Annotated in this window: 56 protein-coding genes, 1 other RNA gene and 1 pseudogene (2 of these 58 cut by a window edge); 2 read left to right on the top strand and 56 right to left on the bottom strand. The window is 42.5% G+C overall.

Annotated features, from left to right (window positions below):
* From D1151_RS07610 to D1151_RS07490, 25 genes are all read right to left on the bottom strand, one after another.
* Positions 1–400 carry the 5' portion of a SpoIIIAH-like family protein gene (locus D1151_RS07610; RefSeq protein ID WP_160201422.1) on the bottom strand. Its footprint begins 233 nt before the window's first position, so the window shows 400 of its 633 coding nt (coding positions 1–400); its start codon is at positions 398–400; its stop codon lies beyond the left edge, outside the window.
* Between the two features lie 5 nt (positions 401–405).
* Positions 406–771, bottom strand: a complete 366-nt coding sequence (locus tag D1151_RS07605; protein ID WP_160201421.1) for a hypothetical protein — start codon at positions 769–771, stop codon at positions 406–408.
* 37 nt (positions 772–808) lie between these two features.
* Positions 809–976, bottom strand: coding sequence for a stage III sporulation protein AF (locus tag D1151_RS07600; protein ID WP_160201420.1), 168 nt, complete (start codon positions 974–976; stop codon positions 809–811).
* Complete coding sequence (locus tag D1151_RS07595) at positions 973–2,061, bottom strand: stage III sporulation protein AE (RefSeq protein WP_160201419.1); 1,089 nt, start codon at positions 2,059–2,061, stop codon at positions 973–975. The genes D1151_RS07600 and D1151_RS07595 overlap by 4 nt, the downstream gene beginning before the upstream one ends.
* 3 nt (positions 2,062–2,064) lie before the next feature.
* Entirely contained in the window at positions 2,065–2,448 is a 384-nt protein-coding gene (locus D1151_RS07590) for a SpoIIIAC/SpoIIIAD family protein (protein WP_160201418.1), read from the bottom strand.
* 2 nt (positions 2,449–2,450) lie between these two features.
* Positions 2,451–2,645, bottom strand: coding sequence for a stage III sporulation protein AC (spoIIIAC, locus tag D1151_RS07585; protein WP_160201417.1), 195 nt, complete (start codon positions 2,643–2,645; stop codon positions 2,451–2,453).
* A 25-nt stretch (positions 2,646–2,670) separates the two neighbouring features.
* A complete protein-coding gene (locus tag D1151_RS07580; protein ID WP_160201416.1) occupies positions 2,671–3,186 on the bottom strand; it encodes a stage III sporulation protein AB in 516 nt (171 codons plus the stop codon).
* Complete coding sequence (gene spoIIIAA / locus D1151_RS07575; protein WP_161908498.1) at positions 3,179–4,057, bottom strand: stage III sporulation protein AA; 879 nt, start codon at positions 4,055–4,057, stop codon at positions 3,179–3,181. Before spoIIIAA ends, D1151_RS07580 begins: the two co-directional genes overlap by 8 nt.
* A 74-nt stretch (positions 4,058–4,131) precedes the next feature.
* Positions 4,132–4,578 (bottom strand): acyl-CoA thioesterase, encoded by a 447-nt coding sequence (locus D1151_RS07570; protein ID WP_161908497.1) that lies wholly within the window; start codon positions 4,576–4,578, stop codon positions 4,132–4,134.
* 92 nt (positions 4,579–4,670) lie between these two features.
* The gene (locus D1151_RS07565) at positions 4,671–8,378 is read right to left on the bottom strand and encodes a phosphoribosylformylglycinamidine synthase (protein ID WP_161908496.1); all 3,708 of its coding nucleotides are present in this window, start codon (positions 8,376–8,378) and stop codon (positions 4,671–4,673) included.
* Positions 8,379–8,399: 21 nt separating this feature from the next.
* Positions 8,400–9,668, bottom strand: coding sequence for a phosphoribosylamine--glycine ligase (gene purD, locus D1151_RS07560; RefSeq protein ID WP_161908495.1), 1,269 nt, complete (start codon positions 9,666–9,668; stop codon positions 8,400–8,402).
* Between the two features lie 230 nt (positions 9,669–9,898).
* Positions 9,899–11,083: a phosphoribosylaminoimidazolecarboxamide formyltransferase gene (locus D1151_RS07555; protein ID WP_161908494.1), complete on the bottom strand. Its 1,185-nt coding sequence runs from the start codon at positions 11,081–11,083 to the stop codon at positions 9,899–9,901.
* Positions 11,084–11,120: 37 nt separating this feature from the next.
* Positions 11,121–11,837 carry an IMP cyclohydrolase gene (locus D1151_RS07550; RefSeq protein WP_160201410.1) on the bottom strand — a complete coding sequence of 239 codons (717 nt, stop codon included), beginning with the start codon at positions 11,835–11,837 and terminating at the stop codon, positions 11,121–11,123.
* Positions 11,838–12,422: a phosphoribosylglycinamide formyltransferase gene (purN, locus tag D1151_RS07545; RefSeq protein ID WP_161908493.1), complete on the bottom strand. Its 585-nt coding sequence runs from the start codon at positions 12,420–12,422 to the stop codon at positions 11,838–11,840.
* A complete protein-coding gene (gene purM / locus D1151_RS07540) occupies positions 12,416–13,459 on the bottom strand; it encodes a phosphoribosylformylglycinamidine cyclo-ligase (protein ID WP_161908492.1) in 1,044 nt (347 codons plus the stop codon). The genes purN and purM overlap by 7 nt, the downstream gene beginning before the upstream one ends.
* A 2-nt stretch (positions 13,460–13,461) precedes the next feature.
* Positions 13,462–14,175 carry a phosphoribosylaminoimidazolesuccinocarboxamide synthase gene (gene purC / locus D1151_RS07535; protein WP_161908534.1) on the bottom strand — a complete coding sequence of 238 codons (714 nt, stop codon included), beginning with the start codon at positions 14,173–14,175 and terminating at the stop codon, positions 13,462–13,464.
* Positions 14,176–14,211: 36 nt separating this feature from the next.
* Positions 14,212–14,706 (bottom strand): 5-(carboxyamino)imidazole ribonucleotide mutase, encoded by a 495-nt coding sequence (gene purE / locus D1151_RS07530; protein WP_161908491.1) that lies wholly within the window; start codon positions 14,704–14,706, stop codon positions 14,212–14,214.
* Positions 14,707–14,711: 5 nt separating this feature from the next.
* Complete coding sequence (ruvX, locus tag D1151_RS07525) at positions 14,712–15,185, bottom strand: Holliday junction resolvase RuvX (RefSeq protein WP_161908490.1); 474 nt, start codon at positions 15,183–15,185, stop codon at positions 14,712–14,714.
* Positions 15,186–15,244: 59 nt separating this feature from the next.
* Positions 15,245–15,490, bottom strand: a complete 246-nt coding sequence (locus tag D1151_RS07520) for an IreB family regulatory phosphoprotein (protein ID WP_160201405.1) — start codon at positions 15,488–15,490, stop codon at positions 15,245–15,247.
* A gap of 49 nt (positions 15,491–15,539) precedes the next feature.
* Positions 15,540–18,158: an alanine--tRNA ligase gene (alaS, locus tag D1151_RS07515; protein WP_161908489.1), complete on the bottom strand. Its 2,619-nt coding sequence runs from the start codon at positions 18,156–18,158 to the stop codon at positions 15,540–15,542.
* An 80-nt stretch (positions 18,159–18,238) separates the two neighbouring features.
* Entirely contained in the window at positions 18,239–19,903 is a 1,665-nt protein-coding gene (locus tag D1151_RS07510) for a phospho-sugar mutase (protein ID WP_161908488.1), read from the bottom strand.
* Positions 19,904–20,383: 480 nt separating this feature from the next.
* Positions 20,384–21,112 (bottom strand): YebC/PmpR family DNA-binding transcriptional regulator, encoded by a 729-nt coding sequence (locus D1151_RS07505; protein ID WP_160201402.1) that lies wholly within the window; start codon positions 21,110–21,112, stop codon positions 20,384–20,386.
* Positions 21,113–21,226: 114 nt separating this feature from the next.
* On the bottom strand, positions 21,227–21,832 hold the full coding sequence (locus D1151_RS07500; protein WP_243151180.1) for a superoxide dismutase: 606 nt from the start codon (positions 21,830–21,832) through the stop codon (positions 21,227–21,229).
* 373 nt (positions 21,833–22,205) lie between these two features.
* Positions 22,206–23,030 carry a hypothetical protein gene (locus D1151_RS07495; RefSeq protein WP_161908487.1) on the bottom strand — a complete coding sequence of 275 codons (825 nt, stop codon included), beginning with the start codon at positions 23,028–23,030 and terminating at the stop codon, positions 22,206–22,208.
* Between the two features lie 661 nt (positions 23,031–23,691).
* Entirely contained in the window at positions 23,692–27,909 is a 4,218-nt protein-coding gene (locus tag D1151_RS07490) for a 2-hydroxyacyl-CoA dehydratase (RefSeq protein WP_161908486.1), read from the bottom strand.
* A gap of 129 nt (positions 27,910–28,038) precedes the next feature.
* Here D1151_RS07490 and D1151_RS07485 point away from each other — a divergent pair, with 129 nt between their 5' ends.
* Positions 28,039–28,599, top strand: coding sequence for a hypothetical protein (locus tag D1151_RS07485; RefSeq protein WP_161908485.1), 561 nt, complete (start codon positions 28,039–28,041; stop codon positions 28,597–28,599).
* A 1-nt stretch (position 28,600) separates the two neighbouring features.
* Here D1151_RS07485 and D1151_RS07480 read toward each other — a convergent pair whose 3' ends face one another.
* The 12 genes from D1151_RS07480 to D1151_RS07425 all read right to left on the bottom strand — a co-directional run bounded on the left by D1151_RS07480 (position 28,601) and on the right by D1151_RS07425 (position 41,938).
* On the bottom strand, positions 28,601–29,959 hold the full coding sequence (locus D1151_RS07480) for an MATE family efflux transporter (protein WP_161908484.1): 1,359 nt from the start codon (positions 29,957–29,959) through the stop codon (positions 28,601–28,603).
* A gap of 67 nt (positions 29,960–30,026) precedes the next feature.
* Positions 30,027–30,372, bottom strand: an RNA gene (gene rnpB / locus D1151_RS07475) — RNase P RNA component class A.
* A 153-nt stretch (positions 30,373–30,525) separates the two neighbouring features.
* Complete coding sequence (locus tag D1151_RS07470) at positions 30,526–31,308, bottom strand: Nif3-like dinuclear metal center hexameric protein (protein WP_161908483.1); 783 nt, start codon at positions 31,306–31,308, stop codon at positions 30,526–30,528.
* On the bottom strand, positions 31,301–32,026 hold the full coding sequence (locus D1151_RS07465; protein ID WP_161908482.1) for a class I SAM-dependent methyltransferase: 726 nt from the start codon (positions 32,024–32,026) through the stop codon (positions 31,301–31,303). The genes D1151_RS07470 and D1151_RS07465 overlap by 8 nt, the downstream gene beginning before the upstream one ends.
* 6 nt (positions 32,027–32,032) lie before the next feature.
* Positions 32,033–33,172: an RNA polymerase sigma factor RpoD gene (gene rpoD / locus D1151_RS07460; protein WP_161908532.1), complete on the bottom strand. Its 1,140-nt coding sequence runs from the start codon at positions 33,170–33,172 to the stop codon at positions 32,033–32,035.
* 62 nt (positions 33,173–33,234) lie between these two features.
* Entirely contained in the window at positions 33,235–34,986 is a 1,752-nt protein-coding gene (gene dnaG, locus D1151_RS07455; protein WP_161908481.1) for a DNA primase, read from the bottom strand.
* Between the two features lie 155 nt (positions 34,987–35,141).
* Positions 35,142–36,920: a restriction endonuclease FokI C-terminal domain-containing protein gene (locus D1151_RS07450; protein WP_161908480.1), complete on the bottom strand. Its 1,779-nt coding sequence runs from the start codon at positions 36,918–36,920 to the stop codon at positions 35,142–35,144.
* Positions 36,921–36,936: 16 nt separating this feature from the next.
* A complete protein-coding gene (locus D1151_RS07445) occupies positions 36,937–38,892 on the bottom strand; it encodes a Dam family site-specific DNA-(adenine-N6)-methyltransferase (protein ID WP_161908479.1) in 1,956 nt (651 codons plus the stop codon).
* Between the two features lie 85 nt (positions 38,893–38,977).
* Positions 38,978–39,985, bottom strand: a complete 1,008-nt coding sequence (locus D1151_RS07440; protein WP_160201393.1) for a deoxyguanosinetriphosphate triphosphohydrolase — start codon at positions 39,983–39,985, stop codon at positions 38,978–38,980.
* 2 nt (positions 39,986–39,987) lie between these two features.
* Positions 39,988–40,416, bottom strand: a complete 429-nt coding sequence (gene dut, locus D1151_RS07435) for a dUTP diphosphatase (RefSeq protein WP_160201392.1) — start codon at positions 40,414–40,416, stop codon at positions 39,988–39,990.
* Between the two features lie 24 nt (positions 40,417–40,440).
* Positions 40,441–41,691: a pitrilysin family protein gene (locus D1151_RS07430; RefSeq protein WP_161908478.1), complete on the bottom strand. Its 1,251-nt coding sequence runs from the start codon at positions 41,689–41,691 to the stop codon at positions 40,441–40,443.
* A 4-nt stretch (positions 41,692–41,695) separates the two neighbouring features.
* On the bottom strand, positions 41,696–41,938 hold the full coding sequence (locus tag D1151_RS07425) for a hypothetical protein (RefSeq protein WP_160201390.1): 243 nt from the start codon (positions 41,936–41,938) through the stop codon (positions 41,696–41,698).
* 134 nt (positions 41,939–42,072) lie between these two features.
* Here D1151_RS07425 and D1151_RS07420 point away from each other — a divergent pair, with 134 nt between their 5' ends.
* Positions 42,073–43,146, top strand: a complete 1,074-nt coding sequence (locus D1151_RS07420; protein ID WP_160201389.1) for a hypothetical protein — start codon at positions 42,073–42,075, stop codon at positions 43,144–43,146.
* Between the two features lie 71 nt (positions 43,147–43,217).
* On the opposite strand, the gene D1151_RS07415 is transcribed toward D1151_RS07420, so the two are convergent.
* The 19 genes and pseudogenes from D1151_RS07415 to rplU all read right to left on the bottom strand — a co-directional run.
* Positions 43,218–43,751, bottom strand: a complete 534-nt coding sequence (locus tag D1151_RS07415; RefSeq protein WP_160201388.1) for a hypothetical protein — start codon at positions 43,749–43,751, stop codon at positions 43,218–43,220.
* A 246-nt stretch (positions 43,752–43,997) separates the two neighbouring features.
* Positions 43,998–44,351, bottom strand: coding sequence for a helix-turn-helix domain-containing protein (locus D1151_RS07410; protein WP_161908477.1), 354 nt, complete (start codon positions 44,349–44,351; stop codon positions 43,998–44,000).
* 402 nt (positions 44,352–44,753) lie between these two features.
* Positions 44,754–44,942, bottom strand: coding sequence for a hypothetical protein (locus tag D1151_RS07405; RefSeq protein ID WP_160201386.1), 189 nt, complete (start codon positions 44,940–44,942; stop codon positions 44,754–44,756).
* Positions 44,943–45,025: 83 nt separating this feature from the next.
* Positions 45,026–46,105, bottom strand: coding sequence for a tRNA 2-thiouridine(34) synthase MnmA (gene mnmA / locus D1151_RS07400; RefSeq protein WP_161908476.1), 1,080 nt, complete (start codon positions 46,103–46,105; stop codon positions 45,026–45,028).
* Complete coding sequence (gene nifU / locus D1151_RS07395; protein WP_160201384.1) at positions 46,083–46,529, bottom strand: Fe-S cluster assembly scaffold protein NifU; 447 nt, start codon at positions 46,527–46,529, stop codon at positions 46,083–46,085. Before nifU ends, mnmA begins: the two co-directional genes overlap by 23 nt.
* Positions 46,530–46,533: 4 nt before the next feature.
* Positions 46,534–47,703: a cysteine desulfurase NifS gene (gene nifS, locus D1151_RS07390; protein ID WP_161908475.1), complete on the bottom strand. Its 1,170-nt coding sequence runs from the start codon at positions 47,701–47,703 to the stop codon at positions 46,534–46,536.
* 74 nt (positions 47,704–47,777) lie between these two features.
* The gene (locus D1151_RS07385; RefSeq protein WP_160201382.1) at positions 47,778–48,221 is read right to left on the bottom strand and encodes a hypothetical protein; all 444 of its coding nucleotides are present in this window, start codon (positions 48,219–48,221) and stop codon (positions 47,778–47,780) included.
* 147 nt (positions 48,222–48,368) lie between these two features.
* Entirely contained in the window at positions 48,369–48,548 is a 180-nt protein-coding gene (locus D1151_RS07380) for a DUF896 domain-containing protein (protein ID WP_201759535.1), read from the bottom strand.
* Positions 48,549–48,607: 59 nt separating this feature from the next.
* A complete protein-coding gene (gene spo0A / locus D1151_RS07375) occupies positions 48,608–49,414 on the bottom strand; it encodes a sporulation transcription factor Spo0A (protein WP_160201381.1) in 807 nt (268 codons plus the stop codon).
* A 173-nt stretch (positions 49,415–49,587) separates the two neighbouring features.
* Complete coding sequence (gene spoIVB, locus D1151_RS07370) at positions 49,588–50,616, bottom strand: SpoIVB peptidase (protein ID WP_160201380.1); 1,029 nt, start codon at positions 50,614–50,616, stop codon at positions 49,588–49,590.
* 4 nt (positions 50,617–50,620) lie between these two features.
* Complete coding sequence (locus D1151_RS07365) at positions 50,621–51,121, bottom strand: hypothetical protein (protein WP_161908474.1); 501 nt, start codon at positions 51,119–51,121, stop codon at positions 50,621–50,623.
* A gap of 43 nt (positions 51,122–51,164) precedes the next feature.
* Positions 51,165–51,857, bottom strand: a complete 693-nt coding sequence (locus D1151_RS07360) for a helix-hairpin-helix domain-containing protein (RefSeq protein WP_160201378.1) — start codon at positions 51,855–51,857, stop codon at positions 51,165–51,167.
* A gap of 81 nt (positions 51,858–51,938) precedes the next feature.
* Positions 51,939–52,598, bottom strand: a complete 660-nt coding sequence (locus D1151_RS07355; protein WP_161908473.1) for a TIGR03936 family radical SAM-associated protein — start codon at positions 52,596–52,598, stop codon at positions 51,939–51,941.
* Positions 52,591–54,435, bottom strand: coding sequence for a TIGR03960 family B12-binding radical SAM protein (locus D1151_RS07350; protein WP_161908472.1), 1,845 nt, complete (start codon positions 54,433–54,435; stop codon positions 52,591–52,593). The genes D1151_RS07355 and D1151_RS07350 overlap by 8 nt, the downstream gene beginning before the upstream one ends.
* Before the next feature lie 19 nt (positions 54,436–54,454).
* Positions 54,455–54,973, bottom strand: coding sequence for an HD domain-containing protein (locus D1151_RS07345; RefSeq protein ID WP_161908470.1), 519 nt, complete (start codon positions 54,971–54,973; stop codon positions 54,455–54,457).
* Positions 54,974–55,003: 30 nt separating this feature from the next.
* A complete protein-coding gene (locus D1151_RS07340; RefSeq protein WP_161908468.1) occupies positions 55,004–55,510 on the bottom strand; it encodes a M23 family metallopeptidase in 507 nt (168 codons plus the stop codon).
* Between the two features lie 51 nt (positions 55,511–55,561).
* Complete coding sequence (obgE, locus tag D1151_RS07335; RefSeq protein ID WP_161908466.1) at positions 55,562–56,854, bottom strand: GTPase ObgE; 1,293 nt, start codon at positions 56,852–56,854, stop codon at positions 55,562–55,564.
* 316 nt (positions 56,855–57,170) lie between these two features.
* Entirely contained in the window at positions 57,171–57,431 is a 261-nt protein-coding gene (rpmA, locus tag D1151_RS07330) for a 50S ribosomal protein L27 (RefSeq protein ID WP_148491958.1), read from the bottom strand.
* A 232-nt stretch (positions 57,432–57,663) separates the two neighbouring features.
* Positions 57,664–57,671, bottom strand: a pseudogene (rplU, locus tag D1151_RS16880) (50S ribosomal protein L21) (its annotated part continues 295 nt past the right edge of the window); the annotation flags it as partial.

The raw sequence follows: 57,671 nt of genomic DNA, 5'->3' as shown, positions 1-57,671 counted from the left end.
CGTTATTCTTCTCTGCGTCGTTAGTGGAATTCTTGATGGTGCTGTCATAGCCTGCAATCAGTTCATTTCTTTCAAGATCTAGTTTTGCTCTTTTTTCCGCAAAGGTATTGCCCTTTGTAGCGGCATCTCCTTCGCCATCTTCACCATTCACGTCATCCCCTGCAGTTTTTTCAGTCTTTTCACTGTCTCCATCAGTACTGCTTTCAGAATTCGAATCCTCCTCAACCTGCGCAATGTTGCGGCTGTCCACAAGAACATCTCCGTCGTGAAGTGGAATATTGTTAGCTTTGACTTCCGTCACAACAAGTCCTGCACAAAATACCAAGGCTAAAGCGGCAACTGCCACATTTTCTTTCTTATTAAAAAATCCTTTTAAATCTAGTTTAAATTTCTTTTTCATCTTTCTCAATCCTCCTGACTTTTTTCAAATACCATTACGCTGGAAACCGGCAAATCAAATAAGGTTGCTACCCCTTTTACAATATCATTTTTTACTACAGGGTCACTCGCACCCTCGGCAGTTACGATTACTCCGGTTACCGCACGATTCTCATCGTACTCCATCATCACATTGACATCACCCACTCCTTTGATTTCCGATAAAAAGCTGCACAGCATGGTTTCTGTGGCGCCATCGTCATCGGTCACCTGCTTTCTGCTGTCGTTGTCATCAGTTAAAACGCTCATAGTCAAAAGAAATACCGAGGCGATAAGCAAAAGCGTAATGATCTTGACTATGGTATCTTTTGTGATTTTTAGCTTCTCAAACATAATACCCTCTCTTAAAAAATATTTTTTATCTGTCTATTTATTCCAAAAAACTTGCCAGCGGTGATAAAATTGTCGCCAGTACGATGATAGAAAAAATAAACTTCAGATACTTTGCCATGGAACTTTCTGGCAGCAAAATCTCCAGAAAGGTAATCGCTAAAATTACGATGAAAATGTCTTTGACCCATGCTGTAATCACGCTCATATGCTGCCTCCGAGACGAATAATGGATGTAATAAAAATGATAAACAAAAGTGATGCAAAGAACACGATAGCGCCCATGGTAACAAGACACGTGCCAATGTCTGAAACCCCTGCGGCAATTTTCTTTGAGGCGACCGGTTCAATCAGCAGCGCCGTCACTTTATATATGACAGAAATTGCCATGATTTTTAGTATAGGAATCAGCATAAGGGATACAATGAGGAGAATTCCAAAAATCCCTACAATTCCTTTAATTGATCCCATGCACTTGATAAAAAGCTCCACAGTGTCTGCAGTAAACCCACCGACGATGGGAATAAACGCATCCAAGGAATACTTTGCCGTTCCCATAATCAGGCTGTCCGAAGTCTGTGTAATAAGCCCCTGCACAGCGACAATTCCCGACATTAGCGTCAGCACCAGTCCGGTCACAAAGAGCGCCGCCTGTCTCAGAAATTTAGATAAATGGTTTACGTAATCTTTTTCTGTTAAACAATTGAGCAAACTGAGTACCGTCGATAGAAACAGTGCCGGCAGCACGATGTTCTTTAGAATCGATTCAAAAATCGTAATCGCAGTCAATATCAGCGGACTCATAATTGTTCCACCCGTCACCTGTCCCATGGAAATGAGTATGGTTATGAGCACTGGGAGCAAAAGCTCCATCGTGTATGTAATCGTTGCAATCGCGTCAATGGTCATCTGGTAGATGGTCTGAAAATTGCTGACAGCAAGACCGATGATGACGATGCTGCAGACAAGACTTGCAATCTCCGTGACACCTTTTTTTCCAAAGGAGCCAGATAGATTTTTAAGAAGACCGATGACGATGCAGACGGTCAGTATTTCCACACCCACCACCAGTGCCGCCTTTAATTCATAGAGAAACAGCGCCTTTAAACTGGAAATCATATCCTCTGAACTAAAAATGCTCTCCCCATTTAGTGTTGCGTCTACGATTTTATCCAGCGTAAAGTAATCAGAAATTCCCCCGGATAGACCGCTGGCATAATCAGAAAGCGAGTCAGTCTGCTTCTCATCGACGATTTTTTTCATCTGTTCCTTTAAAATTTCATCAAATTCCATAGTTTATAACAGTTCCTCCACCAGACTGATAATCGACACAAATACCGGAATCGCAACACAAAAGATAATCACCTTTCCCGCCAGTTCTACCTTTGCGCCGATCGATGTCTCCCCCGCATCTTTGCAAAGCTGCGAAGTGAATTCGGTAACGTAAGCAATGACGAGAACCTTTATAATAATGGGAAAATATCCTTTTCCGTATTCCAGTTTCTCGTACAGCCCCGATACATACGCCACAGCATATTTCAAGCTGTCAATCATAAAATAGAGAATCAAAATACTGCATGCGATGACCACGTAAATCCCAAACTCCGGCTTATAGCTCTTTACCAGTGTAATCAGTGCCACTGCAAGGAGTGCAAGCATGGCAATTTTTAATATTTCCATCACTAAAATTCCATAAAGACTTTCATCGTTTCAAAGAATTCTGCCAGCATTTTGACGATAATTACCAGCACAATGATTACACCGGCAAGCGTTGTCATCATTGCCATTTCATCCTTTCCTGCCTTAACCAGAATCTGATTCACCAGCGCTATACAAATGCCGATACCTGCAATTTTGAAAATAATACTGATTTCCAATGTCTTTTCCCCCTTTGTTTTATATCTATATCAGTGCAATGGCGATTACAAGACCTGCCGAAAAACCCAGTCTTTCATACATTTTCCCTTTAGAATCAATCCACCTCTGCGCCTCCTCAATCTGCTCATCAAGCTGCCTGTGTAAAAGCAGAAAGTGCTCCTGCTGCCTCTTGAAATCGCTTTGTCCAAGAAAATCTGCGCATTTCTTCATGAGTACTACATCCTGCTCAGTAACAGGAAGACTTTCATATACGAAATCCACCGAATCTTTCCAAAGTTCTCCCATGTCTCTACCGCTTGTCAAATAGCTGGTCAGGCAATTTCTCAGAAGGAGCCCACATGCGCCTTCGTTTTCCGCCGACAGACGCTCAAAAATCTGCGGAAGCGGTTCCTTAAAATAGCTGATTTCTGTGGAAATGTGGAGAAGCAGGCTTTTGAATTCAAGAAGCAGCTGTTTTCGATCTTTGATATCTCGTGCTTTTAACAGTCCGATTGCACCACAGCCTATGACGCCCAGAAATAGTCCAATTATCTTAACCATGGCAAATCTCCTTTACTGTTCCGATAACTGGCTGATCTGTGAGAAATATAATGTAATCAAAAGAATTCCCTTCAACAATTTCCCAAACTCCTGTTTTTTTCAAATCCTCCATGCAGCTTCCGTGCATGGAACAGATTACCTTTACACCGCTTCCGCTGCAGCTTCTGATTGCGTCTGCGTCTGCCTTTGTTCCGATTTCATCTGTAATGAGAAGCTGAGGAGACATGGCACGAACCATCATCTGCATAGCCGATGCCTTTGGACAGCCATCCAGCACATCCACCGCATTTCCAAAAGTATAAGCGCTGATGCCGCCGGACATACCAGCAATTTCAGAGCGCTCATCACAAATACCGACCTTAATACCCTGCAGACTGATATTTCTTGCTAAATCCCGGAGCAATGTAGTCTTACCACAGCCTGGAGGCGAGACAATGAGCAGATTGCAAAGATTCCCCTGTTCATTAAAGACGTAAGGCATGATTTTGTCGCTGCAGCCTATCATCTCTCTGGAATAACGAATGTTGAGAGAACTGATATCACGAATCAGAGTAACCTTCCCATCCTCCACCACTGCTTTGCCGCAAAGACCCACCCGATGTCCGCCATCAATAGTAATGAAGCCTTTTGCGATATCATCTTCGTAAGCATAATAGGAAAATTTCATCAGATTATTTAAGAGACTGTGAATTTGTCCGCCGGTGATATAGCCCTTCAGCAAGTACTGATTTTTCCCTGCGTAAAGCTGTACCGGTTTTCCCCGGTACACTCGAATTTCGTTGATTTCCTCCTGTATTTCCGATGCAAGCCCGCCAATCTGCCGCTGGACTTCTATGGGAAAGCACTGGAAAACTTTCTCAAAATGGTTCATAAAAAATACCTGTCCTTTCTCTAATACTATATGAGTAGGACAGGCAAATATGATTAAAATTTGCGTATGAGATTTTATCTTTTTCTAGCCTTCACTTTCGCTGCGGCTTCTTCCCAAAGTATTTTTTCTTCTTCCGTTTCCGGTATGTATGCAGGCACTTTCTGAGGTCTTCCGGCTTTGTTCATGGAAACCATAGTAAAATGAGCACACAGAGCTTTTTCTGGACCATTTCCGGATTCCATGTCTTCAGAATCTACGCGCACGTAAACGTCCATAGAAGTGTTTCCTACGTATGCAATGGTTGCAGTGCAGGTTACTAGTGCTCCGACAAAAATCGGCAGGTGGAAAATCAGTTCGTCCACTCTAGCTGTAACGCAGTTGCTTCTTGCATATTTCATAGCGCAGGCTCCTGCTGCTGTATCCATAAATTTCATAATTTCACCACCGTGTACATTACCCGCTACATTGGCTTGATGTGGCAGCATAACCTGGCTCATAACAACTTGATACCTTGTATCCATATATAAAACCTCTCTTTCTTTATAAAAATCAGCCTCCGAAAGCTTTTGGCAGGCGGAGGCTAATTCTAACTCTAATTTAACCTATTCATATTTTACTTAAAATATTCTACAGCAGCGCAGAACATACCCATGTCGAAGTCACCTGGCACGTTCTTGTAGAGATTTGCGCCGGTTCTTTCGGAGTGTCCCATCTTGCCCAGTACTCTGCCGTCAGGTGAAGTGATACCCTCGATAGCAAAGTAGGAACCGTTCGGATTGTACTGAATGTCCGAAGTTACATTTCCTTCAAGATCCACATACTGGGTGATAATCTGACCGTTTTCCGCAAGGTCACGAATCAGCCCTTCTGAGGCGATAAATCTTCCTTCGCCGTGGGAAATCGGAACGGTATAAATCTGATCAGGCGTTGTATTTGCAAGCCATGGAGATTTATTGGAAGCAATTCTTGTTCTGACCAGTTTAGACTGGTGGCGGCTGATTTCGTTGAAAGTCAGTGTCGGGCAGTTTTCATCGGTATCGATGATTTTGCCATAAGGCACAAGGCCCAGTTTGATCAGCGCCTGGAATCCATTGCAGATACCCAGCATTAAACCATCTCTGTTGTCCAGTAAATCGGTCACGGCCTCCTTTACTTCCTGATTTCTAAAGAATGCAGTGATAAACTTTCCGGAACCGTCCGGTTCATCACCGCCGGAGAAACCGCCTGGAATAAAGATAATCTGGGATTCACGCACTTTTGCAGCGAAGTCTTCTACGGATTTTCCAATAGAAGCAGCAGTCAGGTTGTTTACAACGAAAATCTCAGCCTCTGCGCCGGCGTCACGGAATGCCTTTGCGGAGTCATATTCGCAGTTGGTACCCGGGAATACCGGAATCAGTACCTTTGGCACATCCACCTTTACCTTAGCATGTGGTCTTTCTGCCGCCTCATAGCGGAAAGTTTCAAGCTTGCTGCTTTCAGTTTCAATGTTGCAAGTGTAAATTGACTCCAGCTTATCCTCATAAATCTTACAAAGATCAGTAAGCGCAAGAGATTCAGCGCCATAAGTGATGGTCTTCTCTGCTGTCGTTTTACCAAGGGTAATCACAGAAAATCCGTCTGCAGAGATTTCAGCTTCTTCTACCAGTTCAGCAACAAATCCGCCGTACTGATAGCCGAAAATGGTTTCCATATCCACAGAATCATAGGCAAAACCGATGTCATTACCCATAGTCATTTTCAATATGGCTTCCGCAACACCACCAAATCCTGGTGTATAAGCGCTGACAATTTTACCGTCTGAGATAAGTCTGTGGACCGTATCGTAAATTTCTTTCAGGCTTTCAGCCTTTGGGAGACCTTCTTTGTCTTTCTCTGGGGTAAACATAACAACATTACCGTCTACCTGTTTAAACTCCGGTGAAATAATCCTCCTAGCATCACCTGTAGTAACTGCAAAAGATACTAGCGTTGGTGGAACGTCAATGTTTTCAAAGGTTCCGCTCATGGAGTCCTTACCGCCAATCGCCGCCACGCCCAGCTCCTTCTGTGCTTTGAATGCGCCCAGAACTGCAGCCATCGGTTTCCCCCAGCGCTTCGGTTCGCGCATTGGTTTTTCAAAGTATTCCTGAAAAGACAGGTACACATCTTCAAAGGACGCTCCCGCAGCAATCAGTTTGGATACGGATTCCACCACTGCCAGATATGCGCTGTGATAAGGACTTGCCTCTGCGATATACGGGTTATAGCCCCAGGACATCAGTGAGCAGGTGTCAGTGTGTCCCTTTTCTACAGAAATCAAGTTTACCATTGCCTGATTCGGCGTTCTCTGTCTGATTCCGCCAAATGGCATTAAGACAGTGCCTGCGCCGATGGTGGAGTCAAAACGCTCGGATAAGCCCCTCTTAGAGCAGACGTTTAGGTCTCCTGCCAGAGCCTTATATGCTTGCGAAAAGCCACCGCTGACTTTCTTTTCAAAGTCCTCGTGCATTGGGATTTCAATATCAATGTGCTTTTCTGCACCGTTGGTGTCAAGAAAAGCTCTGGAAATATTTACAATCGGCTTATCGTTCCAGAAAATCTTTAAATATGGATTTTCCTTTACTTCTGCTACAACTGTGGCTTCCAGATTTTCAGAAACAGCCAGTTCACAGAAACGCTCTACATCACTTTCAGCAACGACAACAGCCATTCTTTCCTGAGATTCACTGATGGCAAGCTCAGTTCCGTCAAGACCATCGTATTTCTTCGGCACTGCGTTCAGGTTAATCTCAAGACCATCAGCCAGTTCTCCGATAGCAACAGATACTCCACCTGCGCCAAAGTCGTTACAGCGCTTAATCAGTTTGGAAGCCTCCGGATTTCTAAAGAGTCTCTGCAGCTTTCTTTCTTCCGGTGCATTACCCTTCTGTACCTCAGCGCCGCAGCTTTCCAAAGATTCAGTTGTGTGGGACTTGGAGGAGCCGGTTGCACCACCGCAGCCGTCACGACCGGTTTTTCCGCCTAGGAGAATGACTCTGTCAGTATCAACAGGTCTTTCTCTGCGCACGTTTTCAGCAGGCGCTGCAGCGATTACTGCGCCTATTTCCATTCTCTTAGCCACGTAGCCTGGATGGTAAAGTTCATCTACCTGCCCTGTAGCAAGTCCAATCTGGTTTCCGTAGGAGCTGTAGCCGTTAGCAGCAGTCGTTACGATCTTTCTCTGCGGAAGTTTTCCTTCCATAGTTTCAGAAACCGGCTTTAACGGGTCAGCCGCACCAGTAACACGCATAGCAGAATATACATAGCTTCTTCCTGAAAGCGGGTCTCTGATGGCACCGCCAACACAGGTTGCAGCACCGCCAAAAGGCTCAATCTCAGTCGGATGGTTGTGGGTTTCGTTCTTAAATAAAAGCAGCCATTTTTCTGTTCTGCCGTCGACATCTACATCGATCTTTACGGTGCAGGCGTTGATCTCCTCAGACTCGTCCAGTTTATCAAGTAAACCGTGCTTTTTCAGGTATTTTGCGGCAATAGTGCCGATATCCATCAAATTAATCGGCTTGGTTCTGCCCAGTTCCTCACGGGTTTTGATGTATTCTTCATAGGTTTCCTGCACTGCAGTATCTTCAAACTTGACACTGTCAATCGTTGTGTTGAAGGTGGTATGTCTGCAGTGATCGGACCAGTAAGTATCGATTACCCTGATTTCCGTAATAGTCGGATTTCTGTCTTCACTTTTAAAGTATTCCTGACAGAATTTTAAATCGCCCAAATCCATGGCAAGTCCGTAGTCTTTCAGAAATTCCAAAAGTCCAGCTTCGTCAAGCTCATTGAAACCGTTTAAAACCGCAACTTCTGTCGGAATTTCGTAGTCCACTTTCAGGGTGTCAAAGGTTTCCAGGGTCGCTTCTCTTGCTTCCACCGGGTTGATAACATACTTCTTAATTTCAGCAAGTTCGGCCTTTGTCAAAGAACCTTGCAGCAGGTATACTTTAGCGGTTCTAACTGCAGGTCTTTCGCCTTTGGAAATAATCTGAATACATTCTGCTGCAGAATTTGCTCTCTGATCGAACTGTCCCGGCAGAAATTCTACCGCAAAAACATAATCTGCTCCTGCAAAATCAAGGTTTTCAAAGGCATCATCTACCTGCGGCTCAGAAAACACAGTGCTTACAGCATAGTCAAATAGTTCTCTGTCCAAGTTTTCAACGTCATAGCGGTTTACAATCCGCAAATCCTGCAAATTCTGAATCTGCAGCAGTTTTACGATATCGTTTTTTAAAGACGCTGCTTCATGGGCGAAAGCTTTTTTCTTTTCAACATATATTCTATAAACCATAATTCTCCCTACTTTGTTTTACTATTTTTCATTTAATGCAGCCAACGCCTTTGCGCCGATATCGTTTCTATAAAACGCATTGTCAAAGGTAACTCTTTTTACGGAGTTATATGCTTTTTCGATGGCTTCTGCAATGTCTGCGCCTCTTTCGGTAACACCCAGAACACGTCCGCCGTTTGTAAGTAGTCTGCCATCCGCAGACAGCTTTGCGCCGGCAATGTAAACATCCTCTACATCGTCGATTTTAATCTCAAAGCCTTTCTCATAGCTGACAGGATAGCCTTCCGACGCCATAACCACACAGCATGCCGCATCGTCTGCAAAGTTGACATTTGCCTCTGCCAAAGTTCCTGCAGCAACATGTTCCATAATCTCAAATAGGTCACTATCGAGAAGCGGCAGCACAACCTGGGTTTCAGGATCGCCAAAGCGGCAGTTGTATTCGATGACCTTCGGTCCATCTTCTGTAATCATCAGACCGAAATAAAGGCAGCCGCTGAAAGATCTTCCCTCTTTGTTCATCGCTTCCATGGTCGGCAGGAAAATTTCTTTCATGCAGCGCTCTGCGATTTCTTCGGTATAATAAGGATTCGGCGCTACGGTTCCCATACCGCCGGTATTCAGTCCTTTATCGCCGTCTAAAGCTCTCTTGTGATCCATGGAAGATACCATCGGAACCAGTGTTTTGCCGTCTGTGAAGGAAAGGACAGAAACTTCCGGTCCTGTGAGGAATTCTTCGATGACAACTTTGCTGCCGCTTTCACCGAAGACTTTGTCTTCCATCATATCCCGGACTGCCTGTTTGGCAGCTTCCAAAGTCTCTGCAATGATAACGCCTTTGCCCAGCGCCAGACCGTCCGCTTTTACCACCACGGGAATCTTGCAGGTTTCCAGATATGCAAGGGCTTTCTCCATCTCTGTAAAGGTTTCATAAGCAGCAGTTGGAATGCCGTATTTCTTCATTAAGTCCTTGGAAAAAGCCTTGCTGCCTTCGATGATAGCAGCTTTTTTATCAGGTCCAAAGCAAGGAATGCCTTCTGCTCTTAAGAGGTCCACAAGCCCCAAAACAAGGGGATCATCCGGCGCAACTACAGCAAATTCAATGGCATTTTCCTTTGCGAATTTTACAATATTTTCAAGATCCTTCGCACCGATATCCACGCAAGTCGCATCAGATGCAATACCGCCGTTACCTGGCAGCGCATAAATTTCGGATACTTTTGGACTCTTTTTTATTTTTTTGATGATGGCGTGCTCTCTTCCGCCGCCGCCAACAACCATAACTTTCATTATTTGATACCTTGTCCTTTCTGGGTATAACTCCATTATACGACTTGCGGCTTGCCAATCGCTTCGCTCTTGGGCCGCAAAAGCATAAGGAGTTCTCATCAATTTACTCCGTAAATTGGAGCAACTCCATTATACGACGCGTTCTTAGCCGGCTAAAGCCGGAGAACGCCAGCATAAGGTCTGCCTTGCCACTCGTGCATGTATCCACATACACTTGCGGGGCAGAACCATTAGTGATGAAACAGTCTCATGCCGGTGAATACGGTAACCATGCCGTATTTGTCGCAGGTTTCGATAACCTGATCGTCACGAACGCTGCCGCCCGGTTCTGCGATATAGGATACGCCGCTCTTCTTTGCCCGCTCGATGTTATCTCCGAACGGGAAGAATGCGTCACTGCCGAGAGCTACTCCTGTAACGGTGTCAAGATAAGCGCGCTGCTCTTTCTTTGTAAACGGTTCTGGCTTTTCGGTAAAGAGGGTTTCCCAAGCGCCATCTGTCAGCACATCTTCGTATTCATCTCCCAGATATATGTCAATGGTGTTATCACGAACAGCTCTGCCTACATCTTCACGGAACGGCAGGTTGATTACCTTGTCTGCCTGCCTTAAATGCCAGAAATCAGCTTTGTTTCCTGCCAGTCTGGTGCAGTGGATTCTGGACTGCTGACCTGCGCCAACACCGATTGCCTGTCCATCTTTTGCATAGGCTACGGAATTGGACTGAGTATATTTTAGCGTAATCAGCGCGATAATAAGGTCGCGCTTTGCTTCCTCGGTTAAAGTCTTATTTTCAGTAACAATATTTGTCAACTGCTCCGGCGTAATCTTGTAATCGTTTCTGCCCTGCTCAAAGGTTACACCGTAGACCTGCTTAATTTCCTGCTTAAAAGGCATATAGTCAGGATCGATTTTGATGATATTGTAAGCACCCTTCTTCTTACCTTTTAGAATTTCAAGCGCTTCATCGGTATAGTCCGGCGCAATAATTCCATCGGAAACCTCTCTCTTTAAAATCGTTGCAGTCACAGCATCGCAGGTATCACTTAAAGCAACCCAGTCGCCGAAGGAGGACATTCTGTCGGTACCCCTCGCTCTTGCATAGGCTGTTGCAATAGGTGAATCGTCAAGTCCTTCAATATCATCTACAAAGCAGGCTTTTTTCAGCGTTTCACTCATCGGAACGCCTACAGCAGCAGATGTAGGGCTGACATGTTTAAAAGAGGTAGCTGCCGGCATACCCAGGGCTTCCTTCAGTTCCTTCACAAGCTGCCAGCTGTTAAAAGCATCTAAAAAATTGATATATCCCGGTCTGCCGTTTAAAATTTCAAGAGGCAGTTCACTTCCGTCAGCCATGTAAATCTTTGCAGGCTTCTGGTTGGGATTACATCCATATTTCAGTTCAAATTCTTTCATTACAATTGCTCCATTCTATCTATCTGTTCTAAAAGGGTTATGCGTTTTTGTTGATCATGCGGTTTTCAGCTGCACCAGTTTCAAGATCAATATATCTTACATAAAGGGAAATTTTATTATTTTCATCAAGGTTATCCCAGATTTCCTTTGTAAATGCGTCGATATCATCTGGAATTTCAACTCGTTCAGGCTCTCCCTGGAAAGTTGGAATCGGATTTCCGTCCTGCACATATGTATGGATAAAATGTCCCAAACCGCAAAGAGCGTCATAGTTGAAATAATAGCGGTTACAAGCTGAGCCTTCCGCATCTGCGCTCTTTAAAATACTCATTTTATAAGTCAGTTTTTCGCCAAATGTAAACATACCACTGATTCTCGGCGTCCAGTTTGGACCGTCCGGCTCAAAACATCTGGTATCCAGTGCTTCCTCAAAGGATTTGCCCTCCTTTAAAAATTCGTAAATCGTGTCGGTCTGATCACCATTAGTTACAATCAGCTTGTTCTCATGTTTACGCATCGGATAATAAATAATCAGAGACGGGTCTTCCACCTTAGATTCATCAAAGGGTTTAATCATCACATTTTCCCCTTCGTCAAGGAAGATTCTGTTTCTGCTGTTTTCACTTCTTCCCATGATGAAATAAGCGCTGACAGCCTTTTTTCCATCTTTAGACTTTCCGAGAACGATGCCTCTGCCAACATAGGAATTCCCTTTGACAGCAGCTTTCATGGTTTTAGTTTCGTAAACGTTCATCTATTTCTTTCCTTTCGCTATTTTTTCACTAATCATTTCGGCTGCTTGTGGAAGCAGCACCCATTCCGCCTGTTCCATAACACGTCTTTGCAAAATCTCCGGCGTATCACCCTCCAGAATCTCAACCGCTTTTTGGGCAATAATCTGACCGCCGTCAGGCACTTCATTGACAAAATGCACCGTAGCACCTGTAAGTTTTACCCCGTAGGAAAGCGCCATTTCATGGACATGCAGACCATAAGCGCCTTTACCGCAAAACGAGGGAATCAATGACGGATGAATATTGATGATTCTATTTTCATAAGCAGAAATAAATTCGCTGCTGAGGATCTTTAAAAATCCTGCAAGAATGACCAGTTCAATGCCTTCAGCTTCCATGATTTTGAGAAGCGCTTCCTCGTCTATCGCAAAAACCGCTTTAATCCCGTTTTCCTGTGCACGTTTTAGGGCATATGCGTTTTCTTTGTTGCTGGCGACCAGCACAATTTCACCGCTGTGTAAAATGCCGCTTTTCTGAGCATCTATCAAAGCTTGCAGATTGGTGCCGCCGCCAGAAACCAGCACAGCAATCTTTGTTTTTACCATAATTCCACGCCTTCCTCACTCTTTACAACCTCGCCGAGGATATATGCGTCTTCACCTGCAGCGTGCAGCACTTCCAGCGCTTTGTCTGCGTCCTTTGCAGAAACGATAACAGTCATGCCCACGCCCATATTAAAGGTGTTGAACATATCTCTTTCAGGAATGCTGCCCTTTTCTGCGATGAGCTTGAAAATTGGCAGAACTCTTACATTTTCCTTTTTTATCTTGGCGCCATAACCTTTCGGCAGACTTCTTGGAATGTTTTCGTAGAATCCGCCGCCAGTGATGTGGGCAGCAGCCTTTACGGTCACTTCATCAAAAAGCTTCAGCATTGGCTTTACATAAATTTTGGTCGGTGTCAGAAGGGTCTCGCCGATGGACTTGCCGCCAAGTTCAGCAACCGGAGTCTTAATATCTTCATTCTCTACATCCAGCACTTTTCTTACCAGAGAAAATCCATTAGAATGCACGCCAGAGGAAGGAAGTCCGATAATGACATCGCCCTCTTCTACGGTTTCTTTTTTCAGTACCTTTGACTTGTCCACAACGCCTACGGCAAAACCGGCAAGATCGTATTCGTCTTCCGGATAAAAGCCCGGCATTTCAGCAGTTTCACCGCCAATAAGGGCTGCTTCCGACTGTATGCAGCCTTCTGCAACGCCGCTTACAATCTGCGCAACCTTTTCCGGATAATTCTTTCCAACTGCAATATAGTCAAGAAAGAACAGAGGTTTTGCACCAACGCAAAGAATATCATTGACACACATTGCAACACAGTCAATGCCCACTGTGTCGTGTTTGTCCATCAAAAATGCCATCTTCAGTTTGGTACCTACGCCGTCAGTACCGCTTACCAGCACCGGGCGCTCCATTCCTTTCACGTCCAGTTCAAAGAGACCGCCAAAACCGCCGATATCATCGGGTACATTGCCAAATACCATGGTCTTCGCCACATGCTCTTTCATCAGTTCTACTGCTTTGTAACCCGCAGTAATATCAACACCGGCTTCTTTGTAGCTTTCGCTGAAACTTTTTCCCATTCTTATTTCTCCTCTAAAATTCTCTTAAATACTTCCTGGTAAGCGTCTTCAACGCCGCCCATATCTCTTCTAAATCTATCTTTATCCAGCTTTTCGTGGGTTTTGCTGTCCCAGAATCTACAAGTATCCGGTGAAATCTCATCGGCAAGTACGATGGTGCCATCTGCTGTTTTACCAAATTCCAGCTTGAAGTCGATTAAATCGATTCCGTCCGCTGCCAGATATTCTCTCAAAATAGCGTTGATGTCGAGGGCCATTTTCTTAATGGTTTCAAGTTCTTCCTCTGTAGCAAACTCCATAGCGAGAATGTGATAGTCGTTTACCATTGGATCGCCCAGATCGTCGTTCTTATAGCTGAACTCTAAGACTGTGCGTTTCATTGGATAGCCTTCCTCAACGCCGAGTCTTTTTGCGAGAGAGCCTGCCGCAATATTTCTTGCGATGACTTCGAGGGGTACGATAGAAACTTTCTTTACAACGGTTTCTCTATCACTTAATTCTTCTACAAAGTGGGTCGGAATGCCTTTTTCCTCTAACATTTTCATCAGGAAATTGGACATTCTATTGTTAATGGCGCCTTTTCCTGTAATGGTGCCTTTTTTTAGTCCGTTAAAAGCGGTAGCATCGTCTTTGTAGGATACAATGCAAAGATTTTTATCATTGGTTGCAAATACCTTTTTTGCTTTTCCTTCATAGAGCTGTTCTTTTTTTTCAATTGTCATTTGATTCATCTTCTTTCTATACTTAATTCATTATTTATTATACTTTTCTTCAATTGCTGCATTTTTAGAAAGAACCTTATCAGCAGCTTCTTTTCTCTGGATGTCAAGCTTTGCCGCAATTTTACTGTCCTCTATGCCAAGCATCTGAATAGCAAGAAGTGCCGCATTCTGGGCACCATCAATAGCTACGGTTGCAACAGGAATACCGCCCGGCATCTGTACCGTAGACAGGAGTGCATCCAGTCCGTCCAGTGTAGATGACTTTACCGGAATTCCGATAACAGGAAGGGTTGTGCTGGCTGCAATGGCGCCTGCCAGATGAGCTGCCTTTCCTGCTGCTGCAATAATTGCGCCAAATCCGTTTGCTCTGGCATTTTGCGTAAACTCTTTGACTTCTGACGGTGTTCTATGGGCGGAATATACGTGAACCTCGTAAGGCACGCCGAATTCGTCCAAAGTCGTCATTGCTTTCTCAACTACAGGAAGGTCGCTGTCGCTTCCCATGATGATTCCGATTTTTTTCATGTATTTTAACCTCCAAAAGAATTGTTATCAGTTTCTTCTAATCGCTTTTCTGTTGCGAGACGGTCAAGATAACTCTGCATAATAATCACTGCTGCCTGCTTATCGATGACCTTTTTTCTCTTGCTGCGGCTGACATCCGCCTCGATCAGGACTTTTTCTGCCATGACCGTAGTCAGTCTCTCGTCTTGCCACACAACCTGTATATTCTTCATACCGGTGCTGCGCATTTTATTCTCCAGCATGGTACGAAACTCGTAAACTTTTTCTGTCTGAATGCTGTCGGTGCCGTCAAGCTTCTTCGGCAGTCCGATGACGATGGTGTCGCACTCATACTCTTTTACTAAATCTAAAATTTTGCCGGTGTCCTTGCGAATGCCTACCCTCTCCAAGGTCATCAGACCCTGCGCTGTAATACCAAGGGCGTCACTTAATGCAATACCTACTGTCTTATCTCCCACATCAAGGGCTATTTTTCTCATGTGATTTACCTCTCAAAAGGAACATCGGCAGGGAAAATAATCCTGCCGATGCTTCTATATTACTTTCTCAAGTAGTCTCTCAGAATCTCTTCTACCAAGTCATCTCTGTCAATGCGGCTAATCATGGTTCTCGCATTATTGTGGCTTGTAATGTAGGATGGGTCACCAGAAAGAATGTATCCAACCATCTGGTCGATTCCATTATACCCTCTCTCTTCTAAAGCAGCATAAACAGTCTCCAGTACTTCCTTGGTAGTTCTCTGCTGAGTCTTTGCTGCATCAAACATAATTGTCTTTCTTTCCATGAATTATGACCTCCTTCATGTGGCTAGTACGGCTCGTACTTATAGTATACTATGATAAAAGTTCTTCTGCAACCTTAAATGCAGCAGAAATTTTTGTCGGATCTTTTGCTCCCGCCTGCGCCATGTCGGCTTTACCGCCGCCGCCCCCACCGCAGGCTGCCGCAATCTGTTTAATCATATTGCCGGCATGAAGTCCTTTCGCAAGCAAGTCGTCGGTAATGGATACCAGGAAGGTAACTTTCGGACCATTGACTGTGGCAAATACCATAACAATGCCCTTGTGCTGCGCTTTGATATCGTCAGACAGATTTCTCAAATCGTTGATGTTATAATCTTTAAATTCTTTGGTTACCAGTTTTATACCGCTGATTTCCTTAGCTTCTTTTACCATATCATCGACTTCGCTGCCCATAGCAGCTTTCTTGAAGTCTTCCAGCTCTTTCTTAGTGTCCTTCAGTTCTTCTACAATGGAAGCTGATTTCTGTACCACAGCTGCTGGATTTGTCTTTAGGTTCTCGGCAATCTGTTTTACGGTTTCCTCGGCTTCCATAGCTTTTAAGAGAACACCTGTACCAGTTACGGCTTCGATTCTGCGAACACCAGAGGCTACGCCTGCCTCGCTGACAATCTTAAACACGCCGATCTGTCCGGTATTTGCAACGTGTGTGCCGCCGCAAAGCTCAATGCTAAAGTCGCCGCAGTTTACCACTCTGACTTTATCGCCATATTTCTCGCCAAACAGCGCCATTGCGCCCATCTCCTGCGCTTCTTTCATAGAAGTTTCCGCAGTTGTCACCGGCATAAATTCGGTAATCTTTTCGTTGACCATCAGTTCAACCTGCGCAAGCTGTTCAGGTGTTACTCCCTCAAAATGAGTAAAGTCAAAACGCAGCGCGTTTTCGTTGACGGAGGAGCCTGCCTGTTCTACATGCGCGCCCACCACCTCTCTGAGTGCTTTCTGCAATAGATGTGTTGCAGTGTGGTTTCTTGCCGTTGCATTGCGTTTAAATACATTAACACCGCAGGAAACAATATCTCCTTTGGAAAGGCTGCCGCTCTCGATGAGCACTTTGTGTGCAAAAATGCCTTGTGATTTTTCAACAGCAGTCACTTTTGCGCAGCATTTATCGGTTGACATAATTCCGTTATCGGAAGCCTGTCCGCCGCCTTCAGCATAGAACGGTGTTTTGTCCAAATATACCACCGCATTCTGGTAGGTTTCGGCGGTTTGGGCTTCTTTGCCGTCTATATAGATTGCAAGAACCTTTGCTTCGTCTTCTGTTTCTGTGTAGCCGGTAAATACTGTTTCCGGCACGTTTACAGCAGCTTCGGCTTCTTTCCACGCTTCTTCCTCGGTGGATTTTCTGCCGGCTCTTGCCATTTCTTTCTGTTTCTTCATGTTGGCGTTAAAGCCATCTACATCAGCTGTGCAGCCAGCTTCCGCCAGAATTTCTTCAGTCAGTTCCAGTGGGAATCCAAAAGTGTCGTAAAGCTTAAATACCTTCTCGCCTTCTAAAACTGTTTTATTTTCTTTCTTTAATTCTTCCACGTATTCCAGAATAATTGAGGTCCCCTGGTCAATAGTAGAAGCAAATTTTTCTTCTTCTACAGAAATGATCTTCTGGATATAGTCTTTCTTTTCTACAAGCTCCGGATAAGCCTGGCCGGACACTTCGATAACTCTGTTTGAAAGCTCCACGAGGAACTTGCCTTCGATTCCCAGAATCTTACCGTGTCTTGCTGCTCTTCTGATGAGTCTTCTCAGCACATATCCTCTGCCTTCGTTAGAAGGAATAATTCCGTCAGCAATCATAAATACCATGGAGCGGAGGTGGTCTGTAATGATACGAATGGAAACGTCAGTCTTTGCAGCACCGTCCTCGTACTTGACGCCGGACTTTTCTACAACGCCGTTTAAGATGTGACGAATCGTATCTACATCAAAGATGGAATCTACACCCTGCATAATACATGCCATTCTCTCAAGCCCCATGCCGGTATCGATATTCGGATGCTCCAGATCGCTATAACTGCCGTCTTCTTCTTTAGAAAACTGTGTAAATACATGATTCCAGAATTCTAGATATCTGTCGCAGTCACAGCCTGGTTTGCAGTCGGGCTTACCGCAGCCGTATTCCTCTCCTCTATCAAAATAAATCTCGGAGCAAGGTCCACATGGTCCCAATCCGATTTCCCAGAAGTTGTCTTCCTTGCCAAGACGGACGATTCTTTCTTCCGGAACACCGATTTTCTTCCAGATCTCTACAGCCTGGTCATCATCCTGATAAACGGTTGCCCAGATTCTGTCAACCGGCATTTTTAAATGTTCTGTGATGAACTCCCATCCCCAATGCAGGGATTCTTCTTTGAAATAGTCGCCGAAGGAAAAGTTCCCCAGCATTTCAAAGAATGTACCATGTCTGGAAGTAATGCCTACGTTATCAATATCGCCAGTTCTGATACATTTCTGACAAGTGGTCATTCTCTTTGAAGGAGGTGTTTCCACTCCTGCAAAGTAAGGCTTCAGCGGCGCCATACCGGAGTTGATAATTAAAAGTGATTTATCGTTCTTCGGAATCAGTGACGCACTGCCTGCTGCATAGTGACCCTTGCTTACATAAAAATCTCTGAACATCTGTCTGATTTGATTTAAACCTAGTTTTTCCATGTATATTTACTCCTTGATGAATTAATATTTCCTTGAACATTCAATTATTTTATCATAAAACAACCCGTTTGTCCATTGATTTAGCGGTCTTTGAAACTTTCTACGGTGTTTTTTATATACTTTTCCAGTTCAGCAGCCTGCCCGGTCTCAAAATAGTAAACTTTTATCTTGGCTTCTGTCCCGGAAGGTCTGATGATACACTGGGTTCCATTTTCTAAACAGAAACGGATCACATTGGATTTTGGCAGTCCTGTTTCTCCAAGGAAATCTATCTTTTCTTTGATTTTGTATCCTGCGATAGTATCCCCCATCTCAGTGCGAAAATACTCCATGACCTGTTCCATGGAAAGCTTCCCATAAGGTCCCTCAAAGAAATAATTGACGGTCTTGTCAATACAGAGCCCATGTTCCTCATAAATCTGATGGAGTCTGTCTACAAGATCAAGTCCCTGCTTTTTATAATAGGCGGCCAGACAGGCACAAAGCATAGCGCTGCTGACGCCATCTTTATCTCTGATAAAAGGATCCATCAGGTAGCCGTTGCTTTCTTCAAAACCGAAATAATAGTCCTCTGTTCTGCCCTGCTGCTCCAACTTTGTAATAATCTCTCCGATATACTTAAAACCAGTCAAGGTGTTAATCACTTTCAGTCCATGTTTTTCTGCAACTCGCTCAGCAAGCGGCGTCGTCACAATGCTCTTGATGATAAACTGACCTGCTTTCGGCGGTTTTACGCTGCAAAGATAATCCAGCATTAAAACCCCCAGCTGATTTCCCGTCAGCAGCACCTTCATGCCATCATGGTAGATGCAAACGCCTACTCGATCACAATCAGGATCTGTTGCTACAATCAAATCACCGCCAACCTGATCCATGGTTCTGAAACCTTCCGAATAAGCAGTAATTTTCTCCGGATTCGGCGCCGGACAGGTGGTAAAATTCTCATCAGGCATTTCCTGCGCCGCTACAATGACGGTATCTTTCTGCCCGATGGCCTGCAGTACCTTCCTGACGTAAACATTGCCTGTGCCGTTGAGCGGCGTATAAACAAGTTTCAGATCACTTTCCTTAATTTCTTCAATATTGGCTGGGCATATGGAAATGATTTTCTCAATAAAGCTTTCTGATACCCTTCTGGGCACCAGCTGAATGCCCTCGTCTGACGAAGCAATTTCATCGAAATAATCCAGTTTATCGATTTCCCTCAAAATCTCTTCGGGCACGCTGCCCACAATCTGATAACCGTTGCTGTTATATACCTTATAACCATTGAAAATTTTCGGATTGTGGCTGGCTGTAATCATAATTCCCATAGTGCAGCCCAGTTCTTTAATGGTATAGGAAAGCAGCGACACCGTTGCAAGCTCCGAAAAAAGCCACACCTCTATGCCGTTTCCTCTAAGAACTTTTGCGGTTTCCTCCGCAAAAATTCTGGATTTTCTTCTGGTGTCATAGGCGATGACCACTTTGGGGCGTTCAGTGACTCTATTCAAATAATTGGAAAGCCCTTGGGTAGCCCTTCGCACCACATATTCATTCATACGGTTAGTGCCTGCTCCCAGTATGCCCCGAATGCCGGAAGTGCCAAAACGAAGGCTGGCACAAAAGGCATCAACGACTTCTTCCTCTTCTTCTGAAAGCTGTGCAAGCTCCGAAAGAAGCTCCATATCGCCATAGTCCTTAGCCGCCTGCTGCCATCTATGATATTCCTCTATCGCAAAAGTTCTGATTTCTTCTTTATTCATAACGCTGACTTCACGTTCCTCTCTATCTGGTGATAGTAATATTTTAAACGGAATGCAATGTGGGGGCAAGATGTTTTTCGCAGATTTACCAGGTTTTCGCCTAGAAGCACAGTAACTTAACTTAAAATCAATTTAGGGCAAAAAAATGTATAAGAAAATCTCGAAATCTTAACCCAAAATTAGAAAATGCTAAAAAAGTGTATAAGTGAATTCCATATCACACTTCTCAAGCGATCTATAACCGTTCTTTATCTCTGAATCCAACAGAGATTCTTGCATTTTACGTATGTTTTTTCAATGTTTACCTTTAATCTTACGCATAATGCAAGTCGCACATTATTCTTATAAAATTTCTTATACATTTTTTGAAAAACAACGTAATTTAGGTTAAGAATCGCCATACGCAATAAATGCTACACACGGCATCTACAAGAAAAACCCTCTGCATATGCAAAGAGGGTTTTTCTACATTCTATTCGTTTATTCTTCGTACAAATCAATACCGCAGTTGGTATGTACCTTCTGTACGTCATCGTTATCTTCTAAGATGTCGATAAGCTTTCTCAGCTTCTTGATATCGTGCTCTTCGGTCGGCGCGCTTTCCATAGATGGAACAAATTCTACGTCAGATTCTACAAATTCATAGCCTGCGCTTGCCAATGCCTGATATACGTCTGCGTATGCAGATGGTTCAGTGTAAACAGTAAAGCTGTCTTCTTCTGTTACCATGTCGTCTGCACCAGCTTCTAATGCTGCTTCCATCAGAGCGTCTTCGTCGATTCCGTCTGTTTTTTCGATAATAAGAACGCCTTTTCTTGAGAACATGTAAGATACACAGCCTGGAGTACCTAAATTTCCACCGTGCTTATCAAATGTGGAACGAACAAAGGAAGTGGAACGGTTGGTGTTGTCAGTCAGACAATCAACAATGATTGCTACACCACCGGGACCGTAGCCTTCAAAGGAAAGTTCTTCGTAAGAAGCGCCGCCCAGTTCTCCTGTACCCTTTTTAATCGCTCTCTGGATATTATCATTAGGCATACTGATTGCCTTTGCTTTTTCGATTGCCACTCTAAGACCTGCATTGTATTCAGGATCTCCACCGTCTTTTGCTGCTACTGTAATAGCCTTAGCATATTTGGTGAACATAGCTGCTCGCTTAGAATCCTGTGCCGCCTTTCTTCCGGCAATTGTACCGTGTCTTCCCATGGAGACACCTCCTATCTTTATCTTTAGAAATTTTCAACTTAAACAGTATACTACACTATAAAAGGATTTTCAACGCATTTTTGAAATTTATCTCCCTATACTGGCCGCAAGGATCTAAAAGCTAAGACGATTGAACCAATCATCTATATACCCATCCCTTTTATTATGATGCTTCAGATAGTAAGCATGTTCCCAAACATCCAGTGCAAGAATAGGATAATAACCCATTTCCAACGGATTATCCTGATTGGCAGTGGTGACAATCTCAAGCAGACCGTCTCGATTCGCTACAAGAAATGCATAACCCGAACCGAATACCGACATTGCAGCTTTCTTAAATGCCTCTTTAAACTGCTGAAAGCCACCGAACCTTCTTTCCAACAACAAAAGAAACTCTCCGCTGGGCCAGACTGCTGTTTCCGGCGGTGCTAGACGACTGAAATACAGAATATGATTGTAAACGCCGCCCGCGTTATTGCGCACGCTGTCCTGAATTTCTACGGGTAAATTGTCATTCCATTTGATTAGCTGTTCCAGAGTCCAATTGTGCAGCGCAGGATACTGTCTGATGATGATATTGAGATGATCCACGTAGGTCTGTAAATGTGCATCGTGATGCAGACGCATGGTTTCTTCATCAATAAAAGGTTCCAGTGCATCATAGGCGTAAGGTAGCGGCGGATTTACAAAGGGATAGTGCTGTTTCAAACTTTCTTCCATCTCTGTCCTCCTAAGATAATGTCTTCCTTTCAACATATGAATTCAAACTAAAAAAAGTGTCTGCTCTTTAAATTTCTTAAGAGGGTACAGACACGCCCTTCCATTTGATGAAGGTAAAACAAAAACGCTCTAAACTAAATGGTGGTTTCATTTTGTCAGATTCAGAAAAAGAATTCTACAAATAATAAACCACTGGCTTAGCTGGTGGTTTTCCTTATACAAAGAAAAGGTATAGAGTCAATCATATGGTATACAGCTTGGCTCTATACCTTTTTTTCCATCTAAGATCTCCATTAAGTTTATGCCTAACACAAAGGTTAAATCCCTGAAAAGTTATTAGAGCCGTTTTTTCGAAAACGTCTTTCTATTCTCTTTATAATAATGTTATGGTAATGTTTTCCACTACCTCATCCACAGATATTTTAAAAGCACCTTTATAAGCAGAATCCATTGTACTATCTTGTTCCGGTATCGTACTCGGATTATTTTTCAGCGTATTCTCATTAAAACTAACAATGATTTCATCATCAGTGTATGAGGAAACCTCATAAAGGGCGGAATCCTTATAGAACTGCAAGAGAAAATCAAACAAACTTTGCTCCGAAGAATTTTCGGGTTTTTGTATCAAGCAAGCTGTATCCACTTTCAAATCCGCACCACTTAGCAAATCATCCCCGCTTTCATTCTTGCGAATTTGCGGAAACAAAATGTAATAATATTCTTCATCTTTCTCTAATGTCACAGAACAATCAAAGAGGGCATAACTATGCTTGCTGCGGTAAGGATGATACCACTCCCCCATATCAACAGACTTCTGAAAATCGATGAGTTCCAAATAAGTCACTCCACCCAAGCACTGCATTGTAATCAGGTATCGATTAGAGCCATCATTCCAGCTGCCTAAGGAGGCAACATCTATCACATGAGGCTGCTTCCTGATTAGCCCAATTACTTCATCGATGCCTGCATCTGCACCAAAATGATACTCTGATGGACAGTCTCCAATTCGAAAATGCTCTAAAGGGATTTCTATACTTTTTCCAATCAAAAACGGACTGTATTCCACGACTTCACGCTCTGATAATCCGCTGGGTCTTCCCAGATACTCCAAACCTTTTTCGCCAAGCCGTAGTGCGCCCCAAATAATAAAAGGTGATAATACGATGGCGATAATGCGTCTTGCATTTAATTTATCCATTTTCTAAAGTCCTCAATAATATGTAATTGCACAAGCCGAGGCAATAAATGCTGCTGCTGCAGGACTGCTACATTTTATATGAGTTTTTCCATCCCATCCAAAATGCGCAATTAGATTATTATTGCTGTCATAACCATATACTACAATATCATGATCGGTCGTTCCACTCCCTGAAGGATTGTTAAAACGATCTACATAAACTACCGGAATGTTTCTTACCTTTAATTGTGTAAGAATCCCGTCTATTACTGTTCCCGAAGCAGTCCAATTAACTTTAATCCTGCCGCCTAAAATTTTTGTTAATTTTAGGCTTTTCTAATATTTCTCCCTTATACTTTAACCGTTTATTTTCTGATTGTCAAACTTTCATTCTAAAAATCACAAATAAATCATATAATATTATTAATAATATTATATGATTTAGATATTCAAAATCACATATCTTAATTAAATATAAAGATTGCATTGAATAATGCTGCAGTAAAACTACGTATCTTCCAAAAATTAATTCTAAATAAAAAAAGACATAAGATCAAGCATATGGGATTCATCTTGATTCTATGTCCTTTTCTTTTAAAACTCTTATATAAAGCTTTTACGCTAAAGTGTCTGCCCAGCAGAATCACCACTTAGCAGACACTTCTTGTTACTCTCGTTATATCTACTTTTCCATATTCTTATGAGCCGTCGCCATCATCAGCTTAATCCGGTTCAGCTGATTTACATCACTGGCGCCCGGATCATAGTCGATAGCAGCAATATTAGCCTTTGGATTCATCTTTCTGAGTGCTTTCATCATGCCCTTTCCCGTTACATGATTCGGCAGGCACGCAAATGGCTGCAGGCATACGATGTTTTCTACGCCACTGTGAATCAGTTCCACCATTTCACCGGTCAAAAGCCAGCCTTCACCGCACTGATTACCGATAGAACTGATAGCTGACGCCGCTTCCGCCGTTTCTTCGATATAAGATGGCTCCGTAAAATGCTCGCTTGCAGCAAGAGCGGTTCTCATCGGCTTTCTAAGCCATTCCACAACCTTGATTCCAAGCTGATTCGTCATCATCGCTTTATAAGAGCCTGACAGATTTTCAAAGTTGAATTTTTTGCTGTGCATACCGTAAAGAAAGAAGTCCAGCATGTCGAGAACTACCGCCTCGCCCCCTTCCGATTCGATAATGCCGACAATGTCGTTGTTGGCGTTAGGATGATATTTCACCAAAATTTCACCGACTACGCCCACCTTCGGCTTTTTCTCGCCAGTTCTTTCAACTTTATCAAAATCCTCTACAATACCTTTGAGATTTCTCTCATATTCCCCTTTGTTAAAGTGAATCACATTATGTATAATTTTGTCATGCCATTTATCCAAAATCTGCTGACAGGTACCTGGCACTTTCTCGTATGGTCTTGTCGCGTACAAAATCCGCATAACAAGATCTCCGTAAACACAGCCAACTGCTAGGCGAAGCCCCATCTTAGCAGTAATCTTAAAGCCCGGATTTTTCTCTAGTCCAACAGCATTAAAAGATACCACCGGAACCTGTTCCATATCCAAATCATTGAGTGCTTTACGCAGAAGCGCCACATAGTTGCTGGCGCGGCATCCACCTCCCGTCTGAGACATGAATACAGCCGTCTTATCCAAATCATATTTTCCTGATTTTAGTGCAGAAATAATCTGTCCCAAAGTCACGATAGTCGGATAGCAAGCATCGTTGTTGATATATTTTAACCCCTCTTCTACCGAATTCTTGTCGACCGGCGGTAAAAGTACCGCATTGTAGCCGCAGGCTTTCATTGCTTCTTCCAAATAAGTAAAATGAATCGGTGACATCTGCGGCACCAAAATATTGTAGTTTTCTCGCATCGCAGCCGTAAAAAGTTTTCGCTCATAAGCCTTAAAGTTTCCGCTTGCCTTGACACCGTTCTTTTCGCGCTCGTCCATAGCCGCTTTCAGGGAACGAATTCTAATTTTTGCTGCGCCGAGATTAGAGCCCTCGTCTATCTTTAAAACTGTGTAAAGTTTATTGCTGTCGCGGCAGATTTCTTCCACCTGATCTGTGGTAACTGCGTCAAGACCGCATCCGAAAGAATTGAGTTGAATCAGCTCCACATCATCGCAGGTGCCTACAAAGCTTGCCGCTTTGTAAAGTCTGGAATGATAAACCCATTGATCCAGCACGCGCAGCGGTCTTGGCAACTGTCCCATGTGCGCCACGGAATCCTCCGAAAGGACAACCATGTCGAAGGAATTAATCAGTTTGTCAATGCCGTGATTGATTTCCGGATCCAGATGATATGGTCTTCCCGACAGAACGACAGCCTTCTTTCCCTTCTGTCTCGCCAATTTCAGTGAGTATTCCCCTTGTTTTCTCACATCGTTTTTAAAGCGGACCTGTTCTTTTCTGGCGCGGCTGACTGCGCGCATGATTTCTTCTTTCTTGATATGAAAATCCTTAAACTCTTTGTAGAGCATATTTGCCAGTTTCAGGTCGTTATCGTAAGGCAGGAACGGGTGAGAAAAACGCACCATGTTTTCTGAAAAGATATCGTCCATATTGTTTGCAATCACTTCCGGATAAGTCGCTACAATTGGGCAGTTATAGTGATTTGGTGCCGTTTCATCTTCGTTGCGTTCATAGTTTAAACATGGATAGAAAATCCACTTCACACCCTCTTCCACAAGCCATTTAATATGTCCGTGAACCATTTTGGCAGGATAACAAGCCGTGTCAGAGGAAATAGTTTCCATTCCCTTCTCGTAGATGGACTTTGTCGACAGCGGCGACAAAACCACTCTGAATTTCAATTCCGTAAAGAAAGTGAACCAGAACGGATAATTTTCGTACATATTCAGTACTCTTGGAATTCCCACCGTGCCGCGCACTGCATCAAAATCAGAAATCGGCTTATATCCAAAGAGTCTCTGCAGTTTATATTCGTAAAGATTCGGTAGTTTGTTCGCGTGCTGCGCGCCTCCTGCCCCTTTTTCGCAGCGATTTCCTGTAATAAATCTGGATCCGTCGCTGAATTTATTAATGGTCAAAATGCATCGGTTTTCACAGCCGTTACATCTGCCGTTGGTATGCTCCACCTGAAAATCTTCCAGCGCTTCTTTGCTGAGCAGAGAGGATTCCGTATCTTCAAGATGGTTTTCCATAGCAATCAGCGCACAGCCATATGCGCCCATCAGTCCTGCAATATCCGGTCTGACAACTTCCTTACCAATGATCTTTTCGATACTTCGCAGCACAGCGTTGTTCATAAAGGTGCCGCCCTGCACTACAATTTTCTCACCAGCCTCTTCTGGGTTCCTGAGCTTAATTACTTTGTACAGCGCATTCTTGATAACCGAATAAGAAAGTCCCGCGGAAATGTCGCCGATGGATGCCCCTTCTTTTTGTGCCTGCTTTACCTTGGAATTCATGAACACTGTACATCTGGTACCAAGGTCTACAGGATTTTCAGCAAAGAGCGCTTCCTCCGCAAATGCATTGGTGTCCAGATTTACAGATTTTGCGTAAGTTTCGAGAAAAGAGCCGCACCCGGAAGAACAAGCCTCGTTAAGCATGATATTGTAAATAGCGCCATCTTTAATCTTCATGCACTTCATATCCTGCCCGCCGATATCCAGAATGAATTCTACGCCTGGCAAAAATTCCTCGGCCGCTTTATAATGAGCCATGGTCTCAATTTCGCCCAAATCCGCCTTAAAAGCCGTCTTAATCAAGCCTTCTCCGTAACCGGTCACGCAAGTATTTGCAATAAAGGCATTCTGCGGCAGCAGCGAATAAAGCTCTTTGAGCATGGTCTTAACCGCTTCCAGCGGATTTCCTTCGTTGCTTCTGTAGAAGGAATATAACAGATTTTTGTCGGAGTCAATCAGGGTCGCCTTAGTGGTTGTGGAACCAGCGTCAATGCCTAGAAAAGTCTCTTCCTTAGCGCGTTTGATATCTTTCCTGCGAATCTTGTGCTGGTTATGACGGTTTATAAATGCGTTATACGCTTCTTTATTAATAAACAGCGGTTCGATATGTTTGGTCTCAGAAAGCTGACTTGAATCAGATCCTTTGATTAGCTCGGCAATTTCTCCCAATGAAATCTGTTTTCTGGTTTCTGCCAGCATAGCTGCACCGATGGCGACAAAATACTTGGAATCCTCTGGAAAAATCACTTCCTCCGGCTTTAATTCCAATGTTTCAATGAATCTTTTACGAAGCTCAGACAAAAAGGACAGCGGTCCGCCCAGAAATGCTACGTTACCTTTGATGGTATGTCCGCAAGCAAGTCCGCTGATGGTCTGGTTAACCACAGCCTGAAAAATGGAAGCAGCTAAATCCTCTATTGCCGCACCTTCATTAATCAGAGGCTGAATATCCGTCTTTGCAAAAACGCCGCAGCGAGCTGCAATAGGATAAATCATCTTTACGTTCTTTGCTGCCTCATTAAGTCCCCCTGCATCAGTATTCAAAAGCACCGCCATCTGGTCAATAAACGCGCCCGTGCCACCTGCACAGGTTCCGTTCATTCGCTGCTCAATAGTAGCGCCGTAAAATGTAATCTTTGCGTCTTCGCCACCAAGTTCTATAGCAACATCTGTATCAGGAATCAGAGTCTCCACCGCTTTACTGCAGGCGATAACCTCCTGTTCAAAGGAAACACCCAGAAGATTTGCTAGGGAAAGACCGCCAGAGCCTGTAATAACAGGTCTGATTTCTATGGAACCAAACTGGGCATACATTTCCTCTATGAGTTCTTTTACTTTTTCAAAAACGTTAGACATATGCCTCTCATAACGGGTATATGTAATTTCGTTTTTTTCGTCAAGTAAAACAAGTTTGACGGTAGTTGAGCCTACGTCAATTCCTAACTTCATAATCTTACCTCTTATTTGTGTAATTGAGTATTTTATAATTTTAACACCAGAATTCGACCTTTTTCAAGGTTTAATTTAGTACTAATTTCTGGTTGTATCGCCTGATTTCCTATGTTAGAATGAATTGTTATGAAAAGTACAATCAAAAAAAGAACTTATCAGGCAATCTACCGATTGCTGGACAGGGTTTCTCCTGTTCCTTATGACTGCGGAACTCTTTGCGGTGCCATCTGCTGCAGCTGTGGTAATGACGATGAAAACCTCGGTATTTATCTCCTTCCCGGCGAAGATAAAGTCCACGACCGAACAGACGATTGGCTCACATGGAGTGCAGAATACGCCGAGGATTATGAATTCCCGGAGTCTTGGAGCGGCAAAGTTTACTTTGTACGATGCAAAACGCCGCCAATCTGTCCCAGAGAAAAAAGGCCCATGCAATGCAGAACCTTTCCTTTAACGCCTCATATTGACGAAGACGGTGTATTATCTCTGGTACGAAATGACAGCGACCTGCCCTACAGCTGTCCTCTAATCACAGAAGAAATGGAGCTGAATCCTGCTTTTATCAAGGCAACTTATACCTGTTGGAAACATCTTCTGCGAGATCCGCTTATTTACGACCTTGTCAAAGAAGATTCCGAATATCGCCAATACCGGGAATACGAAGAATTTCAAGACCTTGAATGGTAAATTACAAGGTCTTGATTTCTTTTTTGTATAATCTGATAAGCATAATTGCCGCATAAACGACGCCGATAATCTCCGCCAGCGGAAAAGACGCCCAAGACGCCGTCACACCTGCTGTGTGGTAAATGATATAAGCCAGCGGCAAAATACCGACAAGCTGACGTAAAAGGGATCCTATTAAACTATATACCCCATGACCGGTTCCCTGAAACAGCGTCGATGACATAATACCAAAGGCTGCCGGAATAAAGCAGATACTGATGATTCTCAGCGCCGGCACACCCATTTCCATCATCTCATCGTCCGCACTAAACATTTTCAGGAAAACCTCTGGGAATAAATGGAATAAAATAGTACCGATTGCCATAATTACCAGTGCAGTAATCTGCGCTTTCTTGTAAGTCTCCATCAGACGATGTCTGTCCCTTGCACCAAAGTTATAGCCCATAATCGGCATAGCGCCCTGATTGAGACCGAACACCGGCATAAAGATAAAGGACTGCAACTTGTAATAAACGCCCAGTACCGCAACGGCTGTTGCTGAAGTCGCTAAGATGGCATTGTAGCCTAGCAGCATAACAGAACCGATTGCCTGCATGATGATAGATGGAAGGCCTACGCCGTAGATATCTTTTACCACAGCCCAGTCGATTTTGAAGCCTTTCAACTGGATTTTCACCTCGTGCTCTTTTCTAAAGAACATGAAGATTGCAACGCACATACCCACTGCCTGACCAGTAACTGTTGCAATAGCTGCACCGGCAATACCAAGTTTTGGCATACCGAAAAGTCCAAAAATCAAAATCGGATCCAAAACCAAATTGGTCAGTGCACCGCTCAAACTGATAATCATCGGAGCTATCATATTGCCTGTCGCCTGTAGCACTTTCTCAAGCTGAATCTGAATCATGCTAAAGAGGCTGCAAATGGTAATAATTCTAAGATATGTAACGCCACCCTCAAAGATGATAGTATCATCTGTATACGCACGCATAAACGGACTGGCAAGACAAATACCTACCAATGCAAAAATCAGAAAGTTAAAAAGCCCAATTCTGATACTGGTTGAGGCTGCCTTATTGGCTTCATCAAATCGCTTAGCACCCAGTCTTCTGGAAATCAGAGAATTTACGCCGACAGAACTACCCACAGCCATGGAAATCATCAGCATTTGAATTGGCATTACAAGAGATACGGCTGTCAGCGCTTTCTGACTGACCATTGCTACGAACATGCTGTCCACTACGTTGTAAAGAGCATTGATGGTCATAGAAAGAATGGCTGGCCATGCCATGGAAGCGAGTAGCTTTCCAACTGGCTCCGTACCCATTTTGTTGCCTTGAATTTCTTTTTCGTTTGTCATAACATCTCCTCCCTCCTATCATATATAAACAAAATAAAACGGAAATACTGCGTATTTCCTGAAAGAAAGTATGGGCAAACCTATAAGCCGGGTTCTGTATTAGACAATCATCTATCTGAGGCGTAACATTACTGCACGCTCTTGCGGTCTACCTACCGGGCAGCGACGGGCCGCCGCTTTTGCGCCCTATTTGACCTTGCTCCGGATGGGGTTTACACGGCCGCCATGTCTCCATGACGCCGGTGAGCTCTTACCTCACCATTTCAACCTTACCACGGCATAACCCGTTTCGGCGGAATGTTTCTGTTGCACTTTCCCTATAGTTGCCTACGCCGGACGTTATCCGGCATCCTCGCCCTATGGAGCCCGGACTTTCCTCATGCATCACTGCACGCGATTGTCTGGTTTACCCATAACTATATAATTATAGCATAAATCAATTATAAATTCCAGTCTTTTTTGTGGACAGCCACGGAAAACCACGCGTTGAATGCGTGGCTGGTTTTTTGTTTAAAAAATTAGAATTCGATTATAATTAGGGGACTGAAACTGCTGACAGGTATGAATTAAATGCAGCCGAACGGATTCAAATCCAGCTGCGATTCCAAAACCTCTAAATCGGTTCCAAAAGTCGCTTCCCGCAGCATGTCAGCCATATTCCCAGTAAATATCTTTTCACTTCCATAGTGCCCAATGTCAAGGACACAAATGCCGGCTTCCTTCGCCATCTGCGCCTCATGATATTTCAAATCGCCCGTAATATAAAGGTCGCAGCTTTCTTTCTTCGCATCTAAAATAAATTCACTGCCGGCGCCAGTACACCAGCCGACGGTTTTAATTTGTCTGGTTAAGTCGCCGACCCATCTAAAATACCGCTCCTCCATCGTAAGCTCCTCTGAAACCTTGCGAATCAGTTCCGCAAAAGTCATATCAAAAGGCGTCTGTCCTTTGCGGCAGAAACCGTTATCTGCATCAAAGGGATGTACACCCTGAAATTCTAAAAGAAGACCAAAATAATCATTGTTACCGTCTTTTAATTTATCAAAGCTAGTGTGACAGGAATAGACGGAAATGCCTGCCTGAATCAGTCGAATCAAGTAATTTCCAATCACATCTGTCTGTTCAATTTTCTTGATTCCGCTAAAAAGTAGCGGATGATGGGTCAAAATCATCTGCGCGCCGCAAGCGGCGGCTTCATCAATTACTGCACCGGTAACCTCTAAAGATACCAGCACAGTATCTATTTCTGCCGCCCCCATATCCAGCTGAAAACCACAGTTATCCCAGCTTTCAGCTGTCTCAGAAGGACAGATTTCCTCGATAACGGCAGTCAGTCTTTCTTTATTCATTCGCTGCCTCCCATTCCTTAATTAACTCTTCCAGTCTCACAATTCTATCTCTAGTTTCTTTACTCTGCTGTTGTACATCTTTCGCGTTCTCTTCGATTTTACCCAGAATCTGATATTCGGTTTCGAGGTGTTTCTGCAGATATTCCCCTGTCAATACGCCTCCAAAAGCAATAAGCGAAGCAGGATATTCAAATTCCGCACTATAAACAGGCTGCGGATTTTCCGCTGTAAAAACTGGTATCGGTCCGCTTTCAACGGTCAAAATCTCACAGAGAAACTTTCCCTCTCTGACGATTCCTTCCTTTACGATGGAAAAACCATTGCATGCCAGAAAGTGTCTAAGTCTGCCAGGGTTGTTTCTCGGCTGCAGAATATATCTTTTAATAGACCGGCTTTTTTTTAGATTCCATTTAAGCATGTCTGCAATGAGAAGACCTCCCATGCCCGCCATGACAACCACATCAACTTCCCCATCGGAAAGAACATCGATGCCGTCGCCGAGGCGCAATTCGTAGTCGCCTTTAGGCTTCACGAGTTTACAGTTGGTTTCTGCCTTTTTTAAAGAACCGCCGCTGACATCGGTCATAATCACTTTTGGGCATTTATGCTTTTCCATTAAATACAGTGGCAAGAAACCATGGTCGCACCCAATGTCCGCCATGGTTTCTCCTTTTCTTATTTCGTCAGCGATATATTGCAATCTCTCGCTTAATTTCATCTTTCGTTACTCCAGATAATCCTTTAATTTCTTACTTCTGCTTGGGTGTCTCAGCTTTCTAAGCGCCTTTGCCTCAATCTGTCTGATTCTTTCTCTTGTTACGTCAAATTCCTTGCCGACTTCCTCTAAGGTCCTGGAACGTCCATCTTCAAGACCGAAACGCAGTTTCAGCACCTTCTGTTCTCTCTCTGTTAAAGTGTCCAGCACTTCTACAAGCTGTTCTTTCAACATGGAAAATGCCGCAGCTTCAGCCGGTGCTGGTACATCATCATCTGGAATAAAATCTCCCAAATGACTGTCTTCTTCTTCACCGATTGGAGTTTCCAGCGATACAGGTTCCTGTGCAATCTTCTGAATTTCTCTAACCTTGTCTACAGAAATACCCATTTCCTTTGCGATTTCTTCCGGGCTCGGCTCTCTTCCATAAGTCTGCAGCAGCTGTCTGGATACGCGAATCAGCTTATTGATAGTTTCTACCATATGCACCGGAATTCTAATGGTTCTCGCCTGGTCAGCGATGGATCTGGTAATTGCCTGACGAATCCACCATGTTGCATAAGTGGAAAATTTGTACCCTTTGCGATAATCAAACTTATCAACAGCTTTAATCAGTCCCAGATTTCCTTCCTGAATCAAATCCAGGAACAGCATCCCTCTGCCCACATAGCGTTTTGCAATGCTGACTACAAGACGAAGGTTTGCTTCACAAAGCTTTTTCTTTGCTTCCTCGTCCCCTTTTTCCATTCTCTGAGCCAGTTCGATTTCCTCATCGGCACTGAGAAGAGGTACCTTTCCGATTTCCTTCAGATACATTCTAACAGGATCGTCTACAGCAATTCCTTTTGGCAAAGTCGCTTCGATATCGATTTCACCGGTTTCGGTCATAACAATGCCGTCATCTTCTTCATTGCCGTCAAAATCATCATCCCTGTCCATCATGGAAGGAAAATCTTCAGGTTCTGTTTCGCTGGCAATCTCAATGTCCTTAGAAAGCAGCGCTTCATAGATTTCGTCTACCACATTCTTGTCCAAATCAAAAGAATCTAAATAATCCGCCATATCCGTATAGGTCAGAATATTTTTCTTTGTCTTAGCTTTTTTGACTAGCTGACTGATGAGTTCGTTCTTAATTTGTTCTGGGCTCATGCCTGCAAAGGTTTCATTTAAATTGTTTGCTTTTTTTGTTTCTGTGCTCATTCTACATCTCCCTATTGTTGGTTTTTAAGTTCTCGTTGCACTTTCATAAGCTGATCGGTCAGTTCCATAATTCTATCCTGATTATCATTTTCGTCTGCCATGGAAAGAAGCGTCAAAAGCTTCTGCTCTTCTCTGGTCAACCGCTCATGGTTCCACGTTCTGATACAGTCGTGAAATACCTGTTCCTCGTTGCCGACGACTACATGATTCAAAACTTCTTGCAGCCCTGCAGCTCCTTCATCGGAAAGCCCGTCCATAATCTGGTTCAAATCAATGAAATGATGATGCGCATAGCTTTCTGCAAGAAGCTGATAAATCCTCAGGGCAAATTCACTTTCTAAAATTCCCGGATAGTCTACTAGCCTGTCTATATATCTTTCTTCCGTCAGTAAAACTTTCAACAGTGTTTTCTCTATGGGTTTCAGTGCCACATGCTCTACTTCCTCCTGTTGTGAGCGCTGTTCGCGAACCGGTGCAGACCGTTGCTGCGTCTTTTGTGTATTATCATTTCCTAAAAGTTCCATTCTAATCGCACCTTCTGCAATTTTCAGGTCTTTAGACAGTTTTTTTATGTAAATTTCCTGTTCAACAGGACTCATCTGGCGCAAAATATCAATAGCCTTCTTCATGTAGTCGATTTTGTCTTCATCCTGTGATAAATCAAAACCCACTTTAGCCGATTCCAAACGGTAGTCTCCATAAGGCAGTGCCCCATCTATCAGCTTTAGAAACGCCGTCTTTCCGTTTTTCTTAACATATTCGTCGGGGTCTTTTCCATCGGTAACATGAAGCACCTTGACCTTGCAGTCTTCTTTCTTTAGAATTTCAAGCCCTCTAAGAGCAGCTGCCCGTCCAGCATTATCAGCATCATAAGAAAGAACCACATCCTTGGTATATCGCTTAATCAGTTTTGCCTGATTCTCCGTCAGCGCAGTTCCAAGAGAAGCTGCCACATTCTCTACACCGCTCTGATACAGAGCAATCACATCCATATATCCTTCAACTAAAATAATAAAATTTTCTTTGCCTACACTCTGTCTGGAAATATTCAGACCATAAAGATTATTCTTCTTCTGAAAAATCCTGCTTTCAGGCGAATTCAAATATTTGGGATTATCACCCGGATCAATAGCTCTTCCCCCAAAGCCGATGACCTTGCCGGAGGTATTAATGATTGGGAAAATGACCCGATTTCTAAATTTATCGTAGTATTTTCCTTTGCTTTCTGATACCAGCCCCAGCTCTACCATAATCTTTTTATCGACGCCCTGTGACAACAGGTACTGATACAAGCTATCCCACTGCTCATCGGCATATCCGATACCAAACTTCTTCAAAATAGCAGGTGCTATCTCCCTGCGCTTCATATAAGCGTAGCCTTTATTTGCCTTTTCCGTAAAGGAGCGATAAAAGAAATTGGCCGCCAGTTTGTTAACCTTGTAATAAATATCTCTATTGTCACTGCGAGCATTTCTCTCTACGGTAATGCCCTCTTCGGCAGCGATTTTCTCTACCGCCTCAGAAAAATCCAGATTATAATAGCGTTTTACATATTCGATGACATCACCGGTCGCCCCACAGCCAAAGCAGGTAAAAATCTGCTTCTGCTCGGAGACAACAAAAGAAGGCGTCTTCTCATTGTGAAACGGACAACAACCTTTATAGTTGGAACCTGCTCGTTTCAGAGGCACGCTTCTTCCTACGACATCTACAATATTCACTTGATTTTTCAAATTTTCTATGGTAGAACTTGAAAAACTCATAGTCTGTCTCCCGATTTTGTCTTCCTATTAGTACTATTCTACAAAAAACAGACTTTTCCTTTATTTTTTTTTAAAAAACTCTTGACAAATTTTTAGCAAAATATCAAAATAATTCTCAGTAAACAGTACTTTATTACTGGTTATTTAATTGCTGTCTAACTATTATCCGCCTCATCATTTGTTGTCTGAAAAAAATCGCTCGCAATATCCTCATGAGATATTATCCCCGCTTTATAATAATTAACGGTTAACAACAATTTCTTTATATCTATTGCAGCACCGCAAACTCCGGTGTTTAATTCCAAGAGATTTATTTTATCCTGATATTGCCCTTTAAAATGACCGGAAATGAACATAAAATAGAATAATCGGATGTCCTGTGAAAAATGCTCCCACCATTTGTTCGGATTTCTTTGAGTATCACGTATGGCATTATCGCCAATATAGCGCTCCATTTCGTCTGCTTGAGTGATTGGCAAGTTATATCCATCCTTATAAGCTTTCGTATCTATAATAATTCCATAATTTTCATATAGATTATGGGTATAGCATATTCCGTCTGGTCTTCTTGAACCTCCTAGATGATCTCCCTGATAACCACATTCTTCAATCAGCAATTCCATCGTTTTCATTTCAAACAGTCTATGCTGTCTTGAATCATAGGCTAAATCAATTAATGCCAGATACTCATGAGAAAGATGTGTAAGTTTCTCACGAAGTTCTTCTTTCACATCTAACAAATCTGTTCGGGTTAAATCTTGATTCAATGGTAAAATAAAATCATTGATATTATCATTCCAAAGAAATTCATCTTCGTCTATGATAATATTTAATCCAATATTGATTAATCCTCGTACATCATCTTGAATGGTTTCAACTGCAACAGCTATATTATATAACGCTAAATAATCTTTAATTTCATATGCACAAATATAGTCTCCTTTTTCCATAATCGCCTTTAGAACGAGCGTTCTGCGAGTTCGTAATAATTCCCTGTCATTTCCCTTCGTAGCCATCATCTCATAATAAACATTTTTTGATATTCTGTGATGTCTGCTTCGCCCTACTACGCGATTCAATGCAGAACTACCCTTTGCCGAAATCATGTACGCCTGTCCAATAGTTTCACTAAATTCCTGTCCGTTAACATTTACCGAAACCTGTTTGGGAACCTGCATCACCAAACCAAGTTTTTCCAGCCATTTTGAAATCATCCTCGCATATTTATCAGAAGAGCCATCCCAGTCGGTTTTCATTTTATTTTTTTCTTTATTTGATTTTGTCATTGCAAGTGTTCTGATTAAAATAGACTGAGGAAGACTAGTAAATCCATCTTCTCCAATAAATCCCAATTTGCTTCCAAGTTCAAATTTTGTTAAATGTGTATTTTCATCTTCCGCTAATAGCTTTAAAACACGCACAGCTGGAGGATAAGACAAAACAGCTGTAAGAAGAATTTCATTTTCCTGTTCGTTTAGTTCTTCTCCTGCTGTTCTTGCTTGAGACAGTCTTAAACCACTATCTGAAATAGCGAATGTATCTGTCTGATAATCGTACTGAATAAATCCTAACGCATGCGCCCAGCGCACAAAATTATCTGCTGGCCAATCTCCGATAAAATCTCTTTTTTGTCCCGGTATGGATGCCTGTATTATCCCATTGCAACGAGCAATGCTTCTAGGAGAGAAAGAAGTTCCAACTAAATCTGCATATTTGATGCATAATGGTTCTGAATTAAGCACCTCAATAAAACGAGATTTCCCATCTCGCTCTTCTATTAGAGATGGAATAATCTGTGTCTTCAGCTCAAAATGTTTCTCTGACATATTGTCAAAAATCGCTACTATATCACATAAACTTCTAAAATCACTTGGATCCTGTACCCAGCCAAAAGTTCTGAATTTTATATTTTGTGTAGGTATTATATGAATCATATCTTTGCGCAAGAAGTTAATAATTAATAATTAAAACTTCGTCGCTTTCTCCTCTCTTCGTATTATAGCTGGAATTTATATAGTTGTAATTTAAATGAATTACATGATATTTTTTACTCCATTCTAATAAACTTTTGTTAATTTGACCCTTATGAGATAACACATTAGAAAGAGCAAATTTAATATTTTTTTTATTCAGGTAATCTAATAAATTATACAAATCAGCCTCTTCTTCTTCTCCCCAGTCTTTAAATCCTCGATTTCCATCATTATAACTTCCCGTTGTTATTAAATAAGGTGGATCACAGTAGACAAAATCTTGCGGGCCAAGGGTTGTTAAGTCCAATTCCATAAAATCCTTACTAGAAAATATAATATCAATCTCTCTAATTCGATTCATAACTGAAATCAAATTATTCCTCATTCTTTCAGAAAACTGACTTCTATTTCTCCCAAAAGGATTATTGTATTCATGGCTATTATTGAATCTGAACTGGTAATTAAAAGAGTAACAGGTCAATGTGTACAAATCTATCGGATCCGGTGTTTTATTGTAATCCTTTCTAAATCTCAAAAAACCTTCCTCATTGGTTTTTGAAAGTGAATATTTTTGTATGTTTAAATCAATCTGTTTTAATACTTCTTCTGTGCTTCTGTTTTTAAATGTATTGAATAACTCAATAATTTTTGTATTTATATCATTACACAGAATTTTATCCGCTTCTGCATTAATCCCCACATTACCCCCGCCGGAAAACAAGTCAATGAAAAGATTGATATCTTTAGGAAACAAAGGCATAATCTGTGGCAATAGTTTGTATTTTCCACCGATATAATTCAACGGACTTTTAATAAATTTTTTGTTTTTATTGGAAGGTTTCATTCTGCTTTTGTAATTATAGGAGATTGTGTTCTCCGCAATAAGCATTGGTTTTTCTCGCTGCACATCTTTCCTTATATAAAAAAGATATTCATACAAAATTTTTTCTTCGTTATTTATTTTACTCTTATACTTTCTGTATTGTATATTGTATTTTTTATATGTTTCTGCAATGCCATACTTTTTCATTATTTCTTCTATCTCTGAAAAGCTCATGATGCCTTCGCTGCTGTAACTCAAAACAATATGCTCAAAGTCAGCCTTTTTCATAATATCTTCAAAAGCATTCGCCACATCTTTTTTTATACAGAAGGCAGATTTTTGCTTGTCGTAATTGCGCATCCCTGTTACGCCCTTTATCTTTGGCGCATCATATCTTGAAATCGTCTCTAACAAGTGATAATTTGGCGCATACTGCCTAGAATTATAAGGTGGATCCAAGTATAAAATATCTCCGCTTATCTCTAATATCAACTCACTTGCATCTCTATTATAGCATTTATTTCTATGACCGTTATTCTCAACATCCAGTCTTATCATTTCAAAATTTTTGTACGCCCGTTTATCCCAGTTCTTCAAATATGCCCCATATGTTCCTGTAATATTCGAAACAAAAGGTACACCTTCAATAAGACTTGCTAATAAATAAAAATACTCATCCTGATTCAATAAATTTTCGTTTTTCCATGCTTCTATAGTCGAGCGAATATAGTCTATTCGCATTGCATTTTGCACTGATACATACATGCGATGAGTTTCGCCATATGGGGAATAATTCCTCGTAATAAAATAGTTTTCTTCAACCTTATTACAAGTTGATTCCTCTAAAAATTTAAAAGGATCTTGAATGCCAATCTTCTTTAATTTTTTAAAATCAGGAATATGGTTGTTCTCTATTGTTGCCTTTTGCAACACATAGGAAAAATACATAAAATCATTAGAAATCACTTCATATTTATTTTTAAAATGCTTTGCTACAGATGCTGTTCCTGAAAACAAGTCACAAAAAATTTTCTCGTTTCCTGATGTATTTTCTTTGATTACATATTCAATGCTGTCTAACAATGCTACTTTGCTTCCAATATATCTCACGTTATTCCTCCATACATCCCGAAACATCCTAGTAAGATTATACTTTATCCCACAAGCAAAAGCAACACTAAAATTTAATCAGTTATTATTTCCACCCTCTCGGCACGAACAAATCAGCGTAAAGATTTAGTGCATACCGGTCGGTCATGCCAGCCACGTAATCTTTTACTACAACGTGGATATCATCACAGTCAAGAAGCTGTGCGTGATCCTCCGGAAGTTTTTCCGGATATTGCAGAAAATAATTGTAAAGAGAACTGATAACAACCTCTACTTTTGCCAAATCTTCTTCTTTCTTAACCCGCTGGCTTCTATAAACATTTTCAAACATAAAATTACGCAACAGATTAAGCTGCGCACCATGTTCCTCGTCCATGGAAACCTTGTCTCTACCGTCACTAAAGGACACCACGTTGGAAACCATGCAGTCAATCCTTTCTCTGTGACCCTTTCCAAACATGGCGATTGCATCCTTTGGCAAATCCTCCAAAGTGATGACTCCGCTTCGCACGGCATCGTCAATATCGTGATTTATGTAGGCAATCCTGTCACTGATCTTTACAATCTGCCCTTCTAAGGTCGCCGCTGGAAGACTTCCTGTGTGATTTAGTATGCCGTCTTTCACTTCAAAGGTCAAATTCATGCCTTTTCTGCTTGGGGTAGATTCCAGCACTTCCACCACGCGAAGGCTTTGCTCATTGTGTCTAAAACCACCTGGATGCACATCGTTGAGAACCATTTCTCCATTGTGCCCAAAAGGAGTATGACCAAGATCATGTCCCATAGCAATAGCTTCTGTTAAGTCCTCGTTGAGCCCCAGGCTTCTTGCGATAGTACGTGCAACCTGAGACACCTCTAAAGTGTGAGTCAAACGAGTTCTGTAATGGTCTCCCTCCGGCGAAAGAAACACCTGAGTCTTGTGCATTAGCCTGCGGAAAGACTTGGAATGGATAATTCTATCTCTGTCTCTCTGAAATTCCGTCCGGAATTTGCAAGGCTCTTCAAAAACATCCCGTCCTTTAGATTTGCCAGAGCGACTGGCTCCCGGTGCCAGCAATTCTTCTTTTTTCTCTAAATCTTCACGATGTAACATCTTTATACTCCTGTATGTCCAAAGCCGCCGGCACCCCTTTCAGTTTCTGAAAGTGTTTCTGCCGGAACAAGCTCCGCCTGTTCATATTTACAAATCACAACCTGGGCAATTCTAAGCCCGTCTGTTACTGTAAAGGCTTCCTGCCCCCAGTTAATCAGCGGTACCTTTATTTCGCCCCTGTAGTCGCTGTCGATGGTACCAATTCCATTGACAAGACCGATTCCATTCTTGATAGAAAGACCGCTCCTTGCCCGAACCTGCGCTTCATATCCAAGCGGAATTTCCATATAAATTCCCGTTGGAATCAGGCTCCTTTCTCCTGGCTGCAGAGTAATGGGCTCCTTCAAATGAGCAGCGATGTCAAATCCTGCAGAGCCTGCTGTCTCATACCTCGGAAGCCTTCCGCTTTCTGAAATCATTTTTATTTTCATTTGTAGTATTCCTTTCGCCGCAAATTATCTGCCCATAAATCCTTTCAGATTTACCTCGTCTCTGGTAACTGCTGCTGCAGAATAGGTTTCAAAGTCACAAATTAAGCTTTTCACGCTCTCAATATCGTCTATAGTAACCGCATTAAACCCCGCTATGACCTCTTCTCCAGTTAGAATTGGATTCCCCAAAAGCAGATTCTTACCATTTTTAAACATGTGACCCGCCACGTTTTCCTGACCAAAGATATAGGAAGCTTTCAGCTGTTCTCTGGAAGATTCCAGTTCCTCCTCTGTCACTCCATGAGCTGCAATCTCAGCAAGCTCCTCCCTGATTCCACCAATGGCTTCTTTGATTTTGTCATGGCTGACACCGGCATAAATATTAAAATAGCCATCGTTTTTGAAAGAGCCTGCCATAGAGTAAACTGAATAAGCAAGGCCTTTCTGCTCTCTGATATTCTGAAAGAGCCTGGAGCTCATGCTGCCACCCAGAATATTATTCAGGATAGAGAACGCATAGTATCTGCTGTCATTCAATGGCAATCCTTTTACGGCAAGACAAATATGGGACTGCTCGATGTCCTTGGTAATTACTTTGTACGCTGGTGTATAAACAGAAACAGTGCTTTCTTTTTCTGGTTTAGATTCTTTCAAACCAGTCAATTTGTCATCGAAGTAAGCGCATACATCATCCGGTTCAAAATTTCCAGCTACAGAAATTACAATATGGTCTCGCGTGTATTCACTGTTAAAATAATCTTTAATGACATCTCTTGAAATATTCTCCAACGAAGCCGGGGTTCCGATAATTGAATTTCCCAGGGCGGAACCTTTAAACACCATAGAAGTGATGGTATCATGAGCCAAATCATCGGGCGCATCCTGAGTCATTTTGATTTCCTCGCAGATGACTTGACATTCTCTATCCATTTCCGCCTTGTCAAAGAGCGAAGAAGACAGCATATCGACAATTACGTCAGCCGCCTGCTTATAATTGCTGTAAATCGCTTTTACATAATAGCAGGTTGCTTCTTTGCCTGTAAACGCATTAATCTGACCGCCGATTTTATCAATATCTGCAGCAATCTGTTTCGCTGTTCTGTTCTCAGTGCCTTTGAACATCATATGTTCGATAAAATGAGAAATACCCGCATATTTTGCTTCTTCGTCTACTGCACCTGCCTTTACCCAAATTCCAATGGCAACAGACTGCACATATGGAATCTGTTCCATCACTACTCTGACTTTAGAATTTAATTCTTTTGTAATTACCATCGTATTAACTCCTTTTCGACTGAATTAGTAATAGTACCAGTATAATAGCAATGCCAATCAAGGCAATATTTTCTACTGTTTTGCCAAAGGCCTGACCTAAAATACCGGTCACTAATATAATTAACGCAAATACCAGAAAGACGCCCAGATAAATCGCCAGATTAACTTTAAATCTGCCTGCCTCTTTTTGTTCTGTCCGCTCTTTGCTATCCCTTGGCTGTGTCTCTTTTTCCAAATTGTTATCCATTTATGTTCCTTTTCTTCCCCTTGCGCATATATTGCTATGTGCGTTTCACCATCATTTTTTTAATTGTAACACAAAACGCGACCAAATCATATACTTATCTAGAAAGATTATATAACCTACAAGGAGGTAATTTTATGAGTTGCTTTGGAACAAGAGTAACACCGGACCTCTATCAGAATTGTTGTAATGCCAATAATTTGTGTGAGTTCGACGGCGATATGAGCAGCGTTGTCACTGCTCCCATCTACGTGCAGCAGGTTTTCGACGCAGTAAAATTCAATCTGCAGGGAATGAAAACTTTTAATGAGCAGACTTTCCAGCCGTGTCTTCCACCCGGACACAGAATTAAACGTGTCATAGATATCAGGTGTAAGCGAGTTTTTATCCCAGATAATGTTGATGACCCAAGAAACCTTTCTCTGGATGTAGATACCGGCATTTCCGGCGCTACTTTCCTAAAAGACAGACAGGGCAATTTCCTGAATGTGGTTGGTGCAGATGGTACATATTCCGAGCGGATTATGTATGCGGAAAGCTCTGACTGTGATGAGCAGTGCATGGGCACTCCGGTATTCGGCACGCAATGCGTTGCTATTTCTGGTAATATTATTATCGAGCTGGATTTACTTCTTTGCGACAGCTGTAACAACGAAACCTGTTTCACTGTCTGCACTGAAGTATGCATTGCTTCACAAAACCAGCCTATGGTACTGACCAACTTCTTTGAAATTTGCATGCCATCTTCTATCGACACCGCTTTCCTGCCTCGCTTTACGGAGTTCTGCAATTCCGCCTGTGAAGCACGCCTTGCAACCAACAACTGCGGCAGAGATCTGAACGTGGACTGCAATGGACAGATTTCCGGAAATCTTATCGTTGCCATTTGTCTAACCTGTGAAAAGAAAATTGTCGTACCGGTACAGCTTTGCGTTCTTACCACCGGTTACGTCGATGCACCTCTGCAGCAAAATGCCATCTGCACAACTTTCCCAAGTCTGTTCCCTGGAACCATTTCTGGAAATAATGCAGGCAGCACGCAGCCACAGGCAGAGTCTTGTGATCCATGCTGTGACCCATGCGATTGCAAGCCGGCCTGCTGTGACCCATGCGAACCGTGTGAACCGTGCTGCGAACCATGCGAGCCGTGTCCGCCGCCATGTGACTGCAACCCTTGCGAACCGCCAAGAAGACCGCAGCCAAGACATTAATAATGACCTAAAGTACAAAAACACACGCAGTTTTCAAAGCTGCGTGTGTTTTTGCAATTATGTTTTACACGTTATTCAGAAAATGTAGTTCTTACTTCAATTTGAATTTTATATGGAACTACTGCTCCAATTGATTGTGCATATTTCCCGTAGCTATTTAATCCATTAATAGTAGCCGCTCTGAACCCTTTTACATTTGTCCACTTATCACAGTCAAAGTCATAAGTGTCCTTGAATTTGATTTTTAATGTCCATACACCTTTACTATTTTTCGTACCCGACGCCACATAGCTAACTTTATTAAAAGCTAAAGTTAAATCATGCGAACTATTTAAAGCTGTACTTCCGCTAGTCGTTCGAGCTGACAGTTTTTTACCTTTCACATAAGACTTGAATTCACTAATGATTTCTTTACAAGCGCTAGAGTTTTTAACTTGAGTAGAAATTGGGTCTGTCGATGTGATTGATACATCTACAGGATTATCCTGCAAAGAGTGTTCTAGGCATACACTCGCAGTAGTATAACCCAATAACGTTCTTGCATCTTCTGCTGCCATCGCTAGGCTAGCTCTTACTACAGCTTTTGTAATTGCTGCTTTTTGCATTTGTGTATCACTAATAATACCTTTTCATAAGACTGCTCGTTTTGAATCATAATGCAACAATTATTAAAATCAATGCATAGCATTCTATCGGAAATAAAGCCAGTATTCCCCCTAATATAAAATGCCATTTCCATTTGCAATCTCTTTTTTTGCGTTGTACACCAATACAGATGATTGCGATTCCGAGAAGTGATATAAGTAATGGTAAGCAAATAAAGAAGAATGTTCCCACACCATTTTCTAAATCTAATAAAAAAGTGTCACCAGTAAAAAAGCTGTAATTGCTATACCAATTAGCATGTTTCGCATGTGAATCTCACTTTGGTAAACAGCCAAATCAATAGTATTAGAAACAACTTCGTCTAGTTTATGTGTGGAAGTTATTTTCTCCAGTTTTTCACCATACATCAGCTCACTCAAACTTATATCCAATGCAGATGCCAAAGGTTCTAACGTTTTAATGTCAGGAAATCCTGCGCCTCGTTCCCACTTAGATACTGCTTTATCTGTCACACAAATTTTCTTTGCAAGCATTACCTGTGTCCACCCTTTTGCTTTTCTTCTCTCTGCAATAAACCTTCCGAATCTCTTTTCATCCATTTAAACCTCCTTTCTCACATTCATGCTGTTTAATTTAAATATAGTACAATTTCTGCAAAATGCAATCGACGAATCGTAGAGTTATTGAAATCTGTTGAAATTTCATTGTTAAAGAGATTTTATCATTCTTTTCCGCATAAATCAATTACATAAAACTAAAAATGGAAGTAACCGCTACAAGCAAATTAACCTTGACTCGAAAAGTGATCCGAGCCTTCATATTAATTTAAATTAAAATAATTGTCATGATAGATATTTTGATAATAATAAATACTCTGAAATCATGCGAAAAGATAAGGCAAAAAAGAAAAAGTGACGCAAGAATCTCTCTTTCTCTCACGTCACTTTCTGTTTCTTTAGAAATTCCCACCTACTTATCTAGGGACTTCCTTTCTTTCATCGTTAAAATGTGTCTTTAATTGTGCTTGCCATGCGGCTGACGTCTGTTTTTACATCACCCATGTCTTCCACAGTGCGTCGCATGTCCCTGGAAATCTTATCCTTGTCAGACGGAGACATCCACTTATATGCGCAAAATCCTGCAGCACCGGCAGCAGCAAGCATTGCTGCGTCTTTGACAAATTTGTTCATCTCTTTACACCCCTTTTCCTAGTTTTATAAACTTAGTATGGCATGGATGTAAAATGAATATGTGTAGCAGATTCTGCTGTTATTTAATACGGCTCAATAAATCCGCCGCCAACGACCCGGTCGCCGTCATAAAAGACGATGGACTGCCCCGGTGTCGCAGCTCTCTGTGGCTGTTCAAATGCGGTCACGACTCTGCCGTCACACGCTTTATGTAAAACAGCGGGAGCAGGTTTTGCCGCATAGCGAATTTTAGCTGTAATGCCTTGTTTTTCCAAAAGCCTTTCAGGGATTTCCCCGCAGCCTGTTTCTGTAAAAAAGTTTTCAGCGGAGACAACTTCTGTATGAAACAAATCCGCATTGTCGCCCAAAACTACTTGATTCTTTTCTTTGTCAATTTTTGTAACAAATACCGGTTTGCCCAGGGCGATGCCAAGACCTTTTCGCTGTCCAACAGTATACCTGTTGATTCCCTGATGTTCACCGAGAATCTTCCCTTCTGCATCCACAAAATGCCCTTTTGAGCAGGCAAAACCGCGCGCCTCCATAAAAGATACATAGTCTTCTTTTTCTTCGTCAATAAAGCAAATTTCCTGACTGTCAGCTGCTTGGGCATTAGGCATATCATTTTCTCTTGCCAACCTGCGAACGGTATCTTTATCCTTCATATCAGCGAGAGGCAAAATCAATCTCGACAGCACCTGCTGACCCAGCCTGTAAAGCATATAGGACTGGTCCTTTTTCTCACTGGAGCCTTTTTGAATATAGTAAATTCCTGACGTGTCGTCTTTAGTAACACCGACATAGTGACCAGTCGCGATATAGTAAGCGTTCTCCCTATCTGCAATTTCAAGAAGCTTTTTAAACTTGATTGCCGGATTGCAGACAACACAGGGATTCGGTGTTCTGCCACAGGCGTACTGACTGCAAAAATTATCTATGACTGATTTGGAGAATTCTTCAGATACATCCATAATATGAAGAGGAATTTCCATCTTTTCAGCCAGTTCTTCCGCCGCACGCTTTCCATCTGCATTATCTCCCATCACGTCAAAATAAAATCCAATCACCTCAAAGCCCTGATCCTTTAACAGCAAAGCGGCGGTCGTGCTGTCCACGCCGCCGGAAAGACCCAGTACAATTTTATTCTTCGATAATGTGGTCATGATCGTCCTCATCTGCATTCGGGTCAAAACCTTCTAAGCCCTTGTAGGTTTTACCGTTTTTCTCAGCATAGTCATAGATTGCTGACTTGATAGCATGATCCGCAAGAACAGAGCAATGTACCTTTACGGCAGGAAGACCGCCCAGTTCTTCGATAATCTGCTTATTGCTGATTTCAAGCGCCTCATCAATCGTTTTTCCGATTATCATGGAAGTTGCCATACTGGAAGAAGCGATAGCGCTGCCGCAACCAAACGTTTTGAATTTTGCGTCTGTGATTACATCGTTTTCTACTTTGATTTGAATCTGCATCATGTCGCCGCAAACAGGACTTCCGTAAGTGCCTGTTCCATCAGGATTTTCCAGTTCCCCTACGTTTCTCGGATTCATGAAATGATCCATGACTGTATCGTTATATAAGCCCATGTGATTACCAACCTTTCTCGCTGTTTACAGGAGACAGCGCTCTCAATTTTTCTACGATTTCGTTCAATGATTCTACTGTATAATCAATGTCTTCTTTTGTTGTAAAGTCTCCTACGGTAAAACGCACCGTACCGTGCACCATTTCTACCGGAACTCCCAGCGCAGTCAGCACATGAGACGGCTCCAGTGACTTGGAGGAACATGCTGAGCCGGTGGAAACGGAAACTCCCTTATAGTCCAGCAGAAGTAAAATGGACTCCCCTTCAATGTACTTGAAAGTAATATTGGCATTACCCGGGTGTCTCTGCTCCATAGTACCGTTGACAAAGGTATCAGGAATCTCCCTGGTAATTCTGTCTATGAGATAATCACGAAGCTGGCTGCAGTGCGCAATATGTTCTTCCATATTGATTTTTGCAAGCTCAGCCGCTTTTCCAAAGCCAACAATCCCTGCCAAATTTTCGGTTCCTGCACGTCTTCCCATTTCCTGAGCTCCGCCATGCATGTAATTGGAAATGCGCAGCCCTTTGCGAATGTAAAGTGCGCCAATTCCCTTCGGACCATAAATCTTATGCGCAGATACGCTGAGCATATCCACGCCCAAATCCTTTACGTCGATTGGCACATTGGCAAGCGCCTGCACTGCGTCGGTATGGAACAAAATCCCATGCTTCTTTGCGATTGCCGCCAGTTCTTTAATCGGCTCAATGGTTCCCACTTCGTTGTTTACCATCATAATGCTGATTAAAATGGTCTGGTCGGTAATAGCAGCCTCTAAGGTCTCTGGCTTTACAGTACCGTCAGGCTCTACCGCAAGGTATGTAACCTTATAGCCGTTCTTTTCTAAAAACTCGCAGGAATGGAGCATTGCGTGGTGCTCAATTCTGGTTGTAATAATGTGATTGCCTTTTTCTTTAAACTTATCCACTGTGCCAAATACTGCCCAGTTGTCAGCTTCACTGCCACAGCCAGTAAAATATATCTCTTTTGAATCAGCTCCGATTAATGCAGCAACCTGGCTTCTTGCCTTATCCACAGCTTCCTTAGATGTGAGCCCCATAGTATAAAGGCTGGAAGGATTTCCAAACTGCTCTGTAAAATATGGTATCATCTCTTGCAATACTTCTTCTTTTACCGGAGTTGTTGCTGAATAGTCTAAATATACTTGTCTCATAAAAGCTACTCCTTTCACTTTTTCGATTCTACTAATATATTATACCAAAAAATTTACAGATTCAAACGGTAATTTTAAATTATTTGCATTCCGGAAAGGCGAATTTTTTTCTTTTCTTTTTCCCCTGTAAACAGGTATTTGTGAGACTCCTTTCGCTTTCCCTGCTGACCGTACATGGTATAATCAATTTTCACTGTACATTTTACCATATTATACCTTGTTGTGCGAGAAGAAATTACACTCACATCATATTCTGTCACCTGCTCCATATCGGTCAGCTCATAATCTTTCATCAGAGCCGTATCTGTCTTCAGCAGATGCCCTTTCTCCACTTTCTCAAGGGCCGTCTCTGTCCTGTCGTAATCCCAACTGCCGTCATAATACTTGTTCAAAATTTCAATCCTCGACTGAATCTGGCTTTCCATGATTTTGTCATCGCTTTGCGGCTTTATAATGACTCCCGCCGTGAGAAAAATCAAAAGTAGCGCACAGATTTGAAATACGTATACCTTTTTCATAAATACCCCCTGTTGTTTAAGCTAAAGCGAACTGAAGCTTGTACTATCTATAGAGATATCTTACAACAAAAAGAGAGCAAAATTTGTAAAATCCTGCTCTCATTCTTTGTTTTTCTGTATAAAATTACGTGCCTGCTGCCTTTGCCGCTATTTTTCGTCGACAAACTCGATATTATCGAGCTGGGAACGCAGGTTAGCCTTAAAGGCTTCGATGTACTGCTTGCGCAAAAGCTGCTGTTCTTCTTTCTCTGCTTCTGTCAATCCTGCCTCGGTCTTTGATTTCCTCGCAAGCTCGTTAATTCTCTGAATCTGTGCTTCTGTAATCATAAACTGTCTCCTCCGTTCCTTTATCATAACATTTATGAAGAGGGACTGCAAGGAGTTTTCTAGCCAACTTTCCGTTCTAGTCTCAGCTTGTCTGCAATGATTGCGATGAACTCTGAATTGGTTGGCTTGCCTTTGTCATTCTTGACGGTGTAACCGAATAAGGCATCGATGGTCTCAATTCTTCCACGGTTCCACGCTACTTCGATAGCATGTCTGATAGCTCGCTCTACTCTACTAGGCGTAGTATCGTTCATTTTTGCAATGGTCGGATAAAGTTCTTTCGTCACAGCACTGAGTATGTCCATATCTTCCACAACGATAGTAATCGCATCGCGCAGATACTGATAACCCTTGATGTGCGCAGGCACACCGATTTCATGAATCAGATTAGTAATTTCAATTTCTAAGTCGTTTTCTTTTAGTATATCTTTATAAATCGTCGATTTTTTTAAATTCTGTTGTCCTGCAAAGTTGCGTTTGAGCACTGTGTCCTTATTCATAACCTGTCTGATTCGCTTTGAAAGAATATCCATGTTAATAGGTTTCACCAAATAGTATTCCGCACCAAGAGAAACAGCCCTTTGAATCATGATATCCTGTCCAATGGCTGATACCATAATGACTCTGGGATATTTTTTCAGTTCCACAGTATTCAGCGTTTCCAAAACACCGATTCCATCCAGATGCGGCATAATCAAATCTAAAATCAGCACATCTACTTCTTCCTTTTGAATCTGTTCAATGGCACCAAGACCGTCATGTGCAATAAAAATTACTTCCATGTCCATCTGGCGTGCGAAGTAGTCTTGCATTGCTTCACAAAATTCCTTGTTATCATCTACTAATCCTAACTTAATTTTTCCCATAATGTAATCCTTCCCGGGCATATGCCTCGTTCTTTCTTCTTTTCCACAAAAAGACCTGCGCACTGTCTCTTTGGTGAGGTTGCCCTGCCTATAAAATTTTACAACATATTTTGCGTTTGTGTGCATCAATTTTACCGCAATTTGTAGGGATTTTATCGGATATTCGACAGGTCTCATGATTTTTCGGTCTGTTCCACCATCCATTCTACGAAAATGCCGTAACCCTTCTTAGGGTTATTTACGAAAACATGGGTAACCGCACCGATTATTCGGTTATTTTGTATAATTGGACTTCCGCTCATGCCCTGGACAATTCCTCCACAGGTTTCCAATAATTTTTTATCAGTCACCTCAAATTCAAGACCTTTACTATCTGCTTTATTCTGGTTTTTCACCTTCGTAATTTCAATTTCAAACTGCTCTACCTTCGTTTCATCAATGGTTGTAAGAATGTACGCCTTACCCTCTTCGATTTCTTCCTGATACGCCATCACCATGGGATGATCCAAGTCAAAATCCTGGGGATCATCACCTTTCCCATAGATACCGAACTCAGTGTTTTTCATAATTTCTCCAAGCGGATTTTGAAAATCATAGATTACACCGCCAATTTCCCCCGGCACACCTTTTTCTCCTGCCTTAATCTGACTGACCCTAGTGTGCAAAAGACTTCCCGTTCTGGTTTCCAGCAGCATACCAGTCTCGGCTTCATAAATTCCGTGACCCAGCGCTGCAAAGCTGCCTGTCTTTGGATCATAAAAGCTAAGTGTTCCAATGCCTGCAATTTTTTCTTTAATCCAAAGTCCCAGCTTGTATTCTCTGCTTGCCTTGTCATAATAGGGAGTTACCGAGAAGTCCATAGATTTATTATTTCTAATGACCGTCAGTTGCACAGCTTTTCCGCTTCCTGATACAACTCTGTTAACATCATCAGGTCCATCCACTTTCTGCCCGTTCACTGCAACAATCATGTCACCAACCTCGGGACCTATCTTTTTCTCAACACCTACAATGAGCGCCCCTTTTACATCCATCTGAATCCCTACAGACTGTCCACCAGGAATCAGCACTCGCTCGCTAACCACGCTATGCCCCCCTGTCAGTACAGAAAGCTGCTGAGGAAAAAGAACTCCCGTACAAAGAACAACAGCGGTTATACCGATAAACAACCAGATACACTTTTTCAATTTTTCATTTAACATACCATCAACTCTCATAATCCATCATTAATCGATTCAAATCATCTCTGTTTTCGACCTTAATGCCTTCCTTGAACCGGTTCTGATCCTGAGTCGACAAAGTTTCATATACAATAGTCGTATCCTCCAGTTCAATCAGGTGTCCCGTCTCATCAGAGAAAAAAATCTTTATAACATCTTTATCGTATTTAATCAAATAATATGACTGATAAAACTGACTTGGTGTATCTTTTTCATGATTCTGCGGTTCATCTTCGCCCTCGCCTGCTACATCATCATTGTCATCATTGTTATCCTTCTCATCATCTAACGTCGGCGCTGAATCTCCCGGATCTGCCGCTTTAGCGACATCTTCACCTACTCTGCTTTCAAGGTTCGCTTTCAGCGCTTCTTCTTCACTTTCCTTTCCTGTCAGCGCTGCAATGAGCACCACCACAGCGAAAATCGCAACGATAAGCACAGCGCATGCATAAATCCATGTATGGTTTTTCTTTTTCTGGCTAAACATTTCATCACCTCTTAGCGGATATTATTGCCAGAGAAAGAAAAGCTTATACAGTAATTTTATCTTTCATCTTTTGAAATGTCTTATTTCCAATGCCGCTGACCATTTTTATGTCTTCAATTTGAGAAAATTTACCGTTTTCTTCCCGGTAAGCGATGATTTTCTCCGCCGTAGCAGGGCCAACACCCGGAATTTCCTGCAAAACACTGCTGTCTGCTAAGTTGATGTTGATTCGTCCCTGACTATCCTTTCCGAGGGCTGCTGGCTCTCCTGTGCCGCCTATATTTCCGCTACTCCCAAAAGCTGCAGTGCCGTTGTTATCCTCAAACGATGGAATAACGACCTTCTGTCCGTCAACTACCACCTCTGCCTGATTAATCTGCTCAGTAAAAGCCTCATCCGTCAAACCACCTGCAACTTTAATCACTTCAAAGAGTCGAGTCCCCTCGACTACTGCATAAACACCCGGATTTCTGACTTCACCACCGATATCTACATAAATCTTTGCGCTTTCTGCAGACTCTGCCTGATTTTCGCCTTTATCCATTTCACCGCCTGATGCGCCGTCCTCTTCTACTGTCAGTCCGTTATCTTCAGTGAATTGTTCGGAAAATTCGTCCTTTTCCCCATACTGTCCAAAAACTAAAACAGCAATGATTACAATCGCAATCATTGCCGTTATCTGAAATATTTTTTTGTGTTCCTTAAATATTCGCAAGTAAAGTTTTAGTTGTTCCATCTTGCTTCCCCTTTCCTATTTTCTTCTATCATACCCGAAGAAAAATGGAAAGTCAAGGAAATTATTCTATTTTATTCCAAATCATCCAAAGAAAATCTCTTTCCGTTCTACCTCGATCTCATAGCGAGGCACATCAAGCCTAGCAAATTCCACAAAGGAAGAGATGACTTGTTCCGGACTTAAATTGGATGTGCTACCGCAGTCAAGAATCATAGACAGCGCCAAATTTTCTCCATCTGCCAGCTCAATAGAGCGAATTTTAGAGCGAATATCCACCGTCACCATTTTCTTAGTTTTCTTCTGCCTTTTTTCAGCAAAGATTTTTTCCTGAGCTAAGTATGACGTCAAAAGTTTTTCGTGCTTCGCTTTATCACAAGCTACGGGAAACTGAACCAGATATTCTGCTGCTTCTGTTGCTGCAGCCAAAGACTTTGCATTTGAGCGGTCGTAGTCACAGGAAAAAATTTCTACACCCTCCGGCATGACCTTACGCAACTTTTCAGCTATTTCCTGTGGTTCATAGTTCACCGTCGTCTCAAACTCCAAAAGCTCGCAGCGACTGGTATAGCCTAAAGAAAGGGGCTGTGCAAAGCCCATCTTCGGGTGCGGGTTAAACCCCTGAGAGTATGCCATAGCTATGCCGCACTTTTTAAATGTGCGTTTAAAAAGTCGCAGCATGTCCAAATGCGAAGTATACTTTATGTAGCCTTCTTTTGAAAACTGAATCACATATTTACGCATAAATACCTCCCCATTTGCACTCTACTCTGCTGTTAATACCACAGCCTGCGCAGCCGTATCTGCAGTCCTTCGTTGTGGTTTCCTTTTCAGCTTTTTCGGCCTCAGAAATCAGGAATTTCTTGGAAACTGCAGCATCTACGATATCCCATGGCAAGATTTCATCAAACCGGCGGGCTCTCGTGGTATAAAAATCCATATCAGTGCCGCTTTTTTCAACCGCACGGTTCCATTTTTCTAAACTGAAATGTTCAGACCAGCCATCCAGACGGCAGCCTTCGTTATGGGCAGCAAGGAGTAATTTTCCTAGCTTTCTATCGCCTCTGGCAAAAACCGCCTCAAAAGTGCTGACAGCGTCATCGTGATAGTTAAAAGTAACGCCCTTGATTTTCAGCTTTCCGCTCAGATAATTATGTTTGCGGGTAAATTCTTCCGTCGTATTCTGTGGTGCCCACTGGAACGGAGTATGCGCCTTTGGCACAAAGTTAGAAACGCTGACCGTTACTGTAAAACGACCGCCCTTACCTGAGTCGCGGTGAAGCTGTACGACCTTTCTGGCAATCTCTGCGATGCCGTCCAAATCTTCGTCAGTTTCCGTCGGCAGTCCAATCATAAAATACAGCTTGATGTGCTTCCAACCCAGCTCAATAGCCTGCTCCACAGCGCTGTAAATATCTTCTTCGGTAATACCTTTGTTGATGACGTCACGAAGTCTCTGCGTACCGGCTTCCGGCGCAAAGGTCAATCCCGACTTCTTATACCCTTGAATCTCCTCGAGCACCTGAAAAGAAAAGCTATCCAGTCTCAGAGAAGGCAGAGACAGTGAAACGTTCTGTTCCTTACATTTTCTCATCAGTTCGATGGCAAGAGGTTCAAAAGCCGAATAATCACTGGTAGACAAAGATAAAAGAGAAAGCTCCTCATGTCCGCTGTTTGTTAGCTGTTTCATAGCAAGGTCCATAATCTTGTCTTTGGAACGCTCACGCACTGGTCTGTAAATCATGCCTGCCTGACAAAATCTGCAGCCGCGGGTACAGCCCCGAAAGGTTTCTACTACACTTCTGTCATGCACCGTTTCCATCAGCGGCACCATCGGATTCGTTGGAAAATCAACATCTTCAATATCAGGTAAAATACAGCGCTGCACCTTGTCCGGTGCGCCCTCAAAGTTTTTCTCGTAGGAGTTCACCGTGCCGTCTTCGTTGTAGATTGCTTTGTAAAAAGACGGAATATAAACGCCTGTATCTCCTGCAATTTCCTTTAAAAACGATGTTTTGTCCATGCCCGATTCTTTTGCTCTGCCATACTTTTTCAAAAGTAGCGGCAAACTTTTTTCACCGTCACCAATTAAGAAAATATCTACAAAATCAGCCAGCGGTTCCGGGTTATACGCACAAGGGCCGCCTGCAATAATAAGCGGATCTTCCTCGGTGCGCTCCGCTGCTAAAAGCGGAATATTCCCAAGCTCCAGCATGTTAAGAATGGTTGTAAAGGACATCTCATACTGCAGAGTGAAGCCCAGAAAATCCATCTCTCTTACTGGCGTCTTGTTCTCCAGCGTAAAGAGAGGCACGTCCATCTCCCGCATGAGCGCTTCCATGTCCGGTGCTGGCGCAAAAACTCGCTCGCACGCCAGTTCATCGTCTTTATTTATAATATTGTAAAGAATCGATAGTCCCATATAGGACATGCCGATTTCATATAAATCCGGAAATGCAAAGGCAAGGCGCGCCTTTACGCTGTCCGGCTTCTTTCGAATCATATTAATTTCGTTGCCGATATATCTGGCAGGCTTTTCCACCTGTTTCAGCAGATGGTTCAAAGTTTCAGTCAAGTTCATTTTCTGCGGTTCCTTTCACTTACTCAAACAGGCTGTCGATACTCTGTCCAATCAAAGCCTCGATTTGTTTCATCAACTGTCTGGTCTGTTCTTTTTTCTTTAAAATTCTGTCGTGCACTGCCGGTTCGTCCGGCGCTTTATGCAGGATATAATCGATTCGCTCATCAAGACCCACATACTGATCTTCCTTGACAAGGCGGTCGCCAAGGCAGACTAAATCCGTTTCGTCAATTTCTTTAAAGTCGTGAAAATCGTAAGTCATATGGACGCGAACGATATTTGCTTCTGCATGATAGCCAAGACCATCCAAAATATCTGCGCCAATTTCCCAATGCTTATCGCTGGTTCTTGCCACGTCGTGGGCAAGTCCAGCCCCTTCTATTAAATCTAAATCAAGCTGGGCGCCGTGAAGATTCATCTGTTTTCCGATTTCTCGCGCCACCCTGCTGACAGCCTTACAATGTCTGATTACATGGGGAGGCGTTTTATATTTCGCATACAGCGCCTCACATTCTTTCTCTGTAATTCGTTTTGTCATAATTATACCAGCCTTTCAGCTATTAGTATATCACAGATTTTCCGAGAGTTCATAATAAAATTCTTTTTCATTTTGCGTATTATAGCTTCCAATAATTTCCCCTCTCTGAACGCGCTCTGATTCTACCACGCTGATTTCTTCTAAATTGCCGTAAATAGAAGTTCCGCCCTCGTGACGAATTTCTACGTAAAGCCCTTTCTCTTTATCCTTTCCTGAAGCAGTCACAACGCCGCCTGCTACTGCATGAACCTGCTTTATCTGCTCGTCAGATTTTTCGTCAATGGGCACGCCGTATTTAGACGTCTCGTTAATCTTCGCAACGGCTGAAACTACCTTGTCCGGTGCACTGGAAAGTGCTGTAGATACCGATACTGCAGCGCTTTTGACATCTTCCATGGACATCTGATACATCACCATAGCTTTTGCTTTTTCATAATACTTAGCAAACGTCTCGTTCTTTATTTCTCCGCCATAAGAAGCTGCCGTCAAAATCAAAAGACAAGCTGTCACCTGGCAGTAGAGTTTCTTCTTGTTCATAAAATCACCTCTATATAAAGTATTATATAGAGGTGAAGAATATAACTCGTTTTAGTATTCGTCCCAATACTCAAACTCATAGTCGAAGAGCCGAATGGTATCGCCTTCGCTCAGGCCCATTTCCAAAAGCTTTTCAATGGCACCATTCTTTTCAATATATTTATAGAGATATCGAAGAGAACCCATATCATTAAAGTTTGTGGAATCAAAAATTTTCTGAAGCTGTTTTCCGGTAAGCACGTAAACATTACCCTCTTTCGAAGCATAAATTTCTTTGAAGTTCGGGTCTTTATCATCGGTTTCAAAGTCGAAATATTCGTATTCGTCCTCGTCCTGCGAATTAAGTGCCGCCTTTTTCAGTTCTTCCAGGGCTGCCGACATGAGTTCATGAACACCCACGTTAATCGGCGCACAAATTGGGAATACCCTGTATCCCTTTTCCTCCACATACTCTTTAAACTCAATGTATGCAGGATCGTCTTCGCTGGTCATATCCATCTTATTTGCTGCTACCAGCATTGGCTTGTTCGCCACCTTTTCGCTGTACTTAAGCAGCTCGTTGTTGATTTTATCAAAGTCCTCGATAGGATTTCTTCCTTCGCTGCCAGACGCGTCTACCACATGAATCAAAACCTTGGTTCTTTCAATGTGTTTTAGGAATTTCAGCCCCAAACCCAGTCCCTGATGTGCACCTTCAATAATGCCGGCAATATCCGCCATAACAAAGCTGGTGTCAAAGATTTCTACTACACCCAGGTTCGGTGCAATGGTGGTAAAATGATAGTTTTCAATCTTCGGCTGTGCACTGGTTGCCGTCGCCAGAAGACTTGATTTTCCAACATTCGGAAAACCTACAAGACCCACATCAGCAATCATCTTCATTTCAAGAATAACGCTTCTTTCCTTAGCAAAACCGCCCGCTTCCGCAAAATTCGGCGCCTGACGTACTGAATTCTTGAAATGGGTGTTTCCTTTTCCGCCTTTTCCGCCTTTTGCCGCTACAAAATTTTCGCCGTCTTCCACCAAATCCTTCATCACAAGACCGGTTTCCTCGTCAATAATCACAGTACCTATTGGCACTTTAATAATCAGGTTTTCCCCGTTTTTTCCGTACCGCTTTTTCTTCATACCGTCCTGACCATTTTCTGCCTCGTATTTTCTCTTGTAGCGAAAATCCATTAGCGTTCTTAAGTTTCTATCCGCCTGAAAGATTACATCGCCGCCCTTGCCGCCGTCTCCACCGTCAGGACCGCCTTCCGGTACAAAGGGCTCTCTACGAAAGGATACGCATCCGTTGCCACCTTTCCCTGATTTTATGAATATTTTGGCTCTATCTACAAACATGTCAAAGCCTCCTTTACTGTTTTCTCTTTCGTTCAAAATTCGTCTGCTTAGTGTATCATATATTGCTAAATTGGACAAATTTCTGAGAATCTGTCAATTCTGTCACAGTTTTATTAGAAAAACGTTGACAAAATTGACAAAAAATAAATCTTTGTCCACTTTAGCAATATCCCCTGTTTCTTAGTTTTTGATGTAAGAAAGAATATAGGAGTAGTGTAGGAATACTGTATGAATGACATACTTTTTCTCTTCCTAACTACTCCTATCCGTTCTTAAAATCGTTGAAATTCCACGATTCTTAAATCTTACTTAAAAATTAAGCTTCTTTTGGATAAACACTAACCTGTTTTCTAGTCTTGTCTTTTCTTTCGAACTTAACAGTACCTTCAATCTTAGCAAACAATGTATCATCTCCGCCGATGCCTACATTATTACCAGGATGGAATTTAGTACCTCTCTGTCTAACCAAAATGCTGCCAGCGCTAACGAACTGACCGTCACCTCTCTTAACGCCTAAACGTTTCGACTCGGAATCACGACCGTTCTTAGAGCTACCTACTCCTTTTTTACTTGCCATAGTCCAGACACCTCCTTGCTATTTGTGGCTAAAATGGAAATTACTTCGCTGCTTCAATGGTTTCGATGATAACGGCTTTTGTTGCCTTTTCATCGACTTCAATACCATGTTCTTTTGCGTAAGCAATTAATTCATCTTTCTTCATAGAAGCGGAAATTTTCTTTTCCTTAGCTTCTTCTTTTGCTTCTGCCTTTGGTGCTGCAGGAGCTGCCTTCGGAGCGCTCTTGCCTCCTAAGGATT

This window comes from Emergencia sp. 1XD21-10, from assembly GCF_009936045.1.
Lineage (GTDB): Bacteria > Bacillota > Clostridia > Peptostreptococcales > Anaerovoracaceae > Senimuribacter > Senimuribacter intestinalis.
Note: the sequence above shows the minus strand (reverse complement) of the source record. Positions and strands in the feature narration are given on the sequence as shown.

Bases quoted from the DNA above. Each gene is read 5' to 3' on its own strand.
- D1151_RS07605 (WP_160201421.1), bottom strand. From the start codon at position 771: ATGTTTGAGAAGCTAAAAATCACAAAAGATACCATAGTCAAGATCATT.
- D1151_RS07600 (WP_160201420.1), bottom strand. From the start codon at position 976: ATGAGCGTGATTACAGCATGGGTCAAAGACATTTTCATCGTAATTTTA.
- D1151_RS07595 (WP_160201419.1), bottom strand. From the start codon at position 2,061: ATGGAATTTGATGAAATTTTAAAGGAACAGATGAAAAAAATCGTCGAT.
- D1151_RS07590 (WP_160201418.1), bottom strand. From the start codon at position 2,448: ATGGAAATATTAAAAATTGCCATGCTTGCACTCCTTGCAGTGGCACTG.
- D1151_RS07580 (WP_160201416.1), bottom strand. From the start codon at position 3,186: ATGGTTAAGATAATTGGACTATTTCTGGGCGTCATAGGCTGTGGTGCA.
- spoIIIAA (WP_161908498.1), bottom strand. From the start codon at position 4,057: ATGAACCATTTTGAGAAAGTTTTCCAGTGCTTTCCCATAGAAGTCCAG.
- D1151_RS07570 (WP_161908497.1), bottom strand. From the start codon at position 4,578: ATGGATACAAGGTATCAAGTTGTTATGAGCCAGGTTATGCTGCCACAT.
- D1151_RS07565 (WP_161908496.1), bottom strand. From the start codon at position 8,378: ATGGTTTATAGAATATATGTTGAAAAGAAAAAAGCTTTCGCCCATGAA.
- purD (WP_161908495.1), bottom strand. From the start codon at position 9,668: ATGAAAGTTATGGTTGTTGGCGGCGGCGGAAGAGAGCACGCCATCATC.
- D1151_RS07555 (WP_161908494.1), bottom strand. From the start codon at position 11,083: ATGAAAGAATTTGAACTGAAATATGGATGTAATCCCAACCAGAAGCCT.
- D1151_RS07550 (WP_160201410.1), bottom strand. From the start codon at position 11,837: ATGAACGTTTACGAAACTAAAACCATGAAAGCTGCTGTCAAAGGGAAT.
- purN (WP_161908493.1), bottom strand. From the start codon at position 12,422: ATGGTAAAAACAAAGATTGCTGTGCTGGTTTCTGGCGGCGGCACCAAT.
- purM (WP_161908492.1), bottom strand. From the start codon at position 13,459: ATGGGAAAAAGTTTCAGCGAAAGCTACAAAGAAGCCGGTGTTGATATT.
- purE (WP_161908491.1), bottom strand. From the start codon at position 14,706: ATGAAAAAAATCGGAATCATCATGGGAAGCGACAGCGACCTTCCTGTA.
- ruvX (WP_161908490.1), bottom strand. From the start codon at position 15,185: ATGAGAAAAATAGCCCTTGATGTGGGAGATAAGACAGTAGGTATTGCA.
- D1151_RS07520 (WP_160201405.1), bottom strand. From the start codon at position 15,490: ATGGAAAGAAAGACAATTATGTTTGATGCAGCAAAGACTCAGCAGAGA.
- alaS (WP_161908489.1), bottom strand. From the start codon at position 18,158: ATGGAAAAACTAGGTTTAAATCAAATCAGACAGATGTTCAGAGATTTT.
- D1151_RS07510 (WP_161908488.1), bottom strand. From the start codon at position 19,903: ATGAATAAAGAAGAAATCAGAACTTTTGCGATAGAGGAATATCATAGA.
- D1151_RS07505 (WP_160201402.1), bottom strand. From the start codon at position 21,112: ATGGGAAGACACGGTACAATTGCCGGAAGAAAGGCGGCACAGGATTCT.
- D1151_RS07500 (WP_243151180.1), bottom strand. From the start codon at position 21,832: ATGGAAGAAAGTTTGAAACAGCACTATCCCTTTGTAAATCCGCCGCTA.
- D1151_RS07495 (WP_161908487.1), bottom strand. From the start codon at position 23,030: ATGGATAAATTAAATGCAAGACGCATTATCGCCATCGTATTATCACCT.
- D1151_RS07490 (WP_161908486.1), bottom strand. From the start codon at position 27,909: ATGAAGTTAGGAATTGACGTAGGCTCAACTACCGTCAAACTTGTTTTA.
- D1151_RS07485 (WP_161908485.1), top strand. From the start codon at position 28,039: ATGAAAAGTACAATCAAAAAAAGAACTTATCAGGCAATCTACCGATTG.
- D1151_RS07480 (WP_161908484.1), bottom strand. From the start codon at position 29,959: ATGACAAACGAAAAAGAAATTCAAGGCAACAAAATGGGTACGGAGCCA.
- D1151_RS07470 (WP_161908483.1), bottom strand. From the start codon at position 31,308: ATGAATAAAGAAAGACTGACTGCCGTTATCGAGGAAATCTGTCCTTCT.
- D1151_RS07465 (WP_161908482.1), bottom strand. From the start codon at position 32,026: ATGAAATTAAGCGAGAGATTGCAATATATCGCTGACGAAATAAGAAAA.
- rpoD (WP_161908532.1), bottom strand. From the start codon at position 33,172: ATGAGCCCAGAACAAATTAAGAACGAACTCATCAGTCAGCTAGTCAAA.
- dnaG (WP_161908481.1), bottom strand. From the start codon at position 34,986: ATGAGTTTTTCAAGTTCTACCATAGAAAATTTGAAAAATCAAGTGAAT.
- D1151_RS07450 (WP_161908480.1), bottom strand. From the start codon at position 36,920: ATGATTCATATAATACCTACACAAAATATAAAATTCAGAACTTTTGGC.
- D1151_RS07440 (WP_160201393.1), bottom strand. From the start codon at position 39,985: ATGTTACATCGTGAAGATTTAGAGAAAAAAGAAGAATTGCTGGCACCG.
- dut (WP_160201392.1), bottom strand. From the start codon at position 40,416: ATGAAAATAAAAATGATTTCAGAAAGCGGAAGGCTTCCGAGGTATGAG.
- D1151_RS07430 (WP_161908478.1), bottom strand. From the start codon at position 41,691: ATGGTAATTACAAAAGAATTAAATTCTAAAGTCAGAGTAGTGATGGAA.
- D1151_RS07425 (WP_160201390.1), bottom strand. From the start codon at position 41,938: ATGGATAACAATTTGGAAAAAGAGACACAGCCAAGGGATAGCAAAGAG.
- D1151_RS07420 (WP_160201389.1), top strand. From the start codon at position 42,073: ATGAGTTGCTTTGGAACAAGAGTAACACCGGACCTCTATCAGAATTGT.
- D1151_RS07415 (WP_160201388.1), bottom strand. From the start codon at position 43,751: ATGCAAAAAGCAGCAATTACAAAAGCTGTAGTAAGAGCTAGCCTAGCG.
- D1151_RS07410 (WP_161908477.1), bottom strand. From the start codon at position 44,351: ATGGATGAAAAGAGATTCGGAAGGTTTATTGCAGAGAGAAGAAAAGCA.
- D1151_RS07405 (WP_160201386.1), bottom strand. From the start codon at position 44,942: ATGAACAAATTTGTCAAAGACGCAGCAATGCTTGCTGCTGCCGGTGCT.
- mnmA (WP_161908476.1), bottom strand. From the start codon at position 46,105: ATGACCACATTATCGAAGAATAAAATTGTACTGGGTCTTTCCGGCGGC.
- nifU (WP_160201384.1), bottom strand. From the start codon at position 46,529: ATGGGCTTATATAACGATACAGTCATGGATCATTTCATGAATCCGAGA.
- nifS (WP_161908475.1), bottom strand. From the start codon at position 47,703: ATGAGACAAGTATATTTAGACTATTCAGCAACAACTCCGGTAAAAGAA.
- D1151_RS07385 (WP_160201382.1), bottom strand. From the start codon at position 48,221: ATGAAAAAGGTATACGTATTTCAAATCTGTGCGCTACTTTTGATTTTT.
- D1151_RS07380 (WP_201759535.1), bottom strand. From the start codon at position 48,548: ATGATTACAGAAGCACAGATTCAGAGAATTAACGAGCTTGCGAGGAAA.
- spo0A (WP_160201381.1), bottom strand. From the start codon at position 49,414: ATGGGAAAAATTAAGTTAGGATTAGTAGATGATAACAAGGAATTTTGT.
- spoIVB (WP_160201380.1), bottom strand. From the start codon at position 50,616: ATGTTAAATGAAAAATTGAAAAAGTGTATCTGGTTGTTTATCGGTATA.
- D1151_RS07365 (WP_161908474.1), bottom strand. From the start codon at position 51,121: ATGTTTAGCCAGAAAAAGAAAAACCATACATGGATTTATGCATGCGCT.
- D1151_RS07360 (WP_160201378.1), bottom strand. From the start codon at position 51,857: ATGGAACAACTAAAACTTTACTTGCGAATATTTAAGGAACACAAAAAA.
- D1151_RS07355 (WP_161908473.1), bottom strand. From the start codon at position 52,598: ATGCGTAAATATGTGATTCAGTTTTCAAAAGAAGGCTACATAAAGTAT.
- D1151_RS07350 (WP_161908472.1), bottom strand. From the start codon at position 54,435: ATGAACTTGACTGAAACTTTGAACCATCTGCTGAAACAGGTGGAAAAG.
- D1151_RS07345 (WP_161908470.1), bottom strand. From the start codon at position 54,973: ATGACAAAACGAATTACAGAGAAAGAATGTGAGGCGCTGTATGCGAAA.
- D1151_RS07340 (WP_161908468.1), bottom strand. From the start codon at position 55,510: ATGAACAAGAAGAAACTCTACTGCCAGGTGACAGCTTGTCTTTTGATT.
- obgE (WP_161908466.1), bottom strand. From the start codon at position 56,854: ATGTTTGTAGATAGAGCCAAAATATTCATAAAATCAGGGAAAGGTGGC.
- rpmA (WP_148491958.1), bottom strand. From the start codon at position 57,431: ATGGCAAGTAAAAAAGGAGTAGGTAGCTCTAAGAACGGTCGTGATTCC.